Origin of the sequence: Ruegeria sp. HKCCD7296 (assembly GCF_013110775.1) — a bacterium.
In the GTDB taxonomy this organism is placed as follows: Bacteria; Pseudomonadota; Alphaproteobacteria; order Rhodobacterales; family Rhodobacteraceae; genus Ruegeria.
This window is the reverse complement of record NZ_WVRF01000023.1, coordinates 1-47,893: the sequence shown is the minus strand read 5'-3', so window position 1 is coordinate 47,893 and position 47,893 is coordinate 1. Positions and strand designations below refer to the sequence as shown.

Annotated in this window: 39 protein-coding genes and 1 tRNA gene; 21 read left to right on the top strand and 19 right to left on the bottom strand. The window is 54.9% G+C overall.

Annotation, left to right across the window (positions count from 1 at the left end; all coding sequences use genetic code 11):
• Window positions 1–256 precede the first annotated feature (256 nt).
• Both msrQ and msrP read right to left on the bottom strand, forming a co-directional pair.
• Window positions 257–871: a protein-methionine-sulfoxide reductase heme-binding subunit MsrQ gene (gene msrQ, locus GS632_RS20800; protein ID WP_171722422.1), complete on the bottom strand. Its 615-nt coding sequence runs from the start codon at window positions 869–871 to the stop codon at window positions 257–259.
• Window positions 872–875: 4 nt separating this feature from the next.
• On the bottom strand, window positions 876–1,778 hold the full coding sequence (msrP, locus tag GS632_RS20795; RefSeq protein ID WP_171722420.1) for a protein-methionine-sulfoxide reductase catalytic subunit MsrP: 903 nt from the start codon (window positions 1,776–1,778) through the stop codon (window positions 876–878).
• A gap of 300 nt (window positions 1,779–2,078) precedes the next feature.
• On the opposite strand from msrP, the gene GS632_RS20790 reads away from it, so the two are divergent.
• From GS632_RS20790 to GS632_RS20780, 3 genes are all read left to right on the top strand, one after another.
• Window positions 2,079–2,894 carry a cyclase family protein gene (locus tag GS632_RS20790; protein ID WP_171722419.1) on the top strand — a complete coding sequence of 272 codons (816 nt, stop codon included), beginning with the start codon at window positions 2,079–2,081 and terminating at the stop codon, window positions 2,892–2,894.
• 129 nt (window positions 2,895–3,023) lie between these two features.
• On the top strand, window positions 3,024–3,365 hold the full coding sequence (locus GS632_RS20785; RefSeq protein ID WP_171722418.1) for an NAD(P)H-dependent oxidoreductase: 342 nt from the start codon (window positions 3,024–3,026) through the stop codon (window positions 3,363–3,365).
• Window positions 3,366–3,416: 51 nt separating this feature from the next.
• On the top strand, window positions 3,417–3,638 hold the full coding sequence (locus GS632_RS20780; RefSeq protein WP_171722417.1) for a hypothetical protein: 222 nt from the start codon (window positions 3,417–3,419) through the stop codon (window positions 3,636–3,638).
• Between the two features lie 92 nt (window positions 3,639–3,730).
• On the opposite strand, the gene clpB is transcribed toward GS632_RS20780, so the two are convergent.
• Together clpB and GS632_RS20770 are read right to left on the bottom strand one after the other, a co-directional pair.
• The gene (gene clpB, locus GS632_RS20775; protein ID WP_171722416.1) at window positions 3,731–6,349 is read right to left on the bottom strand and encodes an ATP-dependent chaperone ClpB; all 2,619 of its coding nucleotides are present in this window, start codon (window positions 6,347–6,349) and stop codon (window positions 3,731–3,733) included.
• 126 nt (window positions 6,350–6,475) lie between these two features.
• A complete protein-coding gene (locus GS632_RS20770) occupies window positions 6,476–6,793 on the bottom strand; it encodes a hypothetical protein (protein ID WP_171181903.1) in 318 nt (105 codons plus the stop codon).
• A gap of 140 nt (window positions 6,794–6,933) precedes the next feature.
• On the opposite strand from GS632_RS20770, the gene pyrF reads away from it, so the two are divergent.
• Together pyrF and GS632_RS20760 are read left to right on the top strand one after the other, a co-directional pair.
• Window positions 6,934–7,638: an orotidine-5'-phosphate decarboxylase gene (pyrF, locus tag GS632_RS20765; protein WP_171722415.1), complete on the top strand. Its 705-nt coding sequence runs from the start codon at window positions 6,934–6,936 to the stop codon at window positions 7,636–7,638.
• 336 nt (window positions 7,639–7,974) lie between these two features.
• Complete coding sequence (locus GS632_RS20760) at window positions 7,975–9,228, top strand: DNA polymerase IV (RefSeq protein WP_171237859.1); 1,254 nt, start codon at window positions 7,975–7,977, stop codon at window positions 9,226–9,228.
• Between the two features lie 2 nt (window positions 9,229–9,230).
• On the opposite strand, the gene GS632_RS20755 is transcribed toward GS632_RS20760, so the two are convergent.
• Window positions 9,231–10,091 carry an N-formylglutamate amidohydrolase gene (locus tag GS632_RS20755; RefSeq protein WP_171722414.1) on the bottom strand — a complete coding sequence of 287 codons (861 nt, stop codon included), beginning with the start codon at window positions 10,089–10,091 and terminating at the stop codon, window positions 9,231–9,233.
• A gap of 148 nt (window positions 10,092–10,239) precedes the next feature.
• On the opposite strand from GS632_RS20755, the gene GS632_RS20750 reads away from it, so the two are divergent.
• The 5 genes from GS632_RS20750 to GS632_RS20730 all read left to right on the top strand — a co-directional run bounded on the left by GS632_RS20750 (window position 10,240) and on the right by GS632_RS20730 (window position 12,962).
• Window positions 10,240–10,314 (top strand) — tRNA-Val (locus GS632_RS20750).
• A gap of 90 nt (window positions 10,315–10,404) precedes the next feature.
• Window positions 10,405–10,530 (top strand): type B 50S ribosomal protein L36, encoded by a 126-nt coding sequence (gene ykgO / locus GS632_RS20745; RefSeq protein WP_008755722.1) that lies wholly within the window; start codon window positions 10,405–10,407, stop codon window positions 10,528–10,530.
• A 226-nt stretch (window positions 10,531–10,756) separates the two neighbouring features.
• Window positions 10,757–11,773 carry a Fe(3+) ABC transporter substrate-binding protein gene (locus tag GS632_RS20740; RefSeq protein ID WP_171722413.1) on the top strand — a complete coding sequence of 339 codons (1,017 nt, stop codon included), beginning with the start codon at window positions 10,757–10,759 and terminating at the stop codon, window positions 11,771–11,773.
• A 116-nt stretch (window positions 11,774–11,889) separates the two neighbouring features.
• Entirely contained in the window at window positions 11,890–12,444 is a 555-nt protein-coding gene (locus GS632_RS20735; protein ID WP_171181911.1) for a helix-turn-helix domain-containing protein, read from the top strand.
• Window positions 12,441–12,962, top strand: coding sequence for a GNAT family N-acetyltransferase (locus GS632_RS20730; protein WP_171722412.1), 522 nt, complete (start codon window positions 12,441–12,443; stop codon window positions 12,960–12,962). Before GS632_RS20735 ends, GS632_RS20730 begins: the two co-directional genes overlap by 4 nt.
• Window positions 12,963–12,977: 15 nt before the next feature.
• Here the strand turns inward: GS632_RS20730 and GS632_RS20725 are convergent, their stop codons facing one another.
• Window positions 12,978–13,802 (bottom strand): phenylalanine 4-monooxygenase, encoded by an 825-nt coding sequence (locus GS632_RS20725; protein WP_256368534.1) that lies wholly within the window; start codon window positions 13,800–13,802, stop codon window positions 12,978–12,980.
• A 95-nt stretch (window positions 13,803–13,897) separates the two neighbouring features.
• On the opposite strand from GS632_RS20725, the gene GS632_RS20720 reads away from it, so the two are divergent.
• Complete coding sequence (locus tag GS632_RS20720; RefSeq protein ID WP_171096703.1) at window positions 13,898–14,356, top strand: Lrp/AsnC family transcriptional regulator; 459 nt, start codon at window positions 13,898–13,900, stop codon at window positions 14,354–14,356.
• 107 nt (window positions 14,357–14,463) lie between these two features.
• Here GS632_RS20720 and GS632_RS20715 read toward each other — a convergent pair whose 3' ends face one another.
• Entirely contained in the window at window positions 14,464–17,253 is a 2,790-nt protein-coding gene (locus tag GS632_RS20715; protein ID WP_171722411.1) for a bifunctional aconitate hydratase 2/2-methylisocitrate dehydratase, read from the bottom strand.
• A 179-nt stretch (window positions 17,254–17,432) separates the two neighbouring features.
• Entirely contained in the window at window positions 17,433–18,779 is a 1,347-nt protein-coding gene (locus GS632_RS20710; protein ID WP_171722410.1) for a serine hydrolase, read from the bottom strand.
• Between the two features lie 258 nt (window positions 18,780–19,037).
• Between GS632_RS20710 and GS632_RS20705 the strand changes: the two genes are divergently transcribed.
• Window positions 19,038–20,024, top strand: a complete 987-nt coding sequence (locus GS632_RS20705; protein WP_171181922.1) for a DMT family transporter — start codon at window positions 19,038–19,040, stop codon at window positions 20,022–20,024.
• Between the two features lie 59 nt (window positions 20,025–20,083).
• Here the strand turns inward: GS632_RS20705 and GS632_RS20700 are convergent, their stop codons facing one another.
• Complete coding sequence (locus tag GS632_RS20700; RefSeq protein WP_245223323.1) at window positions 20,084–20,641, bottom strand: CHAP domain-containing protein; 558 nt, start codon at window positions 20,639–20,641, stop codon at window positions 20,084–20,086.
• A 129-nt stretch (window positions 20,642–20,770) separates the two neighbouring features.
• Here GS632_RS20700 and GS632_RS20695 point away from each other — a divergent pair, with 129 nt between their 5' ends.
• The 6 genes from GS632_RS20695 (at window position 20,771) to GS632_RS20670 (ending at window position 31,026) form a co-directional block, all read left to right on the top strand.
• Window positions 20,771–20,908 (top strand): hypothetical protein, encoded by a 138-nt coding sequence (locus tag GS632_RS20695; protein WP_171181923.1) that lies wholly within the window; start codon window positions 20,771–20,773, stop codon window positions 20,906–20,908.
• A gap of 304 nt (window positions 20,909–21,212) precedes the next feature.
• The gene (locus GS632_RS20690) at window positions 21,213–21,770 is read left to right on the top strand and encodes a hypothetical protein (protein WP_171722409.1); all 558 of its coding nucleotides are present in this window, start codon (window positions 21,213–21,215) and stop codon (window positions 21,768–21,770) included.
• Window positions 21,757–22,977 carry a sodium/glutamate symporter gene (gene gltS / locus GS632_RS20685; RefSeq protein WP_171181927.1) on the top strand — a complete coding sequence of 407 codons (1,221 nt, stop codon included), beginning with the start codon at window positions 21,757–21,759 and terminating at the stop codon, window positions 22,975–22,977. The genes GS632_RS20690 and gltS overlap by 14 nt, the downstream gene beginning before the upstream one ends.
• A gap of 233 nt (window positions 22,978–23,210) precedes the next feature.
• Window positions 23,211–29,663, top strand: a complete 6,453-nt coding sequence (locus tag GS632_RS20680) for a GAF domain-containing protein (RefSeq protein ID WP_171722408.1) — start codon at window positions 23,211–23,213, stop codon at window positions 29,661–29,663.
• 3 nt (window positions 29,664–29,666) lie between these two features.
• Window positions 29,667–30,008, top strand: a complete 342-nt coding sequence (locus GS632_RS20675; RefSeq protein WP_171181931.1) for an Hpt domain-containing protein — start codon at window positions 29,667–29,669, stop codon at window positions 30,006–30,008.
• Window positions 30,001–31,026 (top strand): adenylate/guanylate cyclase domain-containing response regulator, encoded by a 1,026-nt coding sequence (locus GS632_RS20670; protein ID WP_171181933.1) that lies wholly within the window; start codon window positions 30,001–30,003, stop codon window positions 31,024–31,026. The genes GS632_RS20675 and GS632_RS20670 overlap by 8 nt, the downstream gene beginning before the upstream one ends.
• Window positions 31,027–31,186: 160 nt before the next feature.
• Here the strand turns inward: GS632_RS20670 and GS632_RS20665 are convergent, their stop codons facing one another.
• From GS632_RS20665 to GS632_RS20655, 3 genes are all read right to left on the bottom strand, one after another.
• Complete coding sequence (locus GS632_RS20665) at window positions 31,187–33,688, bottom strand: cation:proton antiporter (protein ID WP_171722407.1); 2,502 nt, start codon at window positions 33,686–33,688, stop codon at window positions 31,187–31,189.
• A complete protein-coding gene (locus GS632_RS20660; protein ID WP_171181937.1) occupies window positions 33,688–33,966 on the bottom strand; it encodes a cupin in 279 nt (92 codons plus the stop codon). The genes GS632_RS20665 and GS632_RS20660 overlap by 1 nt, the downstream gene beginning before the upstream one ends.
• A 71-nt stretch (window positions 33,967–34,037) precedes the next feature.
• Complete coding sequence (locus GS632_RS20655; protein ID WP_171722406.1) at window positions 34,038–35,570, bottom strand: phospholipase D family protein; 1,533 nt, start codon at window positions 35,568–35,570, stop codon at window positions 34,038–34,040.
• A gap of 367 nt (window positions 35,571–35,937) precedes the next feature.
• Between GS632_RS20655 and GS632_RS20650 the strand changes: the two genes are divergently transcribed.
• Complete coding sequence (locus GS632_RS20650) at window positions 35,938–36,087, top strand: hypothetical protein (RefSeq protein WP_171181941.1); 150 nt, start codon at window positions 35,938–35,940, stop codon at window positions 36,085–36,087.
• 393 nt (window positions 36,088–36,480) lie between these two features.
• On the opposite strand, the gene GS632_RS20645 is transcribed toward GS632_RS20650, so the two are convergent.
• Together GS632_RS20645 and GS632_RS20640 are read right to left on the bottom strand one after the other, a co-directional pair.
• The gene (locus tag GS632_RS20645) at window positions 36,481–38,109 is read right to left on the bottom strand and encodes a N,N-dimethylformamidase beta subunit family domain-containing protein (RefSeq protein ID WP_171722405.1); all 1,629 of its coding nucleotides are present in this window, start codon (window positions 38,107–38,109) and stop codon (window positions 36,481–36,483) included.
• A gap of 9 nt (window positions 38,110–38,118) precedes the next feature.
• Window positions 38,119–40,593 (bottom strand): CoA transferase, encoded by a 2,475-nt coding sequence (locus GS632_RS20640; protein WP_171722404.1) that lies wholly within the window; start codon window positions 40,591–40,593, stop codon window positions 38,119–38,121.
• Window positions 40,594–40,698: 105 nt separating this feature from the next.
• Here GS632_RS20640 and GS632_RS20635 point away from each other — a divergent pair, with 105 nt between their 5' ends.
• Window positions 40,699–41,637, top strand: a complete 939-nt coding sequence (locus GS632_RS20635) for a GlxA family transcriptional regulator (RefSeq protein WP_171722403.1) — start codon at window positions 40,699–40,701, stop codon at window positions 41,635–41,637.
• 213 nt (window positions 41,638–41,850) lie between these two features.
• Here the strand turns inward: GS632_RS20635 and GS632_RS20630 are convergent, their stop codons facing one another.
• The 3 genes from GS632_RS20630 to GS632_RS20620 are packed head-to-tail and all read right to left on the bottom strand — an operon-like array spanning window position 41,851 to window position 43,386.
• Entirely contained in the window at window positions 41,851–42,405 is a 555-nt protein-coding gene (locus tag GS632_RS20630; RefSeq protein ID WP_171722402.1) for a CIA30 family protein, read from the bottom strand.
• An 11-nt stretch (window positions 42,406–42,416) separates the two neighbouring features.
• Window positions 42,417–42,869: a TspO/MBR family protein gene (locus GS632_RS20625; protein WP_171722401.1), complete on the bottom strand. Its 453-nt coding sequence runs from the start codon at window positions 42,867–42,869 to the stop codon at window positions 42,417–42,419.
• A 13-nt stretch (window positions 42,870–42,882) separates the two neighbouring features.
• The gene (locus GS632_RS20620; RefSeq protein WP_171722400.1) at window positions 42,883–43,386 is read right to left on the bottom strand and encodes an aggregation factor core; all 504 of its coding nucleotides are present in this window, start codon (window positions 43,384–43,386) and stop codon (window positions 42,883–42,885) included.
• Between the two features lie 227 nt (window positions 43,387–43,613).
• On the opposite strand from GS632_RS20620, the gene GS632_RS20615 reads away from it, so the two are divergent.
• Window positions 43,614–44,276 carry a substrate binding domain-containing protein gene (locus GS632_RS20615; RefSeq protein ID WP_171722399.1) on the top strand — a complete coding sequence of 221 codons (663 nt, stop codon included), beginning with the start codon at window positions 43,614–43,616 and terminating at the stop codon, window positions 44,274–44,276.
• 198 nt (window positions 44,277–44,474) lie between these two features.
• On the opposite strand, the gene GS632_RS20610 is transcribed toward GS632_RS20615, so the two are convergent.
• Window positions 44,475–45,380, bottom strand: a complete 906-nt coding sequence (locus GS632_RS20610) for a haloalkane dehalogenase (RefSeq protein WP_171722398.1) — start codon at window positions 45,378–45,380, stop codon at window positions 44,475–44,477.
• A gap of 256 nt (window positions 45,381–45,636) precedes the next feature.
• The gene (locus GS632_RS20605; RefSeq protein WP_171722397.1) at window positions 45,637–47,526 is read right to left on the bottom strand and encodes an SLC13 family permease; all 1,890 of its coding nucleotides are present in this window, start codon (window positions 47,524–47,526) and stop codon (window positions 45,637–45,639) included.
• Window positions 47,527–47,893 lie beyond the last annotated feature (367 nt).

Here is a 47,893-nt window from a genome sequence, read left to right as displayed (position 1 = left end):
TGTGTCACCGCCGCTTCCGCAGCGTCCCAGAGCCTCAGCAGCGCCGGTGAAGGGGGTTCTAAGGTTTACTCCCAAAACCCGCAACCCAAAAAAACAAAAAATCAAAAGTTTTTCTCTGATGCAAATTTTTACATTTAAAATCAAATAGATATGATGGTATTCTCTCGCCTAAAACCGCCCAAACCAGCCAAGAACACTCGAAACTTCAGAGCCCTGCCCCTTTATGCACACGGTTACCCACAGACTCGGCGTCGAGTCAGGCGGAGTCTGCAGTTTTGCTTCCGGAAACGAGTCTAGGAGTCGGCAAACGCAAAGCAAGAAGTGTGAGAATGATCGTCAGATAGACAAGCGGCTCGATCTGGAACCCTTTGGCCAGCATCACAAAGTGCAAGGCACCCAAAAGAGCGACTGGGTACACCAAACGGTGGAGCTTGCGCCAACGCGTCCCTAACCTGCGCACCGACCAATTGTTGGATGTCACCGCGAGCGGCACCATAAGAAGGAAGGCCGCCATGCCGACCGTGATATAAGGACGCTTGAGAATATCCGCCCAAATCTGACTGGGAAGCTGTACATCCAAGATCAGCCAAACAAGAAGATGCAAACTGACATATGAAAATGTCAGCACTCCAATCGCGCGCCGGAACTTCATCAGGTTCAGACCCGCAAACCGGCGCAGGGGCGTGATTGCCAGGCCAGCGATCAAAAGTTGCAGGGCCAGTTCGCCATAGCGATGCTCCAGCGCTTCGATCGGGTCGATACCCAGCCCCCCGGACAGGCCGAGGAAAAACAGCCAGGGCGCAGGTAGCGCGCCAAGCAGGTAAATGGCCCATACCGGAATACGGCGGAATATCTGGTTCACGGCCTGCATGGGCTTAGTAGTTTTTGGCCAGATCCAAGCCTTCATACAGGCTGGCGACCTCTTCCTCGTAGCCGTTGAACATGAGAGTGGGGATTCGTTTGGCAAACAGACCGCCGCCAATGCGACGCTCGGACGCCTGAGACCAACGCGGATGATCAACCTTCGGATTCACATTGCTGTAAAACCCGTATTCGCGGGGGTTCGACATGTTCCAGCTTGTGGGCGGCTCTACATCGGTCAGCGTGATGCGCACGATCGATTTGATCGACTTGAACCCGTATTTCCACGGAACCACCAAACGCAAAGGCGCGCCATTCTGGTTCGGAATCGTTTTCCCGTAAATTCCGGTGGCTATGAACGTCAGAGGGTGCATCGCCTCATCCAGACGCAAGCCTTCACGATACGGCCATTCAAGAATGGGGAAGCGTGTTCCGGGCATCTCATCCGGGCGGTACGCGGTTTCAAAGGCCACATATTTCGCACTCTCCTGAACTCCGGCCATATTCAGCAGGTCGGCGAGTTCGAAACCGTTCCACGGAATGACCATTGACCACGCTTCAACACAACGGAAACGATAGATCCGCTCTTCGATGGTCATCTCAGACAGAATATCCTTAAAGTCATACTCACCCGGGCGATCCACCAAGCCGTCGATCTTGACGCTCCAGGGTTCGGTCACAAGAGAACTGGCATACTTAGCAGGGTCATCTTTTCCGGTCCCGAACTCATAATAGTTGTTGTAGCTCGTGATCTCTTCCCATGTATTCGGTTCCAACGCGTCTTGCGCTGCAGCCGGGCGCGCCATCGCGGTTAGCCCAACACCCGCCAAACCGGCCATCACCTGCCGCCGGTTCAGGAACGCCGCCTTTGGCGTGACGTCGGCTTGTGTCAAAGTATTGGTCCAGCGATGCGCCATGTATGTCTCCGTCGTGTCCACGTGTCAGTCTTGACTTAATGCGCTGATAGCACAGCGCCAGCGAAACAGGCGTAACGATTGAGCGAAGTGACTGTAACGTTCTCAAATCGGACGCCTCGAAAAGACCGGAGCATTCTGCCTGTTCAGCTCTTCTTTTCGACTGCTTTGGCCGAGCTATTTATCGGAAACCTTTACAAAAGCGCCTACCGGACTGCACTCTGTCACGCAGGCATCGCACGCGTTCCTGCGCGTTGCTTGTCTGTTATTGTAGCCGTTTCGCCGCAAAAGGGAGGAAGAACTATGTGTGACATCTGTGTAATGAATGCCGTCAAGGACAGGATGCTGTCTCGGCGCGGGTTCTTCAAAGCTGCAGCTGCGACAGGCGTTGCCGCCGTCGCAACCGGTGGTACGGCCCCCGCATCGCTGGCCGCAGGACATGGCGGCATCGAGGATATGACCCACACGCTCAGCCCGGAATTTCCGACATGGGGCGGTGACCCTGGCATTTCGGCAGAACAGGCTTTCAACTTTGCAGATCACGGTTTCAACCTGTTCAATTTGTCGATCAATGAACACACAGGCACCCATATCGACGCCCCGCTGCACTTTTCCGCGGATGGCACATCGGTCGATGAGATCCCGGTCAACGACCTGGTCGCGCCATTATGTGTAGTCGATATCGCCGCCCGCGCGGCTGAGGACGCAGACACACGAGTCACGCCAGACGATCTGAAGGCATGGATATCGGCGAACGGAGACATCCCTGACGGTGCCTGCGTGGCGATGCATTCCGGCTGGGGCGGAAAAACAGCCACAGATGAGTTCCGCAACTTCGATGGCGAAGCGCAGCACTATCCCGGCTTTCATGTCGAAGCGGCGCAGATGCTGATGGCAGATACCGGCGCGCGGTCGATTGCTGTGGATACGCTGTCGCTGGATCACGGCATGTCGGCAGATTTTGCCACCCATTATGCGTGGCTGCCTTCAGGTCGGTTTGGGATTGAATGCCTGGCCAATCTGGACCGGGTGCCGGCATCCGGCGCGACGCTTGTTATTGGCGCACCAAAACACGCGGGTGGTACCGGCGGCCCAGCGCGGATTTTTGCGCTAGTGTAAAAAACTGCACAAAACAAAATTAAGGCTCACCCTGATGGTGAGCCTGTTTTGAACTGATCCCCAGCTGTCAGGATGTTCTGCTTGACCTAAAGGTACCTTGAGCAATCAAGGTGCCTCGGGAAAGCCAGATTGAATCAGAAAGTCCCGATCATGCACATCCTGACCGTCCTTGACCATCCAGACCCAAACTCATTTACCGCCGCCGCAGCGCGGATGTTCATGGATGGTGCGAAGGCAGCCGGTCACACGACAGAATTTGCTGACTTGCATGCCGAGGAATTCGATCCGCGTTGGACTGTGGCGGACATAGACGGGGATTCGGCGTCCGCACCACTTGCAGACATACGATCCGAACAAGAACGGATCTCTCGCTCGGATGCGATCTGTCTCGCGTTTCCGCTTTTCTGGTGGGGGATGCCGTCAATGATGAAAGGTTGGGTTGACCGCGTCTGGTCATGGGGTTGGGCATAGGATCAGTTGGATGATCGCGAAAAGTCGCTGCAACGGCCCAGATCCGGAGTCTTGCTGATACCCGCTGGCGCGCGATCCGACGAAATGAAGGACGCCGGATATCTGAATGCAATGGAGACCCTCTGGACACAGGGCACGTTCGGATATTTTGGGTTCTCGCCCCGCAAGCTGGAAATCCTCTGTGGATCCACAGGGTCAGAAGGACGTCGCGAAGCCCTTCTGGAGCAAAGCTACAACGCAGGTCTGACCATACCGCCACCTCGGCAGCCCTGAGGTTTATGGGCGCAATGGAACATCAGGCATTGATATATGGTAGATGCTGAAAAAAGACCCGCTGAAACAGCGGGTCTTTCTTTCCGTTTTGATCAATGCACCACGGCATCATCCGGGCGAGGTCGGTCTGACGTGCCCAAACGGTCGCCTATGATCAGACCATCGGTCCCGGCGGTCACCGGAACGGTCTCTCCATCCTTGATCTCGCCGGCCAGCAGCGCTTCGGCCAGCGGGTTCTGCAAGGCGCGCTGAATCACACGCTTCAACGGACGCGCGCCAAAGACCGGATCATAGCCTTCATTGGCCAGCCACTCCTTGGCACCGTCGTCCAGCACCAACTCGATCTTGCGGGCGGCCAGACGTTTTTGCAGACGTGCCATCTGGATATCGACGATGCCATCCATGTCGGCCCGCTTGAGCCGGTCAAAGATGATGGTCTCGTCCAGACGGTTCAGGAACTCGGGCCGGAAATGCGCCCGGACCGCATCCATCACATCGCGCCGTGCCTGCGCACTGTCCGCTCCTTCGGGCAATTGGCTCAGCGCCTGAGAGCCGAGGTTCGAGGTCAGGATGATCAATGTCTGCTTGAAGTCCACGGTACGGCCCTGACCATCGGTCAGCACACCATCATCCAGAACCTGCAACAGTACGTTGAACACATCCGGGTGCGCTTTTTCGACCTCGTCAAACAACACAACCTGATAGGGCCTGCGCCGCACGGCTTCGGTCAGCACACCGCCTTCGTCATAGCCGACATAGCCCGGAGGGGCACCGATCAGACGGGCAACCGCGTGTTTTTCCATGAACTCGGACATGTCGATACGGACCATCGCATTGTCGTCGTCGAACAGGAAGTTCGCCACGGCTTTGGTCAGCTCTGTCTTACCCACACCAGTCGGCCCAAGGAACAAGAACGAGCCCAGCGGACGACCTTCGTCGTTCAGCCCCGCACGCGCACGACGTACGGCATTGGCGACAGCGGTCACCGCTGCATCCTGACCGATCACGCGAGAATGCAGATCGTCTTCCATCCGCAGCAACTTCTCGCGCTCACCTTCCAGCATTTTCGAGGTCGGAATACCCGTCCAGCGTTCGACCACAGCAGCGATCTGCGTCGGGCGCACCGTTTCCTCGGCCATCATGGCGTTGCTTTCGGCGTTTTCGGCCTCGGTCAGCTTTTTCTCAAGCTCTGGGATGACGCCATAGGACAGCTCACCGGCCTTGGCCAGGTTACCTTCGCGCTTGGCGATTTCCAGATCAGCCCGCGCTTTGTCGAGCTGCTCTTTCAGATCACGGGCACCAGCCAGCTTGTCGCGTTCGGCCTGCCATTGGGCCGTCATCTCGGCAGATTTCTCCTGCAGGTCGGCCAGATCCTTTTGCAAGGTTTCCAGACGGTCCTTCGAGGCCGCGTCGTCTTCAAGCTTCAGCGCCTCTTCCTCGATCTGCATCTGCAGGATCTGGCGATCCAGCTGGTCGAGCTCTTCCGGCTTACTATCCACCTCCATCCGCAGGCGCGACGCTGCCTCATCAACAAGGTCGATGGCTTTATCTGGCAGGAACCTGTCAGTGATATAGCGATGCGAGAGCGTCGCTGCCGACACCAATGCCGAATCCGAGATGCGTACGCCATGGTGCAGCTCGTACTTTTCCTTGATACCCCGCAGGATGCTGATCGTATCCTCGACGGTTGGCTCGGTCACCATCACAGGCTGGAACCGGCGCGCAAGGGCCGCGTCTTTTTCGACGTATTTACGATACTCGTCCAGCGTGGTCGCGGCGATACAATGCAGCTCACCCCGGGCAAGCGCAGGTTTGATCAGGTTGGCAGCATCCATCGCGCCGTCGGACTTCCCGGCCCCAACCAGCGTATGCATTTCGTCGATGAACAGGATGATCTCACCGGCGGCTTCAGTGACTTCGGTCAGAACGGCCTTGAGTCGTTCTTCGAACTCACCACGGTATTTCGCGCCAGCAATCAGCGCGCCCATGTCGAGCGCGAGCAGCTTCTTGTCCTTCAGCGATTCCGGCACGTCGCCGTTGACGATGCGCAGGGCCATTCCCTCGGCAATCGCGGTTTTACCCACGCCAGGTTCCCCGATCAGAACCGGGTTGTTCTTGGTGCGGCGCGACAGAACCTGCATCGAGCGGCGGATTTCCTCATCCCGCCCGATGATCGGGTCAATCTTACCTTCAGCCGCAGCTTCAGTCAGATCGCGCGCATATTTCTTGAGCGCGTCATAGCCCTCTTCCGCCGATGCGGTATCAGCGGTGCGACCCTTGCGGATGTCATTGATCGCCTCATTGAGTTTCTGGGCAGACACCGCACCAGCCTCCAAAGCGTCCTTAGCTTTGGATTTCACCATGCACAGCGCCATCAGCACCCGTTCAACCGGCACAAAGCTATCGCCCGCTTTGGTGGCGATCTTCTCAGCCTCGTCCAGAACTTTGGCGGTCTGTCCGTCCATGTAAATCTGGCTCGCGTCGCCGCTGACCTTCGGGATTTTGCCCATCGCGACGTCCAGCGCCTCGACCACGCGGTTGGGCGCGCCGCCAGCACGTGTGATCAGGTTGCTCGCCAGCCCCTGATCGTCATCCATCAATGCTTTGAGTATATGTGTTGGCTCCAGCCTCTGGTGCCCCTCGCGCAGCGCAATGGTCTGCGCAGCCTGCACGAATCCCCGTGCCCGCTCGGTGAACTTGTTCAAGTCCATGATATTCTCCTTTTCCAAGCGCCCCGTTTTGACATGCCCGCTTGGCGGCACATATCGGTCGAAGCCTCACATTCAATCTGGGAAATATCTTTGCCGGTTCAAGAGGCTAAGACGCAGAAATCGCCGTTATTCGCGCTGTATGGTGTAGACGGTGTAACCTCCGGTCTCGGCGACCTGAACCGCACCCAGATCATCCACGAGGGACTGTGCCGCCGCGCTTCCTGTCGGGCATGACACCAGATCAGCCGTATGGTCCAGGAATTCCACGGTAAAACCCGTTTCGCCCGTAAGCTGGCACCAATCATCCTCGGACCTGTAGCCACCCACAAGACGCAGATCATCATTTGTGGGTGCAGGAGCAGCCCCGGTTTCCGGTGTTTCGGGCGGGGTTTCGTCACATGCAGCCAGCGCAACCAATACGCCCAGCACAACCAGCTTTTTCATTTTCTGTCCCTTGCTGTGAAATCAAATACTCAATACCCGGCACGATAGCACAAAATGAACGTGCCCGCGCCCGGCTTCGAAGATGGACAGAACCGCCCGAACCCGCTAGGAGGCAGACGTTTGCCAAAAAGGAGCGCCCCATGTCCGATGATCGCCTTATCGTCGCCCTCGATGTCCCTAACGCCCTGCAGGGTCTGGCCATGGCTGAACGGCTGGGCGACAGCGTGTCCTTCTACAAGATCGGCTTGGGCATGTTGACGGGTGGCGGGCTGGCTTTGGCCAATGAGCTGAAACAGGACCACGACAAACGTATCTTTCTGGACATGAAACTGTTCGACATTGGCAATACGGTTGAAAACGCAGTGCGGGGGCTGGCGCAGTTCGATCTGGATTTCCTGACTGTACATGGCGACCCACATGTTGTGCGCGCCGCCAAAGAAGGTGCATCGGGCAAAGACTTGAAAATTCTCGCTGTGACCATCCTGACTTCGCTGAACCGCGACGATCTGGACGCCAGCCTGATCAAAGCTGGCGACGTGCAGGACTTGGTGGTCGAACGCGCAGCCAAAGCGCTGGAGGCCGGGGCTGATGGCGTTATCGCCAGCCCGCAGGAGGCTGCCCTGATCCGCGCACTGCCTCAGGCCGACGGTCGCCTGATTGTCACCCCCGGTGTGCGTCCAGCAGGCGCAGCACTTGGTGATCAGAAACGAGTAGCAACACCGGCCAACGCGATTCGGAATGGTGCGGATCACATCGTCGTGGGCCGTCCGATTTATCAGGCAGAAGATCCAAAAACCGCCGCCGAGGCTGTTCTGGCCGAGTTAAATTCTCTGAAAATGCACTGACCATTTCAAGTGTTTCGGACGGTTTTCGTGTTCGAGTTTCACCGCAACAAGTTGACGTTACGTCAATTTTTTGCAGAACCGCGCCAAATCGTCCCTGTGCCAGAAAACACACATTCAAAAGGTGAGTTTTGGCGACACGGCCTTCCACCTATCGAAAACCGAAAAACTTAGCGATTCTTTGGGGAAGTTACTCCCCAACGGACCATTTCTTCCTGAGGTTCGTTACTTCCCCCCGCCACATTGCGGGGGGTTTTCTTTTCCTCAATGACCTATGATCGAAGTTGAGGAATGTTATAGAGAAACCCCAAGCCAACTGCGGAGCGCATGAGGACGCAGATGCCCGGTCTTTGCCGAGATTGCCTGACACCTTCAAGGAACGAACGTCGCTGTGCAGCCTGCGGCAGCCCAAGGGTCAAGTCGCACCCTGAACTGTTTGACCTGTCCATCGCGCATATGGATTGCGACGCCTTCTACGCATCAGTGGAAAAGCGTGACAATCCCGAGCTTGCGGACAAGCCCGTCATCATAGGTGGCGGGAAGCGGGGAGTTGTATCGACGGCGTGTTATGTGGCGCGCATACGCGGCGTCCGATCGGCGATGCCCATGTTCAAGGCTATCCAACTCTGCCCCGAAGCCGTCGTGATCAAACCACGCATGTCTGTGTATGCCGAAGTATCGCGCGAGATACGCGCCATGATGGATGAATTGACGCCGGTCGTGGAACCGCTGTCTCTGGACGAGGCATTCATGGATCTTTCCGGCACCGAGCGATTGCACGGGGTACCCCCCGCGATCATGCTGGCGCGGCTGGTCAAACGAATGAAGGAAGAGTTGGGCGTGACCGGCTCTATCGGGCTGAGCCACAACAAATTCCTCGCCAAGGTCGCGTCTGATCTCGACAAGCCGCGCGGCTTCTCTGTGATCGGCAAAGCCGAGACGGCAGATTTTCTGAACGACAAACCTGTGCGGCTGATCTGGGGTATTGGCCCCGCAGCGCAAGAGTCGCTGGAACGGGCCGGGATTCGAAGCTTCAACGATTTGCTGCGGTGGGATCAGGAGGCGCTCACCGCGCGCTTTGGAGCGATGGGGTATCGCCTGTGGCATCTGGCCCGGGGACAGGACAAACGGCGTGTCTCGGCCCATGAGCCTATGAAATCCATCAGCAACGAGACCACATTTTTCGAAGACACAGCTAACCCTGAAATTTTAGACGGACATCTGTGGCGCATGGCCCTGAAAGTCTCGGACCGGGCCAAGGCCAAGGATCTTGCAGGGCGGGTTGTCACGCTCAAGCTCAAGAAGGCCAATCACAAAACCCTGACAAGACGCGTGTCCCTTCGGGATGCGACGCAGATTGCCGACCGGATCTATCGCACGGCAAAGGGGCTGTTCGATCAGGTGGGTGATCAGGGACCCTATCGGCTTTTGGGATGCGGCCTGTCTGATCTGTGCCCGGCTGATCAAGCTGATATGTCGGGTGATCTGCTTGATCCTGGTGCATCCCGCAGATCGCAGGCTGAACGTGCAACTGACGAGATCCGCCAAAGGTTCGGCTCAGACGCCATTGTGAAAGGTCGCGCGCTGCGCTGAGGTTACTCGGCCGCCAGACGAACCGAGTCCGCTCCGATGTTGGCAATCTCGCGCACCACCTGCCGCAGAAGTTTCGCAAACGCCATGAAATTGGAGTTTGGTGCGATCCTCTCTTCGTCCATATAGAGTGCGCGGTCGATCTCGATCTGGATTGCATGCTGATGGCGACCGGGACGTCCGTAAGTCTGAGTGACATAAGCCCCGGCAAACGGTGCATTGCGCGCTACGTTCAGACCTGCCGAAACAAAGGCCGATTCAACCAGATCCACAATTTCCGAAGACGCCGACGCGCCAAACCGATCCCCCAGCACGATTTCGGGCCGCTTGCTGCGGGCTGTACCGGCCATCGAAACCGCCTCATGCGGCATAGAATGGCAATCCACCAAAATCGCCTGACCGAACTTTTCATGCGATTCGTTCAGCAAAGACTTCAATCTCGCGTGATAAGGGCGCCAGTAGGTGTCGATACGCAGCCGCGCCTCATCCATGGTCAGCTTTCCGCTGTAGATCGCCCGACCATTGGCCACGACGCGGGGAATCACCCCCAGCCCCGAAGCGACCCGTGGATTATGTCCATGCCGGCGCGCGCCGCTGATCAGGGCGGGGTCAAGTTCATCCAGGCTGCGATTCAAATCCAGATATGCGCGGGGCATGGCCGCTTTGATCAACGGCGCACCGTATTCAGCAGCAGGCGCAAATAGTTGATCCACAAAGGCATCTTCGGATGAACGAATCACGTTTTGATTCAGAACCGAACGCTTCAGAAAGGCCGCCGGATACTCTCGCCCGCTATGAGGGGACGAAAAAACCACGCATGAACTGCGGTTTTCGGGCATATCCAATACAAAGGCTGCGTTCTGCATGATTTCTCCATGTTCGTAATCAACATAGACTGGAAAATTGTTCTTCCAAACCCCTTGAACCCCTGAACGACTCCTTTTATAGACCCCGCTACCGGCGCGGTGATCCGCGCCCCATTTCGTTATGGGGCTGGGCACGCAAAGGGAAAGTGGGCGGTTAGCTCAGCGGTAGAGCACTTCGTTGACATCGAAGGGGTCACAAGTTCGATCCTTGTACCGCCCACCATCGTTTCACTGTTCCGGGTTTCCGGGGCACCCGCTAACCCAGGCGCTGGCCACGTCCTTGATGAAGGCGCCGCAGATTGGAGACAGACCCATGAAGGTCAAGAACTCGCTCCGCTCGCTCAAGAACCGGCACCGTGACTGCCGTATTGTGCGTCGCAAAGGCCGCGTCTACGTGATCAACAAGACGCAGCGCAAGTTCAAAGCCCGCCAAGGCTAAGAACTGCGAAAAATCGTTTTCAGAAACCGCGCCTTCGAGCGCGGTTTTTTTTGTTTTTTTGGCACCTTTATCGTGAAAAGAATCCTGAAAATTAGAGAAAAGCAGACTTGCGACCATTTTGACCAAGTAAAACTGTCGGAATTTCTTGCATCCAATGTGAAATAGTATAATTGAGCAAAACAGTCGGGTTAATCTCCGACACGAAATTCAATTGTTGGAGTACACTATGCTGAAATCCACAACCTGCCTGGCTGCCGCCCTGTCGGCATTGGTTGCCACCACCGCTGTCGCTGAAGGTGAACTGAACCTGTATTCATCGCGCCACTATGACACTGACGAGCGCCTCTACACCGATTTCGAAGAGGCCACTGGCATCACCATCAACCGAATCGAAGGCAAGGCCGACGAGCTGATCGCGCGGATGGAAGCAGAAGGCGCCAACTCGCCCGCAGACGTAATGCTGACCGTTGACACCTCACGTCTGGCGCGCGCCAAGGACGCTGGTATCCTGCAGTCGATCGAAAGCGCAACTCTGGAAGAGCGTATTCCTGGTAACCTGCAAGACAGTGACAATCAGTGGTTCGGCTTTTCGCAGCGTGGTCGGATTATTTTCTACAACAAGGAAAACGTCACCAACCCACCGGCCACCTATGCCGATCTGGCCAAGCCGGAATACAAGGGTCTGATCTGCATCCGGTCTTCGACCAACACGTACAACCAAACCCTGTTGGCATCGATCATTACCCATGAAGGCGCGGATGCGGCCAAAGCCTGGGCAGAAGGTATCGTCGCCAACATGGCACGTGATCCACAGGGGGGTGACACCGACCAGCTACGCGGCATCGTTTCGGGTGAATGTGACATCGCTGTATCGAACACGTATTACTTTGCGCGCGCGGTCCGCAAAGATGTCAAAGGTCTTTCGGCGGATCGCGACATGATCGGCTGGGCTTTCCCCAACCAGGACAGCTATGGCGCGCACATGAACCTGTCGGGCGGCGGCGTTGCGGCACATGCACCGAACAAGGAAAACGCGGTCCTGTTCCTTGAATATTTGGCAAGCGATCAGGCGCAGCGGTACTTCTCTGCGGGGAACGATGAATACCCGGCCGTTTCAAGCGTCGAATTGGCCGAGTCGGTTGCCACCCTGGGTGAGTTCAAGGCTGACGAAGTGAACCTGTCCGAGGTTGCCAAGAACATCCCCGAAGCGCAAAAGATCTTTAACGAGGTTGGCTGGAAGTAACCGCCCAAATCGTTAATACCCATGAAGGGCGCGAGATTCTCGCGCTCTTTTTTGTTTACATTTTGTTTATTTCGTATAATTTTTCTCATATCTGAGAAATTTTCTACTAACTGCCTATGCTCGACACCCTTTCAAATCGCCTTGCCAATCGACTGAATGAGCTGCGTCGCGGGCGCGGGTGGTCTCTGGACCAGTTGTCTGAACACAGCGGCATAAGCCGTGCCACACTATCTCGTATGGAAAAAGGTGATGTAAGCCCAACGGCAGAAAACCTTGGCCGTCTCTGCGCGGCTTACGACTTGCCGATGTCACGTCTGCTTATGATGGTCGAGGACAGTTTTGACCCCAAGATCCCGTTTGAACGCCAAGCCGAATGGAGCGACCCTGAAACAGGCTACACCCGCCGTGCAGTGTCCCCCCCCGCGAATGGTCTGAACGCCGAAGTGGTGGAAGGCCACCTGCCTCGGAACACGGTCATCACCTATGATACGCCCCCCAAATCCGGGCAAGAGCATCACCTCATTCTGGTCGACGGCGCGCTTACGCTGACGGTCGACGGAACACCACACACCCTGAACGCAGGGGATTGTATGCGTTATCACCTGTCTGGCCCGACCCGGTTCGAAACAGGCACAACGCGGGGCGCCCGGTATCTTCTGGTGCTGGTATGATCACACGTTTAACCGGATCCGAATTTGATGCGGCACTGGATGACCTGACCGAGATTCTGCACACCTGTGTTCATGACGGGGCCAGTATTGGCTTTATCCTGCCGTTCACCCAAGAAGACGCGCGCTACTATTGGCAACAAAACGTGCGGCCCGGCGTGAACGCAGGTGCATTGGAAATCTTTGCAGCGTATGACGGTCCACGCGTTGTGGGCACCGCGCAATTGATACCAGCGGCAATGCCCAACCAACCCCACCGTGCCGATGTGGCCAAGCTTTTGGTTCATCCGAACGCCAGGCGCCGCGGATATGGCCGCGTTTTGATGGAGACCCTATTTCAACGCGCGCGCGACTTGCACCGCTCGACTTTGGTGCTGGACACACGCAGAACCGATCCCTCTCGGTTGCTGTACGAAAGCCTTGGGTTTCAGATTGTGGGGGAAATACCAAAATATTGCCAAAACCCGTTCGAACCCAGGTTGGAGCCGACGACATACATGTACAAAGACCTGTCCGCCTGACGGTGGACTGCGTGATTACTCGGCTGCCGCGACCTTTGCGGGAAACTTGTTGGGCAGCAGCCCCAAACCACGCGCGTTCCGAATATCGGCCAGAAGGTCGCGCTCGGCCGCTTCGAACAAATCCTCGGGATCATCCAGAACAAAATAGCCCATCTGATGCATGTCGATACGGTACGGTGTTCGCAAGATGGTTAGGATATCGAACGGGTCCCGATCTGGAATGTCACTGCTCACGGCATAAACCAGCTCGGTCGGAGAAGACGCTAAGCCCGATCCCAGTGCTTTGATCTGGCCATCCTGGCGGCGTAAACCAAACTCGATGGAAAACCAGTACAACCTGATCAGCCAAGCGTAATCCGCATCTGTCGCCTGCTGGCCTGCCTGCCCGATGGCGTGGCTAAACGCGGCAAAACGCGGGTCGCTCAGCAATGGGGTGTGACCGAAGATCTCGTGAAAGATATCCGGTTCTTCGATATAGTCGAAATCCTCGCGCGACCGGATAAACGAAGCTGCGGGAAAAACGCGATCCGCCAGCATACCGAAAAAAGTCTTGAAACCGATCAGCGCCGGTACTGGCTGCACCCGCCACCCCGTCAGGTCCAGCAACCGATCCGAGATATCCGCGCAGCACGGCACCTTGGTTTTGGGCAAGTCCAGCCGGGCAAGCCCGTCCAGGTATTCGCGCGCCATATAGCGCTGCACATTATCCGCCTGCGCTGCGTAAAGATCGGCCCAGACAGCGTTTTCTTCGTCGGTATAGGCTATGCGGCCGCGCGCGTCAGCGACCTTGGCAACGTACTTGGTCGATTTGGGCATCCGTTTCCTCCTGCTTAAATACAGGATACCGCGCCCGGCGCGGTGGATTTGTTTTGATAACTGAATTTATTTCACTAAAATGAAACAATTAATCCGGTTGGTGACAATAAGTGAAACAAATGCTTCATCCTGCTGATATAGATATTCTCCGAGAGCTTCAGATCAGTGGACGTCTGTCGATGCAGGAACTGGCAGATCGAACCGGGTTGTCGGCCTCGCAATGCTGGCGACGAGTACGCGATCTTGAAGCAAGCGGAGTGGTCACGGGTTATCGCGCGCAGGTACCAGCTAAGGCCGTTGGCCTGAATGCCATCGCCTATGTCCATGTCGCGCTCAAAGATCACCAGGAAAAGAGCATCGCGGATTTTCTGCGTCTGGTCGAAACAGAGCCGCAGATCGTCGAATGCGCCTCGATCACCGGGGATCATGATTTCATCCTAAAGGTCTACGCCAAGACGCCCGAGGATCTGGAGGTGTTTATCATGCAACGTTTGTTGAAATCTGGTCTTGTTCGCGACACCCGAAGCAATTTTGTTCTTCGGCAAACCAAGACCCGAGGACCTTTACCGATACTATAGGGGCGACGGGCGTCCGTTTGAAATCGGTCATGGCCGTCACTACAAAAAACGCCCGGTCACCTGAAGTGGCGCCCAGGCGATCCATGCTTGGTTTCAAAAAACCGTGTTTAGAAGTGCGCCGACTTCGTGCCAGCTGGTTTTTCAACCGAAGGCGCGAACTTAGTCAGGTCGATGCCTTCAACAGCGGTCTTGTATTCGTCGATATTGGGCGTCCGACCCAAAATGGCAGACAACACCACAACCGGGGTCGAGGCCAGCAGGCTTTCGCCTTTCTTGTCGGGTGCATCGGCCACGACGCGGCCCTGGAACAGACGGGTCGAGGTGGCCAGAACAGTGTCACCCTTGGCGGCTTTTTCCTGGTTGCCCATGCAAAGGTTACAGCCGGGGCGTTCGAGATACAGGATATTCTCGTACTCGGTGCGCGCCTTCTGTTTTGGGAACAGGTCGTCAAACTCGAAGCCCGAGTATTTTTCAAGCACTTCCCAGTCGCCTTCTTCCTTCAGCTCATCGATGATGTTGTAAGTCGGGGCCGCGACCACCAGCGGTGCCTTGAATTCGACTTTACCGGTTTCCTTTTCTAGGTTCTTCAACATCTGGGCAACGATCTTGATGTCACCCTTATGCACCATGCAAGAGCCGACAAAGCCCAGATCCACATGCTTTTCAGCGTTGTAGTATGAAATCGGGCGGATCGTATCGTGGGTGTACCGCTTAGAGACATCGGCGTTATTCACGTCGGGGTCAGCGATCATTGGTTCGTTGATCTGGTCCAGATCCACAACAACCTCGGCAAAGTATTTTGCGTTATCATCGGGTTGCAGCGCCGGTTTTTCACCAGACTTGATCTGAGCAATACGCGCATCAGCAATGTTGATCAGCTTTTGCAGCATGCCACTTTCATGCTCCATGCCTTTGTCGATCATGATCTGGATGCGTGACTTGGCCAATTCCAGCGAACCGATCAGGGTCTCGTCATTCGAGATACAGACCGAAGCCTTGGCCTTCATCTCGGCCGTCCAGTCGGTGAAGGTGAACGCTTGGTCCGCCAACAGCGTACCGATATGAACCTCGATCACCCGGCCTTGGAAGACGTTATCTCCGTGCTGTTCTAACATCTGCGCCTGTGTGGCGTGAACCACGTCGCGGAAATCCATGTGATCCGCCATTTGGCCCTTGAAGGTCACCTTGACCGATTCCGGGATCGGCATCGATGCTTCACCCGTTGCCAGTGCCAGCGCCACGGTGCCCGAGTCGGCCCCAAAGGCCACACCTTTGGACATACGCGTGTGGCTATCTCCGCCGATAATGACCGACCAGTCGTCCACGGTGATGTCGTTCAGCACCTTGTGGATCACGTCGGTCATCGAATGATAGACGCCTTTCGGGTCACGACCGGTGACAAGGCCGAAGTCATTCATGAACTTCATCAGACGCGGCGTGTTGGCTTGCGCCTTGGCGTCCCAGACCGACGCAGTGTGACAGCCCGACTGATAAGCCCCATCAACAATCGGGGACACAACAGTGGCTGCCATCGCCTCAAGTTCTTGCATGGTCATCAGGCCTGTGGTGTCCTGCGACCCAACGATGTTGACCTTCACGCGCACGTCCGATCCGGCGTGCAGGGTCTTACCCGGCGTTGTGCCAACCGCGTTCTTGTTAAAGATCTTCTCGACAGCGGTCAGGCCCTGACCTTCATGGCTGATTTCTTTGGACGGAGCAAAGACCAAAGGCGCTTCGACGCCCAGCGTTTCGGCCGCAAATGTTTGCAGCTTCTTTCCAAAGACAATGGCGTAAGAGCCCCCGGCCTTCATGAATTCCACTTTTTGCGGGGTAAAGGACGAGGACACGTCAACCAGCTCATCGCCATCCTCGCTCAGCAGCTTGTGGTCTTTGGTGTTGATCTTCAGAACTGTGCCTGTGGCGACCGAATACTTTTCTTCCAAGATCGGGTTGCCATCGTTGTTCAGGATCGCGTTGCCGTCTTCGTCCACCTTCTTGACCCAATTTTTCAGGTCAAGACCGATGCCGCCGGTCACACCGACGGTGGTCAGGAAGATCGGAGAGATGCCGTTTGTACCCGCAACAATTGGGGCAAAATTGACAAAGGGCACATATGGGCTGGCCTGCTTACCCGTCCACAACGCCACATTGTTCACGCCGGACATACGCGAGGAACCTACACCCATGGTACCCTTTTCAGCAATCAGCATGACGCGTTTGCCGGGGTGCTGAAGCTTTAGATCCTGGATTTCCTGCTGCGCCTTTTCCGAGATCAGGCACTTGCCGTGCAATTCGCGGTCAGCACGCGAATGCGCCTGGTTGCCTGGTGACAGAAGGTCCGTAGAAATGTCGCCCTCGGCAGCCACATATGTGACGATTTCAATTTCTTCGTCGATGTCAGGCAGCTTGGTAAAAAACTCAGCCTTGGCGTAGCTTTCCAGAATGTCCCGCGCGATTGTGTTGCCGGCCTCAAGCGCGGCCTTCAGACGGTTTGTGTCCGCATCATAAAGGAAGACCTGCGTTTTCAATACCTCGGCTGCCTTGCCTGCGATTGCAGCATCATCACCCAGCGCAAGATCCAGAAGAACCTCGACCGAGGGGCCACCTTTCATGTGCGACAGCAGTTCGAACGCAAAGTCCTGCGAGATTTCTTCGACGTCAGCTTGGCCCAGAATGATCTCTTTCAGAAAGCTAGCCTTTTCGCCGGCCGCGCTGGTTGTGCCGGGCAGCGTGTTGTAGATGAAATAGTTCAGCGAGTCTGCGCGATGGTCGTTCTGGGGATCACGGATCTGATCAATGATTTCCTTCGCCAAAGCCCCGTCATCGATGGGTTTAGGGCTCAGGCCCTGCTCTTTGCGGGTTTCGATTTCATTCAGGTAATCAGTATAGAGGCTCATGACGGGTCCGACCATTTAGCTGGGTGTACCGGCAGTCAAAAGGCCGGCACTTTCAATTTGTATGCGGCGGTATACTAAAACTGCGCCACATGCAAGCCCCAGACCTGCGACCCGGTGTCCTGAGCCGGTTGCAGCCTGCCAAGGTCGTTACCATCGCAAGCGCGGGATGAAGAGGTCTGTTAAGACGAATCGTCCCCAAAGGCTGTAGTCAACGCCTGCGCCAACGGCAAGGAAGAGTAGCCAAACCGGGATGGCGTCAGCCCCATCCTTAGAACAACCATGTCATGCGACGGGAAAACGCCGATGAACTGACCATCGTGCCCCTGCAGCCAATAGGCATCTTCGAACGGTGGAAAATCTCCGGGGGCTTCCAACCAAAGGTGCCCTTTGGCATAGCGCCCGTCCGAGGCATCAACAGGCTCGACCATCCAGTCCACAAAACCTTCGGGCAAGATCCGGGCGCCGTCCCAAACTCCCTTTTGCAACAAAAGCTGACCAAACCGGGCCCAGTCACGGGCCGTGGCATACATATAGCTGGACCCGATAAACGTATCGTTGGCATCTGTCTCAAGGATCGCCGAGGCCATACCCAGTGGCGCAAACAGAGCCGTTTGCGGATATGTCAGCCCACCGTCAGGCAGCTTATCTTGCCACACCCGCGAAAGAACCGTGGTTGTTCCCGAGGAATAATTGAAGTCTGTGCCGGGTTTGGCTTCGGGCACTCGTTCCGCTGCAAAGGCAGCCATATCATTACCGAGATACAGCATCCGCGTGACGTCCGAAACGTCGCCATATTCCTCGTCCCATTGCAAACCGCCGGTCATGGACAACATATCGGCCACAGTAATGCCCCGGCGCGAATCCTTGGCCCAGTCCGGAAAACTGTCGACCAGATTGTCCGCAAGGCTCATCCGACCGGTTTCAACTAAAGTGCCGATCAATCCAGCCGTTATCGTTTTGGTCATGGACCAACCCAGCAGAGGGGTTTGCGCGTCGAACCCATCGGCATACGCCTCGGTCACAATGCGCCCATTTCGAACTACCACAACAGCGCGGTATCCTTCGCCAAGCAAAGCCTCATCAGACATGATGCTTTGAATCTGCGGGTCCTGCGACAGCGGATCTTCATCGCCTGCTGGCCAAAGGCCTTGTGCGGGGCGATTGGGGGGAACCAACGACTGATCACTCAGGGCCGCATCATGAACATTGGTGCAGCCCAGCCCTTCGCGGAACTGCGATGTCGCCGGGGCAAAGAACCGAAACAGCCGCGCTTGCACCGATTGCGCCTCTTGATCAACGTCGATCGAGACCTGCTTGAGCAGCGGATGCCCCGGTGCCTGCACATCAACGGCCAGCACCTCATCAGGGTCTCGTCCGGCAATGAAAACGTTCGAACAAACGATTTTGGCAGAGTAATTTGTGCCAACCTTCAACAGATCCGGTGGCGCGACAAGCAGGTACCCAATCAAGCCTGCTCCACCCACAAACGTCAAAACGCCAAGTGTTTTCACTATTTTCCCGAACATCCGACAGTGCCGCCCATATTGTCTTCCTGCCACGCGAAGTTAGAGGCAACCGAGCAACGGTTTCTAGACTTCCGTTACGTATAAACCTGATGTCATCGGGCCAGGCTTGAAACGAAATACCTGTTTTGATCTGGCGCACTCTCCCAAACCCAAACTGGCACCAACACTGCATGGAATGCGAGCTACGACCACAGAGGGTCGCAAAGTGACGTGACCCGTTAGATGGCCCGTGTTAGTGGCCATTTGAAAGGACGCTCCATGACCGAAGGCCAAAAGTTGCAAAACCCGACAGCTGGTATTGTTTTCATTCTGATCGGAATTTTGGCAATTTCTGTCAACGACATGGTGATCAAGTTTCTGTCGGGTGGTTACCCTTTGCATCAAATGGTCTTCACGAGATCGCTGATCGGAATCGGGTTCAGTTTGGCCCTGGTGCAGATGGAAGGCGGTTGGAAAATCTTGAAAACAGATCAGCCGGGGCTCCACCTTTTGCGAGGAGCGCTCATCGTCGTTGCCAATCTGACGTTCTTTACAGCCTTGGCTGTTATGCCTCTGGCCGAAGCGACTGCGGTGTTCTTTGTCGCGCCCTTGATGATAACGCTGCTCAGCATCCCATTACTCGGGGAAAAAGTTGGCCCCATGCGAATTGGTGCCGTAATTGTAGGTTTCGTAGGCGTTATAATAATGACTCGCCCGTGGGAGGCCGGTGGCACACGTGACGTTGGCCTGGTGATGTACGCCCTTCCGGTTGTCGCGGCTTTTACCTACGCGCTTAACAACGTGCTTACCCGCTTACTTGGCGCAAAATCCAAAGCCTCGGCTATGGCTGTCTACATTCAAACGTGTTTCATCGTCGTCAGCTTGTTATTCTGGTCGGTGGCGGGAGATGGACGTTTCGCCTCAGCGTTCGAGAACGAAAGCCTGGTTTTTCTACTTCGAGCCTGGGTCTGGCCAGAAGGTACCGATCGGTGGTTGTTTGTCGGGCTTGGGTTTAATTCCGCGATCATCGGCTATTGCCTGGGCCAGGCTTACCGTTTGGCAGATGCTGCCACGGTGGCTCCATTTGAATATGTCGGCCTTCCAATGGCGATTTTTTGGGGATGGGCAATCTGGGGCGAATTGCCAAACCTGCCGGTCGCAATTGGTATCACGCTGATCTTGGGATCGGGATTGTTTGTCTTCTTGCGTGAGCGCCAAAAGAAAAGAAACGTGGTTTCACAAAAGCGCGTGCACCGCCGCTATTAACGGCCCAAGCTGGTTGATCGGCCGGGTCGCACATGGCCGCGACGCGAAATCGGATTGGCTTACTCGGCCCCGCCAGGATAAATAAACCCATTCACCGGGTAGAAACTACCGTACTGGCCCGGCTGGCTTTCGACCCGGACCATCGTCCAGTCGTTGTTTTTTGACACATCCCTGACGCCCATTTTCAAGGATACCTTGTTACGGTGCCAGTTGGCGTGATTCACGATGACTTCCCGTTCGGTGACAATGTCAGACACCACGGCCACATGGCCAAGTGGCATACCGCGCGTTGCCCGAAAGGACATAACCGCACCAACAACCGGCTCATTGCCTCGTGCAAAACTATTGCGTGCTTTCCCCCACCAATCCTTTGCATTACCTCGGATTTCGATTCCGCTCAGGGTACGTGCGTAGGGCACACACCAAACTCTTTGCCCCCGAGCGTGTTTTTTCGAGACCTCTTGAAGCGCCACTAGCTGACGTTCCGGATCGAGATCCGCGTCGCTCGGGCTTTGCGCGCAGGCCGAGACAAACGCAAAAAATCCCATCGCAATCACAGCGCGGGATGTGCCGGTCAGCAGCGGCCAAATCGTCGTTTTGCTGGTCCTGTTTAGCAAGAAACTTCGGTGTAGGTTTGAGTGGTGAAGAAATTTTAAGGCGATAATGCGCGTTATGAAAAGAGCCCTGTTAAGCTCCGGCAGAAATTCGCCGGTTTCCCATTACACTTTTGCACTGGAGTTACACACATGTCCGACTGTTGGCGGCTCACCCCGGACATGGCCGTTCTGTGGGTATGTGCAAAACACATCGCAAATCTACAACCCAATGCAGGTATGCTCATAACGCTGCATGGCACCACTGACTTCCTTGCAGAAAGCCTTTGAATCTGGCCCACAAGTTTGGGCATTCACCATTTCGGTGTCGACTTACACGTGATCAACCCCACACGAGGGGTCCAATTTGATTGCTAGTGAACAACCGGCCTTTAGTGCAGCTGGACAGTGTTTTCCGGGGCCGACGAACGAATGACCTTAAAACATTTAGACATCAGAATATCAGCAATGCATGATAGTTTCGGTCACCGAGTTGCGTCTTTTGGCGTAAATTTTCAGATCCCGGAATCCTGTTTTGGTTCCAAAAAATAGCTACGAGGTGAATAATGAACCTTGCACATTCCGAGGGTCGAACATGAGTGGCCCTGCGCAGCCCTTGATCCGGTTGTCGTCAGCGCGACCGTTCTTGAGCACGTTGAATACTGCCTGTCCGGACGCCGATGAATTGCTAACACGCTTGGGAATTTCTCGATCCTCGTTCGATGAGCCCGAAGCACATAGCCACCCAATAGTTACGTATCATCTGTTTGAAGAGGTGGAAGCCGCCACAAACGACATTGATATACCGGGGAAGCTTGGCGCTTTTCTAACGCCATTCGAAATTGCCGCGACTGAGCATTCCGGTTCAACTGAGCACCACCTGAACATCTATGGCAGACCCGCCGTTATGTCTGAGAAACGGTGTTTCGAGACACCTTTCGTTCCGGTGCAATTAGTGGCGTTTTTTGCCTGCTTGTTTTCAGAGATTGCTGCAAGAGTTGCCGGGAGTAGTTGGTCTGCCGACAATACGTTGGTAAACGTAAGCGATCCCAACGCATTACTAGATGACTTCAAAGGTTCCAAACCAATCCTGACACAACTGACCAAATTGACTTGCTTGGACGAGGGCACAAAACACAATGGAATTGCTTGATCCTATAGAAATCGACAGCTTTGGCGCCGTTACAATTGGGATATTGGTCTATTTCCTCGGCGCACGGCTGACCCGTCGCTATGCCGTCCTGTCCAAGTACAGCATCCCAGAACCCGTCAGCGGAGGCCTCTTGGCCGCCGTTCTGGCTCTGCTTGTAGTTTTGGCCACGGGCCGGGCGATAAGTTACGAATTAAGCGCCAGAGATTTCTTGCTGGTCTACTTTTTCACAACAGTTGGTCTCAACGCCCGTTTCGCTGACCTGCTCAAAGGTGGGCCCCTTCTTGTGCTCATGCTAGGGCTCACGATTGCCTTTATGCTCGTGCAGAATGTGGTTGGCATGGTTGGTGCGCTCGTGTTCGGCTTGCCGTCACAAGCAGGTGTGCTGTTGGGTACCGCATCTTTGATTGGTGGTCACGGCACAGCCATTGCCTGGGGCCCAACCATAGAAAACAGCTATCAAGTCACTGGCGCTTCAGAACTGGGAATAGCCACTGCCACAGTTGGTCTGATTTTAGCCAGCGTTCTGGGCGGTCCCATCGCCCGATTTCTCATCCAAAAGAACGATCTGACAAGTGCCCCGGACGTTGAAGAGGAGGTCGCGACGGTTGCGGAACCAGCCACCGACCAACCATCGACCCTGACCCATGTTGACCTGATGAATTGCGTGCTCTGGATTCACGTCGCCATTGGAATTGGATATTCAGCCTTCGAAGCACTTGAGGCGGCGGGGATCAAACTGCCTTTATTCGTACCCTGCCTTTTAACTGGTATCCTGCTATCGAACTTGTTGCCGCCGCTGCTTCCAAAGCTCTCATGGCCGGCGCGAACCCCTGCGATGAACGTGATTTCCGAATTCAGCCTGTCCGTGTTCTTGGCAATGTCGCTGATGAGCATGGAGTTATGGACCCTTGCCAGCAGCGCTGGCGTGCTGATCACAACCATGCTCTTGCAATCCATTGCGGCTGTAGCGTTCATCATTTTCATCGTCTTCCGTCTGATGGGGAAAAACTATTTCGCAGCTGTGATATCGGCAGGGTTCGCTGGTTTCTCTTTGGGCGCAACGCCAACCGCCATCGCAAACATGACTGCGGTCACACAACGCTATGGTCCTTCGCCAGTCGCGTTCATAGTGTTGCCGTTAGTCTCAGCGTTTTTTGTGGATTTGGCCAACGCGTTCATCATTCAGTGGTTCCTTGGATTTGGGTAGAGCACTGTGTTGCGCCAACGGGCTTGAAGTAAGCTCTGCAAACAAATGCCTGTTTTCCTCTCAGAACGTCCAGCCAGTTACCCCAGACCAGAGCTGCTTGGATTGCCAGATGACCAACCATCGGCTTAAGCGCGTTGAATTCTGTCCATAAAGAAACTCTGTGACTTCTATCGTATGCCCTTTAAACTGCGATCTTGTGTGTTTCATTGGTTTGCGCGGGAGCTCGAACGCAGGTGGATGGGAAGAGGACATCGGAAGAAGCCGGAAGTTCAGCGTCGTCATCTGCGCACAGTGTGGGGCTCAGCGCGGATGATCAGCAGGCGCGGTTCGAAGCAACCGCACGGGTTATGCAAGCGATCTCCGAGACCAAGGATGATGTACAGCCGGTATGCGACCTTATTGTAACACTGGCAAAAGATCTCTGTGATGCCTTTTTTGCTGGTCTGGTTCTTGGACGCGAAGGGGATGCGCGTCAGAAACTGGTTGCCAGCGTCAATCTACACCCGGATATCCAACAGCTCTGGCGCGACGGCAAGTATACGATGGAGCCGGGCAACTCGATCGTAACTGACACTATTCTCAGCGGTGAGACCAGACGCGTTGTCGACATGGGCGACACCGATTTCCATAGATCAGGAGATGAGCGCTTTAAGCTCATTGTCGACACGCATGGGTGCCGGAGCAATCTGTTTGTCCCGTTAAAGGTAGGTGGCAGCGCAATCGGTTGCCTGATGCTGGCACGGAACGAAGTGAGACCATACTCTGACGATCAGGTGCAGCTGGTTGAAACTTTCGCCGCTCAGGCGGTCATCGCGATAGAAAATGTTCGCCAGTTCAGCGAGTTGCAGGCCCAATTGGCTCGCGAAGGTGCCACGCGCGACGTTTTGGAGACGATCACCCGGTCTCGGGATGATGAAGCACCGGTATTTCAGACGATCTTGGAAAATACGGCCCGGCTTTGCGAAACGGACGTAGCTACATTGAGCCTCGTAAATGAGGCGGGAACCCATCTGGAATATGCGGCCCATTTTGGCGATCAATTGGCCACATATAAAGTCGGCGTGGATCGTTGGTCTTTGGATTCGAATTTACAGATTGCCGAAGCCGTGCGGGAAGCGCGGGTCATTCACAATGTCGATTTGCGCCAGACAGACCACTACATCAACGGGGATCGTTGGCGCCGCCAATTGGTTGATGAAGAAGGCGTCCGATCGTTTCTGACGGTTCCTTTGATGTCTGCGGATGGTGATCCTGTAGGCGTCATCGGGATTTACCGTCGGGAAGTGCGGCCCTTTACAGACAGCGAGATTTCTTTGGTCGAGGGCTTTGCGGCGCAGGCTGTGATCGCAATCGACAATACCCGCCAAATGAAGGAGCTGCGCTCACAATTAGAACGGCAAACGGCGACGCAGGAGGTACTGAGTGTCATCAGCAAAAGCCGTGACAATGACGCACGAGTTTTTGAAGCCGTGCTTCAGCAGGCCACGGAAATCTGTGACGCGGATCAGGCGGCGCTGGTTTTGGTCAACGCTGCGGGAACCCATATTCAATTGGCCGGTGCATGGGGGCACGATAGAACCGACGTTGAATTAGGAGAGGAGTGGCCTCTTGATGGTTCGGTCACGGCAGCGGCGGCGATACGAAATTGCAAGGTTGTACGTGTCGAGGACATCGCCGACACCGAGTTCTACCGCTCGGGTGATCCTACGGCTGTTACAATGGTCGAAATCGAAGGCATCAGGTCACGGGTTGTTGTGCCCTTGATGCAGGGGGAACAGGCGATCGGTGCTATTGCGGTTAGCCGCCGCGAGGTCCGCCCATTTTCTGATCCCGACGTGCAATTCATCGAAGAGTTCGCCAAACACGCAGTCATAGCGATAGAAAATACGCGCCAATTTCGAGAGGTTCAGGAACGGCTAGAGCGCGAAAAAGCATCGCGAGAAATCCTCGAAGTCATAAGCCGCAGCCGCGATGACGAAAGACCTGTATTCCAAAGCATTCTCGAAAACTCCAGCCGTTTGTGCAAAGCGCCGTTGGCCTTTTTATGTGTCGCTGATCACGAACGCGGTCTCGCAACGATCCCGGCCAATATTGGCGCAAGAACCGATTTTGACGAAGCGCTCAAAAACTTTGTAGAGCCGCTAACGCGCACTGAATTAATTGCGATCAAACCAATGATCGATGGCGAGGTCATTCGCCAGGACGACATCGCGGACGATCCTCTTTACTTTAGGGATCGTGACCCAAAACGGGTTCAGATGGTTGAGATTGAAGGAGCCCGCTCGGTTCTGGCGGTTCCGTTGATGAAGAACGGCACCGGTCTCGGGGTGATCGTGCTCTATCGTCGTGAAGTTGCACCTTTCTCAGACGACGATGTGGCTCTGGTCCAAACCTTTGCAGCTCAAGCCGTAATCGCAATGGAAAACGTCCGCCAGTTCCGGGAAGTGCAGGATCGGACAGCCGAAGTAACGCAAGCCTTGGAATACCAGACCGCCACCTCTGACGTGTTGTCGGTCATCTCGCGATCTCCAGACGAGCTGAGACCGGTGCTCGAAGAAATCCTGAGGGTCGCAAGCCGAATCTGCGAACCAAAATATGCCGCTATTTCCTTCCTGAATCCCGAAGACGGCCTTTATCACACTGACATCATGCTCGATTTTGACAGCGAATTCATGAAATTCATGAAAGCTAACCCGGTGCCAGCAGGACACGGGAGCGGCATTGGTCAAACAGCTGCACGAGGCGAAACAGTCTATTACAAGGATACCGAGGCGGACGAGTACAAATGGAAAGAGGCCGCGCGCATCGGGAATTACCGTTCGCTCCTGGGCGTACCACTGATCAAGGGCAAAGCTGTGGTCGGAGTGATAGTCTTGTGCCACGACAAAGTCGCACCGTTTGATGCAAAGCAAATCGCCCTTTTAGAAACTTTTGCGGCTCAGGCCGTAATCGCGATCAACAATACTCAGCTGTTCGAAGAAGTTCAGGCCCGTACAGCCGAAGTTGAAGAGACACTGAAGTACCAGACAGCCACATCTGAGGTGCTTGATGTCATCTCCCGGTCACCCAACGATCTACCGCCTGTGTTGGATGCAATCCTGGAGGTATCGTCGCGCATCTGCTCGCCAGAGTATGCGTTCTTTGCCATGCGAGATGCCGACGATGGGCTTTATCGCGTGGTTGTGTCCCATAATGTAAGCGACGCGTTCCTGGATTTCTTGTCAAACAACCCAATTGCTCCTGACGAAGGTTCATGTATAGGGCGAACCGCGTTGCATGGAGAAACGGTCTATATCGAGGATACTCGGAACGATGCCTCTTACACGTGGAAAGAAGCCGCGGAGATAGGAGATTACCTTACTACATTGGGGGTCCCACTTGTCAAAAATGGTCGCACGCTTGGTGTTATTGTTATGGCACACAGGCAGGCGTCGGCATTTAGCGGCAAACAGATCAACCTTCTGGAAACATTCGCGTCCCAGGCCCTGATTGCTATCAACAACACGCAGCTCTTCGAGGAAGTGCAAAGGCGCACGGCAGAAGTTGAAGAATCGCTGGAGTATCAAAAGGCCACGAGTGAAGTACTCGAAGTTATTTCCCGATCTCCGGACGCCTTAGAGCCGGTGTTGGAAGCGTTGCTTGCCGTTTCGTCCCGTATTTGCCGCCTTCAAGATGCTTTTGTGGCGCTGAAGAAACCTGAAGATGGCAAGTACCATTTCTTTGCTGGCCACAACGTGTCAGACGCATTCACCGACTTTATCAAAATGCACCCATTTGAACCGGGGGAAACATCTGCAACTGCACGGGCGCTGTTGTATGGGCACGCCGATTACGTCGAAGATACTCAGGCCGATCCCAATTATGATCCAGTTCTGAAGTCGAACCTCGACGGTTATAGATCCGTCCTTTCGGTACCGTTGATACGTGACGGCGACACAATTGGTGTCATCAGCATGGGGAGCAGAACCCCCGCAGCTTTTGACGAGAAGCAAATCAAGCAGATGGAAACTTTTGCTTCGCAAGCGATTATCGCCATTCAGAACTCGCAGCTTTTCAATGACACACAAACTGCACTTGCCCGCCAAACAGCAAGTGCGGACGTTCTCAGAGCTATTTCTGAATCCCCAACCGATACCAAACCAGTATTCGAGAAGATTGTCGGACTGGCAACGACGCTGATAGACTGCGACCTGGCTATTGCCATTCAAGCCAATAGAGCTGAGATTTGGCAGGTCGCTGTCGCAACTCCTCAAGGTGTGGAAGAAGTCAAGTGGACGGATCGGCTTCCGATTGATCCCGAGGACAATTTACCGTCCTGGTCGATCAAAAGTGGTAAGACGCTGCACATGCCAAAGTGGCGCTACGATGAATTACCGCGGCGCGACAAAAAAATCTTTCGCGAAAAGGGCTTTAAATCGTCTTTGATGGTGCCCTTGATGCGCGGGAAAGACTGTTTCGGCAACTTGGTATTTATTCGAAAGACGTCAAAGGTTTTTACGGACGACGAAGTGTCGATTGCCGAGTCTTTTGCAGATCAGGCCATCATCGCGCTGGAAAACGTGCGCTTGTTTAACGAGACTCAGGCTTCCTTGGCACGTCAGACTGCGAGTGCGGACATTCTAAGGGTGATCAGCCAATCTCCTGACGACATCAAACCTGTCTTCGAGGCCATTGCAGAGGCAGGCGTACGGCTGGTTTCCTGTGACATGGTAGCCGCCATGACGGCGCAAGATAATACGTTCGAGGTTCTGGCAAGGGTCAGTGCAGAAGGAGTTGCCACCCTTGAAGGCAACCAAAGTTTTCCGATCGACCCGAATCCGATGTTCAGCTTTCCTGCTCAGGTTCTTCATCAGAAGAAGATGCTTCATCTGCCCGATTGGGACACGATCGAGCTCTCGCCATTTGAACAGATTACGTATGATCGGCATGGCATTCGCGCCGCTTTGTTGCTGCCCTTGATGAAAGGCAAAGCGTGTCTGGGCGTGTTGGTTTTCGCTCGGAAAACAGCCGGGGCTTTCACCAAAGATGAAATCGACCTCGCGTACTCGTTTGCGGATCAGGCGGTAATTGCCATCGAGAACGTGCGCCTATTCCGCGAGGCCGAAGAGGCGCGAAAGGCCGCAGAGGAAGCAAACGAAGCAAAAAGTGCTTTCCTGGCGACAATGTCCCACGAAATTCGAACCCCCATGAATGCCGTAATCGGGATGAGTGGGCTGTTGATGGACACAGAGCTGGATGCCGAGCAAAGTGACTATGCGAATACGATCCGCGATAGTGGCGATGCGCTTTTGGGTATCATTAACGAAATCCTCGATTTTTCGAAAATTGAAGCTGGACAGATGGATATCGAGAACCATCCGTTCGACCTGCGCGAATGTATAGAAAGCGCGCTCGATTTAGTCAGCGGCAAGGCTGCCGAGAAACAACTCGATTTGGCCTATGAGTTCGATGACTCACTCCCCCAGGCGATCAGCGCGGACCTGACCAGATTGCGGCAAATTTTGCTGAATCTTCTCTCTAACGCTGTGAAATTCACCGAAAGCGGAGAAGTGGTTCTGTCAGTTGAGCAATCTGCCGAGGTAAACGGATCACTGGAGCTGACGTTTAGAGTCCGAGACACAGGTATCGGCCTATCTAAAAAGGGTATGAGCCGCCTATTTCAGTCTTTCAGCCAGGCAGACAGTTCAACGACCCGCAAATATGGCGGCACTGGTCTGGGTCTTGCGATCTCGAAACGCCTCGCCGAACTTATGGGAGGGACCATGTGGGCTGAAAGCGAAGGAGAGGGAAACGGTTCCACCTTTGTTTTCAAGATTCAGGCAAAACCTGCAAAACCAGTTAAGCCGTCCTCCCGCAATCTTGTCGGCCCTCAGCCTGAACTTGAAGGCAAACGCATTTTGATGGTCGACGATAATGCCACCAATCGCAAAATCCTGTCTCTTCAAACCGAGAAATGGGGCACCCGGACCACGACGTGTGAAACTCCGTCAGAAGCGCTGAGTATACTTGGAGAAGGCATCGAGTTCGATTTAGCAGTTCTAGACATGCATATGCCTGAAATGGATGGGGTAGAGCTTGCCAAACATATACGCGCCAAGAAGCCTGGGTTGCCACTAATCCTTTTCAGTTCACTTGGCCCGCGCGAAATAGATTTGGAGGATGGGCTCTTTGCTGCCAACCTTGCCAAACCTTTGCGCCAATCCCACCTGTTCGATACTCTGGTCACACTGTTCGCGACTGAAAAGGTGCGCGTAAAGCCGTCAAAACCACAGGACAAACCCCAAACCGATCCGGACATGGCAACGCGCCATCCGCTGCGAATTTTGCTGGCAGAGGATAATTTGGTGAACCAGAAACTTGCACTCCGCCTGCTGGAACAGATGGGCTATCGCGCTGATTTGGCCAGCAACGGTGCCGAGGCTGTCGAAAGCGTCAACCGGCAGACATACGATGTCGTTTTCATGGATGTGCAAATGCCCGAGATGGATGGGCTTGAAGCGTCTCGCCGTATCAACAAAGCGCATCCGGATGGAAGCCGTCCTCGCATAGTCGCGATGACCGCCAACGCCATGCAGGGCGACCGTGAGATGTGTCTGGAAGCAGGGATGGACGACTATATCACCAAACCGATCCGCGTGCCTGTCCTCATCGAAGCCCTATTAAATTGCCCCAGAACAAGAAGGTGATCCATGACAGACAGCCCGATTGATCATGAAATCTTCATGGAGCTAAAGGACGCCACAGGCGAAGAGTTTGCAGCAGAGCTTGTGAACACCTTTCTCGACGAAGCGCCAAGTATGATTGGCGAATTGAAAGCGGCCGCGAACGAAGCCGATGCCGACCGATACCGCCGTGCTGCACATTCTATCAAGTCGAACGCCAACACGTTCGGTGCAACGGCTCTTGCCGAACTGGCCAGGAAAGTCGAACTGGGAGAACTGCCCGAAGCCGGAGACTTAACAGAAGCTGCCGCTTTAGAGACCGCCCTCGCCACTGCAGCTACTGCCCTACGGAGCCTGATTGATGTCTGACGCCCCCGGTCATTTGCTCATCGTCGACGACAACAAGGTCAATCGCTTGCTTTTATCTCGCAGTGTAGAACTCTTGGGCCATCAAGCATCGGTCGCGGAAAACGGCCGAGTGGCGATGGAGATGTTGTCTGGTCAGCCATTTGACTTGCTTTTGCTGGATATCGAGATGCCGGAAATGGACGGTTTCCAGGTTCTTGAAGCTGTCAAATCGGACACCGAACTGCGGGATTTGCCAGTGATCGTGACGTCGTCTGTTGAGGGACTCGACAATGTCGTACGCTGCATTGAATTGGGTGCCGAAGACTACCTGCCGAAACCAGTCAACAAGACACTTCTCAGTGCGCGCGTCTCCAGCGGCCTTGAAAAGAAAAGACTCAGGGACGAACAAAAGCGACTGCTAGAGCGTTTTGCAACAACTGAGGTGGCCCAAGACCTACAGGAATCTGGCTTTGCCATAGGTGGTAAGCGCGCCAATGCTTCGGTTCTATTTTGTGATATTCGCGGCTTTACGACCTTGTCGGAAAACCTCGCTCCTGAGGATACGATTGACCTGCTCAACACCTTTTACACCTTGATGTTTGAGGCAGTTACCAGCAATGGCGGGATTGTCAGCCTGATGCTGGGTGACGGGTTGATGGCTCTTTTCGGAGTTCCGCAGCCCCTGCCCAACTCGGCGCAAAGTGCAGTGGCGGCAGGACATGAAATGCACAACATGATCGAGATGTTAAATCTCGAACGGCGCGCAGAAGAGAAAAGCGACCTAAAGATCGGTATCGGAATAGCGACTGGCGAAGTCGTCGCTGGCTATGCCGGGACAGACAACCGGGCGACGTATACTTGTATCGGATCGACCGTAAACCTTGCTGCGCGCCTGGAAGCAGAAACGCAGAAAACCGGAAGCCGGATGTTGATTGATCAAGAAACCTTCGATCTTTTGGAAGGGGCTGACGTGTTGCAGACATTTGGTGGCACCAGGATCAAAGGTTTCTCTGATCCGATCGATATTCATGCGCTTTGACCATTCGCGCAGCGCAGTGGGTGAACTCCGTTATTCAATGAACTCAAAATTTATGAAGCAACGCCATGAGCACACCGGCACGGGTTTAGCAGACAGGTAACTATCGAGACCTGTCCAAGCGTCATCAGCTAGGACTTCGTGCAATTCGAAAACTTGGGCGTTACTTCGGCTCAAGAAGCTTTTCCAGTTCGACACCTTGGTTTGCGGCGCTCGAAAGTACGGCTTCGCGCAACGCCTTACTGCGCTTAACAAGCCTCCGGAATTTTTCTTCATCCAAAACCAATAAGGTCGTGGGTACAATCGCTTGGACGGAGGCGCGGCGTTTTTGGCGGAGCAATAATTCAGCTTGCCCAAAAATTTCACCCCTACCCAACCGCCAACTCTGGCCGCCCATCTCCAATTCAACTGCTCCTGACGCAATGAAGTACACGCTTCGCGCCGGAGCGTTTTTTTGGATGACAACTTCGCCTGCCTCAACATAGCGCGTCTTCAAAGCGCGGACGAGCTTTCTAAGCCTCGCGGGATCCACGTCTGAGAATACGGGCAATTGTTTTACAAGCTCGGTGGCCCGCGGTGCAATGTCGATCCTTGGGCGTTCTTCTTCCTTTGCACGTTTCGCGGAAACATCATTCAAGAGTACGGAATAGAGTTCTGCACCTATGAGCCCTTCATCGAACATTTCGGTGTACTCTCGTTCTTCCAGCCGCAGAGCAATTCGGCGAATGAAACGACGCTGAACTTCTTCTGCAAAACCCGGGTACTGAAGCTGAAGGCCGTCAAGAGCTGTATCGACATATTCTGCGCGCCGATCAACAAGCTCCCTTAGAATGTCCGTCACCCTTCGCCCATGTATTCGGCGAATGCGTCGTTCTAAAAACCGATAAACGTCCCGCAGAACGAGGCGTTGTGCAAGCAAGACTTCAAAACGGTGCGCGGTCACACGGGCAAGTGGTGTTTGCAGCCGGAGCTTGTTGTTTAAAAAAGCGGCAATGCGAAACAAACGTCCGTAGTCCACAGTGCGACGTGCCGCTCGCAAGTATCCCGTGCGGCCCTGCAAGCGTGTTGCTTCAATAAGCCGGTCAATATCCAGAAGCGCCTTTTCGGCCAGTCGAATAGAAAGTGATCTGTCGCGCATGTGGCTAAGAACAAAATTTCGTTCCGCTCCTGCCAGGGCAAGGAGGCCCAGGGTTACGCGGTCCCGGTCAAGAATGTCTTTGCGCTCTTCGGCCGAGCGAACCTCTGTTTCCAGTCTTTGCCCGAACTGAACAGCTTCAGACCTGATGATTTCCGGATTCAGTTCGTAGCTCGCAGTTGTTTTTTCCACATCTTCCCGAACTGTCTGGAGCGACACAGCAACAACCTGGCGGGACAAGGCTTCGTCTACTGATGAAAGCTTATCGAGCCCAAGGCGACGTATGAAGGGCCTGAGAGTCGGCCCTTGAACGATCAGGGTAAATAGGGTGAAACCCGTCGCGAGGATACCAACGGCGCGTTGCGTCTCGGCGGCGACTTGATTGTTCTCGGTGACAGCAAGCGCCAATGCCAGCGTCACCGCACCTCGCATACCGCCCCAGAGTATTGCGTAACGAAACGGACGTTCCACAAGTGGTGAAACACGTACGAGTGACAAAAATGGCAGAAAACCAAACAGAATGAAGACCCGCGCGGCAACTGCGGCAACAATCACAACCAAGATCAGCACAAAGTCTGTCCACTGAACACCGCTTAACAGTTTGGGGATTAAAAGCGCCGCTAAAATGAAGATCAAAGCTCCGGCCCAATGCGCAAGAACGTCCCATACATCTGTGAGGCTTGTCCAAGCTTGGGGGGTCAGTCGGCCGGGCGCAGATAGGTTCAATGTGATCCCAGACACAACAACCGCGATTACACCCGACGCGCCGACACTCTGCTCTGCAATGACATATGCCAGATAAGGTAAGGCAATGGAGATCGAGATTTGAGCGAGCTCGAAACCTTCAATCAAGTTCATCAACCATAAGCTGGAACGCGCGAGAACCCATCCTGTCACAGCCCCCCCAACCAAAAGTAACGGAAACTGAACCAAAGCATCTTGCGGTCGCGGGTCGGGCGCGCCGACCATGACGAATCCTATGAACAGTCCAAATAGGGCGATTGCGGCTGCATCGTTCAAAAGGCTCTCGCCTTCGATTATTCGCGCCAGTCTTTGCGGGGCGGCAATCGAGCGAAAGATGCTAACAACCGCCGATGGGTCCGTCGTTGAAATGATGGCGCCCAGCAGCAGGCAAGCAACGGTAGGAAGGGAACTAACTGCCGCAAGAGCAAACCCAACGGTGAATGTCGCCACAAATACCGCGACAATAGCCAGAACGAGTATCGGCACCCAGTCGTCCAGCATACGTCGCAAGTTCATACCCAACGTCGCCTGAAAGAGTAGCGTGGGCAAAAAAATGTAAAGAAACACATTCGCGCGGATTGGAAACCCGAGGATTGCTTCCGCCACCGGGTTCATCACTTCCGTCAGATCAGTCTGAAGGAAAAAGGTCGCGGCAACACCAATTATGATGCCTAGAACCGCAAGAACGACGCTGTATGGAATTTGAAGGCGTGCCGCAACTGGCTCGGCAAGGCCGATAACCACGAAAAGCGAAGCAACCACTGTTGTTACAAGAACAATGTCCATCAAACGTCGCCTGTTATGATGTCACGAGGCACGCTTTCATTCGCGCTCACGCGGATCACCCCCGTAAGATTCATCAGTCCTTGGGGAGCTGGCATTACGTGGAATGTTTCATTCCATACAGACTTTATCCTTAAGAACATGGGGTTCTTGTAGGATACAGGTTCTGAAAATTCGATTGCCTGAGCGGATAGAGCAAAGCGCCACCTTTCGTTTTTGGCTTCGACATCTTGCCGATGGCTCTCGCCAGCTTCACCAGCATAGTGGTTGAAATCCTTCACGGTAAAACCTTTTCAAGTGCAGCCGCTTCCCCAATTACGTCGGCAAGCCGTCAGAGTATCTATCAAAAAAACTAAAGCTGAGACCCGATTGGTAAAATACTTAGAAATCCGGCGACTATATGATCCCAGGCCGACCCCGTCGGCTCTGATCGATATTCGAGAACGTTGTCATCCTCTCCTCTTGTCGTCCATTTTAGTTGACCAGCTTGCTCTAGCGTCACGTTATAAGTGTATGCGGGTAGCGCCTCGTCCAAAACACCCATGGTTTGCGTGGTCAAGGTCGGCGAATCTATCAGAATTCCCATTTCCGTGTTTATGTTGACAGAACGCGGATCCCAGTTGAACGATCCCACAAACAAGTAACGGTCATCAACTGCGAATGCCTTGGAATGTAAGCCCGACCTGGACTGAGCCCAGTTGATACCGCGGCGTTGGACCTGATAGGCGTCAGGCCGTAGCTCGTAGAGTTCTACTCCACCGCGTAATAGTGCTCGGCGTTTTTTGGCATAGTGCGCATAAACGGGTGCGACATCGTTAGATGCCAGGGAATTGGTTACAACCTTTACGTCGACACCGCGGCTTTCTAGTTCGGTCAGCCATTTCACACCATTGTTGCGCGGCACGAAATAGGCGGACACGATATTCACTTCACTGCTGGCATTCTCGAAATACGGAAGCAATTGAGACGCAAGAATTGGATCTGAGTTCTCGAGACCTGCGGCTTTTGAAGGCGGATCAGCATACAGTTTTGCGGGCAACCAATCCAATGATAGGGCTCCGTCCGCAAAATTCTCTTTTGCTGACTTTCTGAGGGCCGCGCCGTACTGCGTTTGCTTCGCTTTCTCGACCAGTTCATTCAACATGCGGCGCGCATCACCAAGATCAAATTCTTCAGGTTCACCAACGACCACACGCGCAGGAACGGCGAACTCGCTGTTCCAATACGCATCGAAACTGCGGGAGACCTCACTTACAACAGGACCTGCTGCCAATACGTCCAAATCTGCGTAGTTCATTTCCTTCCGTGCCAGAAAATACTCGGCACCGATGTTTCTGCCACCCACTATTGTAAACACGTTGTCAGCCGTCATGGACTTGTTGTGCATTCTGCGATTGATGCGTTTGAAATCTGTCAGCCCTGCAATCAGCAGGCTTTGATCCCTCCAAAACGGGTTGAACAGCCTGATCTCTATGTTCTTGTGGTTGTCCAAAGCGGCGGTCATCGCGTCATAGCTGGACGTATCCATGTCATCCAGCAGAAGCCGGACACGAACACCCCGATCTGCTGCCTGCAACAGACTGGCTGCGAATAGGTGGCCCGTGGGGTCGTCGTGCAGAAGGTAATATTGTGCGTCAATTGTTCGCTCGGCTGCAGCGGCCATCAACAGCCGAGAGACAAGCGCTTCTTCCCCATCACTGATTAGCTTGACACCCGACCGACCGTCTTTGGGGTCGCCAAGCCGGTTGGCTGCCTGTCCCAAAGTTGTATTTGCACTCGCTGGCAGCGAAGCCGTCACTGTCTTTTCATATGTACGTGTTTTGGGGGCACAAGCGACCAGTGCAACCGTGCAGAATAGATAAACCACGAATTTCCACGGCGCCATCGACATCCTCCAAAACCCATGCCCTAGGTGACTACGACGGGGCACGCGATTGCAAGTTTGTTCTTTGAAGCCATTGGTTGTTTCTTTTGCCGGTGTTGTATTCGCAGGAGTTTTGTCGCTGACCTCTGGAGTCGCGATTTTGACTCTATCCCATTTCAAACGCACTCTGACATCAGCCAAGTGGGGACGGGAGCAATGCCTCACCAAGAGAACAGAAATGACCCCACCCCGGATTCTGCGCCGCAAGCCGCGGTATGTGGCTCTGTTCCCTGTGGGTTTCCTGCCCACCACAAGGTCCCGTTCGAATTTGTTTGATAAATTCTAATTCGACACAGGTGGTTGAGCCAAGCTCACCTATGGAGCGCACGTGCTGCCCGATCTAAAAGGCCTCTCTTATCTGGGCGCGCTGGTCTATTTCCACGACGCCGCTGAAAGCCTGAGCTTTTTGCGCGCCACCCAGGCGCTGAACGCGGCGCCATCGGATAACCGCGCTGGAAGACGCCAAGCCGCTGTTTGACACCAAGGCCAACCCGGTCGCTGCGCTTGGCGCCCAGATCGGCGAGGCGTTCTGGAAAGAGGCGCTTCCGCACATCCATTAACGCGACCGCTCGACCTGGCGTCACTGGCTGAACGCGGTCGGCGCTCCGACCGACTTTGCCGAGCGAGGCTAAGTGCTGACAAACCCCATATGGTTCGGGAGGCGGCGGGTTACAGACGGGGCATCGCCATCGGCTTTTTCCCTTTATTGACAAGTTCCTTGACCAGTGGCGGCTTGACGGCGTCGGAACGCAATCGATCAGTTCGAACCGGGGCTATTTCTGCAGGTGAATTCTGGCGCCAGACTGCAGGCCGAGGCCTTCGTCGACTGAGTTGCGGGTCAGGCGGAAGAGTTGATGGTTCGGCCTTAGGCTCAGGACCTGAACCGCTCCAACACGTTCCGGGTGATCTGTTCGACCTGCCAGTCCCGCCGGGTGAGGCCCATGACCCATTCACAGGTGGCGGCGTTGAAAATCTCTCCCTCGCCGCGCGCCCAATGCAGGATCACGCCGTTACCGCGGGTGCTACGGTCCAACGAGTCCTGTGTGATCTCGCCAAAAACGGTCTGCGCTTTGAACTTCGCGTCGTCGTCGCCGATATAGACTGTTTCGCCCCACACCCCATGCGCGGGTTCCACATTGGTGGCGAGCCCAAGGGCCAGTATCTGGATTGCCGGGTCCGCCCCGTCGCTGCCGGTGGGAAAGGGCAAGCCGTCCTCCATCCGGTAGTCCACCCCGTCGACTTCGTAGCCAAAGATGCGAGAGGCCGCGCCCAGCTGATCGCCATAACCCAACTGCGTGTCCTGGAACGCCCAATGTTCGGGCCGGTAGACCGTGAAACCACCACTGCCCTGGCCGACGCAGCGGCCCAGGCCGGCATAGACGCCTTTCAGCCCGTTTGCGCCGAAAGTCTGGGCTCCCGGCCAGTTCACCGGGTCCACCTCCCACGCCGCCGTGACCAGATGCGCCTGATCGGTTCCGATCAGAGGATCGCGTTCGGCGTTGTATTTGTAGCAAATCTGGGTGCGGCCTTCGTCCTCGATCCGGGTTTGCCACAGGAAGTTGCCACCAAACCGCGCGACCCGCCCGCCTGCATCAACATAGGCGTCGACCGCATGACGCATATTGGCGGACCAGTATTCGTCGTGACCCACGAAAATCACGCATTTGTAGCGGCTGAGTAGCTCTGGATCAGCGTCGAGGTCATGTTGGGTCGCATAGTCCAGTTCGAAACCCTGCGCCTCGGCCCAGCGCGCGAAATGGCGTTCGTAACTGGCCCAGCCGGCGGAAGCGTATTTCTTGGAATAGCCATAGGCATAGGCCCATTCCATGTAGGGATATCGCACCATGCCGCCGGGCACATGCGGAGCCTCGGGCACCGCGCGGGGGGCACCTTCGGGCAGTTTGCAGAACCCCCGCGTCCACGGGCGCTGGGTGGAAACGACCGGTGAGAATTCATTGCCTTCGGGTCCGTGGATTCCTTCGTAATGGTTCGAGCCACCCCAGCAGTTATAGGCCAGCCAAGTGCCTGTTGCGCAGACCAGCAGGTACGGCGCCGGGGGTCTTTCGGCCGCGCGGCGCAGCAGGAACAGGTGATGTTCTTCAACCCGGTCTCCATCGCGTTCTGCGCTGAGTGTGACCAGATAGCCGCCCTCGCGCCAGCCTTCCGGAATGGTGAAGTAATAGGAACCTTTCCACCCGCAACCGCTGACGGAACACTCGACGGGCGTGTCCTGATGCACGCCGGTTAGCCCGGTTTCGGACAGCAGCGGTTCATAACGCAGTCCGTCGCGTCCCATCTCCACGTTCCACTGCGCCGCGGTGGTCGACACCCGCAACGTCACTGTGTCACCTGGGGCATAGGTCATCCGGTCGGTATACCCCCAGATCTCAAGCACTGCGTCATCGCGCGCCGGACCGATATAGTAGTTGTCCAGGATATGCCGCGCCTTGGCCCGCGTGCGGGGCGTCGTGGCAGGGCCTGGCCTTTCCGAGCGTGTCATCTCACCATCCTATTCCGGCAGATATTTTTCGGACCAGCTTTCGCTTGCCGTTCCAGCAGTGATCATTGCCTTGATCTGGTCGCCAGAGAAGCCGATTTCGTTCAGAATCCGACGTGTGTCGGATCCGTATTTGGGCATTGGCCCAGGGATCGCGATCGCCGCGCGCGCAGGACGAACCGCATTTGGCGCCACCAGATCACACCAGCGGCCCATCGGATGTTGGTCGTGTCGGATCACGCTAAAGGTATTCCCCGCCAGGTCGATTTGCCCCTCACTCTCAGGCTGCAAAACCGCATCGCGGGTTTCATGCAGCGATCCCAACGGCATTGCTGTGGCAGAACTTCCGGCAAAAGCCTGCGCCCAGTGAGCCGCGTCGTGAATTGCGAACCGGTCTGAAAGTGCTGCAACCATTTCTTCTTCAGGTATCTTGGCCAGGTCAGCCAGTTCCGGCACGCGCATCAGCGCGCCTCGTTCCTCAGAGGGGGCCGCAAAAAACATCCAATCATCTGCAGCCCGGTAGCAGTGATAAAACGGACCCCAGCCCAAGGCCTCGCGTCCTGAAGGTTCATCAAAAGGGGCACGGCCGTCAAAATCGTACATCAATTGCGCCTGTATTAGATTTCCCGCACCGGCCAGTGCAGCACGGGCAATGCCGCCTTTGCCGGTCTTTTCAAGCCGCAGAAGTGCCGCCCCCAGAGCTACGCAAGCACAGAACCCGGTCAATACGTCGATGGTCCCGAAGTGCGCGTGTTCTTCAGGCGTTTGCATACCACCGCCAAAACGCACCATGACCCCGGTCGCGGCCTGTGCCAGGTCATCGTAACCCAGGTGATCAGATTTCGGACCGCGTGCGGGACCGCCAAAGGCGTCAAGCTGTACCAGGATCAGGCGCGGGTTGATGGCTGCAAGCTGCGTTTCACCCAAACCCAAGGCATCGCGCTGTTCGTCTGTGCCGTTCATTGTGACCACGTCTGATCTCTTGATCAGCTTGCGCAAGGCCACCTGCCCATCCTCTGAGCGCAGGTTCAGCAGGACACTTTCCTTGCCGCGATGCGCGTGCAAACCGAAAACGACAGTGTTCCAGGGATCAACCGAAGGTTCCACCGGCTGCACGGACGTCACTTGCGCTCCGTAGCGGGCCAGGGTCGATCCGATGGTCGGACCGGCGATTACGTTGGTCAGGTCCAGCACCTTCAATCCTTCAAGCCAGCCTCCCGCGCTGTCGCCGCCTTTTCCCGTCCGGGGAGCCTCAGCCAGGATGTCGGTCAAAGGGGCGCTAACTGAATCCGGCCCCGGACGTTTGACCAAGGCACCCTCATCCCCGGCCAGCCACGCGACGTTCCCCATCTGCCGCATGGCACCATGGCGCGGGTCGTCGACCTCCAGCACCAAACCTGAGGCCAGCGCATGAGGATCCGCCAGCCATTCTCTGGTAAATCGTTGCGCCGTGGCTGGCGCCTTGGCCGCGCCAAACAGGATCTCCCATTCTTGCGAGGGCTTGGTCAGAAACGCAGCCTTCATGGCTGCTGACACGCGCGCCCGGTCCCGGTCGCCAACGGGGTAGTTGCGCAGGGACCAGTCATCCGGCCAGTCCGCCGTATCCAGATAAGCATCGAAATCAGGCAGCTCATCCGCCAGTTCTTTCAGGCCCAGCGTCTCCAACACCCGACGTGGATGTGTTTTGACGCTGCCTGCCACGACATAGAACCCACGCCCGTCCGCGCAGGTATAAGTGCGGTAGAACGGATCCAGGAACTCTTCCAACTCACCAAAGCTGAGGTCCATGGGCAGACCTTCGGCCGCACGCCGGTCAAGCTCTACCTCACGCGGGGATTTGTAACGTTCGGGGTAATCCTTGATCTGTTCACAGTTATAGACCAACCCCTCCAGCAGCGAAGAGGCCAGCGGAACCTCAATGTGCTCTCCTCCATTGCGGTTCCGGGCAAGCAGCGCAAATTGAACCGCCATTGCGCCGAATGCCGCCCCATAAGCCGAAGCAAGCGTCAGCGGAGTAAAGGACGGGTTGATCCCCATCAATCGCCGGTTCAGGCCCATATCGGTGAACTGCCCAGTACGCGCAGCGATTACGGCCTCCCAGGCTGGCAGATCTGCCAGAGCCGGGTCTGTCGAGGCGAAGCCTGGCAAGGACAGCGACACGATGCGCGGGTTGATTTCGCGCAGTGCCTCAGGCTCCAGACCCAACCGCTCCATCACACCGGGTCGGAAGTTTTCGATCACCACATCAGCGCGCGCGACCAGTTCGCGTGCCGTCCTCAGGTCCGCCTCGGTTTTCAGATCCAAAGTCACCGCAGTTTTCCCCCGCGACAGCATGTCGGTGGCGGGGTCCTTCAGCCGCGGCCCACCGGGCGGGTCGATGCGGATCACGTCAGCCCCCATATCGGCCAACATCATGCCGACCAAGGGACCAGCCAGATATTGGCCAAAATCAAGCACACGGATGTGGTCAAGGGGCCGTGTCGTCATATCAACCTATCTCCTTGTCGGGCTTCTAGCACTGAACTGACGTTACGATTGCGTTTCCGAAGCCGCCGAACCAATATTGCCAAAAAACGCGCGGATTCTGCCAAGATGGCTCCACTCACCATCACAGTTCTTTTGTCGGAGCGGTTCTCCAACATCGTCCTCGCCTGCCTGCTGGAACCTCTGCGTGTTGTGCGCGACAGCGGTGGGGCAGACATCCGGTGGACAATTCTGACGGTGAATGACGCGCCTGTGACCAGCTCAAGCGGCATTCGGGTTGCGCCAGACGACTGCCTTAAACACATGGAAGCGGCCAACCTGACGCTAATCGTAGGCGGGGATGACTTCCGCAAAGAGGCCGCAGAAAAACAACTCTCACGGCAGCTGCGCCCTCTGCTGCGGTCAGGAGTGGTGATCGGAGCAGACACTGGCGCATGGCTGATGGCAACCTTGGGGTTGCTTAACGGTCGACGGGCAACCATTCACTGGCAGCTCTTTGACGAGTTTTCTGAAAGCTTTCTGGCCACTGCGGTATCACCTGACCGGTTTGTGCAAGATGGGCGGTTTTGGACCTGTGGCAGTGCGGCAACCGCGCTTGATCTGATTCTGGAATTTATTACTGGCCACTTCGGGGCCGCCGCTGCGCAAGAGGCGGCGGCCATGTTCCTGCAGGACAACACAACTGCGCAACTTTCCGGCTCCGCGCTGCATGGGCTCCGCGCCTTCGGCTCCGAGAAGCTGCGTATGCTGTCCGCCAGGATGGATGACACGCTGGAAAAACCCCTGCCTCTGGCCGAGCTTGCGGCCTGCGCCAACATGTCTGAACGCAGTCTGGCGCGCCTGTTCCACCAAGAACTCGGAGTGTCCCCTGGACGGCACTACCAGGCCATGCGCCTGACACGTGCGCGTGATCTGAGCACACACACCCGGCTGAGCATCGAGGAAATCGCCCTGCGCTGCGGCTTTTCTTCAGGCTCGGGGCTGCGCAGGGCATTTCAAAAGCAATATGGCCAGCCGATCCGAAGGAGAACCGGCAGCCCCCCGTAGCGGGCGTCCACGGCAGAGTCATTTCTGTGTTCAGGATCAGACATGGTCCTCGTTTGCGCTTGGCTGCTGGTAGAGTACGTTTGAATTGAGGTTGCGTCAAAACCACCAGCCTTGATTGGATGGCCAAGGTTTTCGCGAAATCAACGTCCTGAGACAAGACAACCTCAAGTTTCACAATGGCTGGCATCCGAGGTGAAACTAGGAACCTGACCTTCAGTAGAGACCAATCTCGCTGACATCTACGCGGGCCTCGTGATCGCGCCCGTAGGCTACAACTCCAACTGAAGTGATTTCGTCAGCAATGGGAATAGCACGCAACATGGCACCTGAAGCCTTGAAACCTGACAGAGGTAAATAAACTTCGGTCCAATCGTTAGAAGTTGCGAACTCGGCCTGATAGTATTGCCACGGTAGCACTGTGCCACGCGTTCTGAGGTGAACAAAGTAATGTTCGCCGTTCCCCCGCACCAATAACCTGACACCTGATACACCATCATCCGGTCGATCAGACAACTTGCGTCGGAACTGGATGAAGCCCCCGTTATTTTCTGTACTCACGGTTCCGGTCAACCGTGCGAATGCAACATCACCTTCCGAACGAAACTGCACGTGCCCTGAAGAAACTCCTCCCATCACCGTGTCGGCAACGTAGTCCCAACGCGTCTCCGGAGACTTGGAGAAGTCTTCAGTCAGTTTTCCATCAGCCTGAGCCATTGTGCATCCGATGATAACAAGACCTGAAACAAGTCCAATGAAGTTGGCTCGCATATTGTTCCTTCTCAGTTCAGTAGCGCAATTGAAAGGTTCAGCGCCGTGGCAAATGCAACCCATGCGAAGTACGGCAGGAAGGCCAGCGCGGAGACACGATCAGAGTGCCTGATCCGAGCAATGAACGTGGCGATGACAGCCAACAACGCAACAATAACCACAAGGGCAAACCACGGCAGCTGCAGAACGAAAAAGGTTGGAGACCACAAAAAGTTAAGACCCATCTGCGCCCACCAAAGATTCATTGCGGTCGAGCTTCGGTCTGTTTCGAACTGACGCCAACCGACCATGGCAATCAATACATAAAGCACAGTCCAGACCGAGCCAAATATCCAATTTGGTGGATTGAAAGCCGGTTTAGAAAGCTGCGCGTACCATTCGTCAGGTGCAGTCAGTGTCCCAATCAGGATGCCGCCGCCCACCACAAGCGCAAGGAATGCTATGCGGATCAACCAGTTCGACATTGTAGGATAGCTTTCAGCAGTCCTTGGTCGTCACGTTCACAAGTGCTTCGGAAGAGAAGGTCGCAGTACTGGTCTCACCCTCATCGGTAAATGACACCGTGGCGCCTTCGATCTCTGACCCTGTTACGGTGATTTCGCGTTGCCCGATAGTGTCATCGACATCAATGGTAAAGGAGAGTTTGTCCCCGGCTGCGAGGGAGGCGATCTCAAGTTCAATTGCATCTTGCCCGTCCACGACCGCTGGAATTTGTCGCAAGGCATCCGCACCCTCAACGAATTCAAGCGGTTGGAAGACCTCTACACCCGCACCCTTTTCGGTAACGTCGAAAATCAAACGTCCGGCAGATTGCGACAAGTCAATTTTGACGGTCGAGGCTTCTACTTCGCAAGCTCCGACGTTTGTTAGAACAAAACGGTCTTTGGGTGCGCCTTCTATAAAGCGAATTTGTACACCAGCCTGAAGCGAAGTGGCTGCAAATAATCCAAAGGTCGCCGCAAGAATACTCTTCGGGAGCATATTTATCTCCTTGCTTAAAGGTTCTTGATAGATACGCTTCGACGGGTTTCTTGGATCAGACTTATGCCCTTAAGCTTTCGTGGTTCAGCCGACAAGACCTTTCGAAGTTCCATGCACCGCTGTCCTAAGGATTACGTCAAAACATGCCATTGTCATTCTCACTGTTTGCTGGAACTTCCTGAAGAACATCCCAGTGCTCGACAACCTTTCCTTCAGCATCCAGGCGAATGATATCGATCCCTGCGTACTCGAGACCATCGGGCCAGATTCGATGGCAATGCAGAATAAGCGCGCCGATTGACTTGGGGCGGAGCATTGTTTCCAAGGTTATTGCCGAATTCACCCAAGAGAACCCTGCCATCTCAATCGAACTGTCCCTCTTGGACGGCTATGTCGACCTTGTAGGCCAGGGTTTTGACCTCGCCGTTCGCTTCGGCAACATCACAGACAGCTCGTTCAGATTGCGAAATCTAGGAAGCTACCAACGTTTCGTATGTGCATCCCCAAAATACCTAACCTCATTTGGAACGCCTGAAAAACCAGAAGATCTATTAAACCACAACTGCTTGGCCATGAGGTTTGGCGACATGATCGACAACGTGTGGGAGTTTGGATCAGGACCAAATGCCCAGCGCGTATCAGTAAAAGGAAATCGAATAGTCAATGATGGTTCACTCATCCGCGATTGGGCGATTGTAGGCCATGGGGTCGTATTGAAGTCGGAGCTGGATGTCGGCGACGATGTTCGATCTGGCAGACTTGTTTCTGTCTTGCGCGACTTCCTCCCGCCGCCGAAACCTTTGCAAATGATGTTCCCGCCTAGCCGAGCCCAACCACGTCGCATAACGGCCTTAGCTGAGCATATGCGCCGCAAATTTGGTGTGAGTTGAGGCCGCAAGGGAAGACATAAAATCGATTCTGCGATTGGCTGCGCTGTTCAAGCCTGTCCTATCAATTTATTCGAAGAGGAACCTCTAAGGCGTGGTTCAGAAGAACCATCAGCAGCAGCCTTTTTGGACGGGAACTGTTGCAAAGTCGAACATCTTTTAAAGGCGACCATTCCGACGGATTGCAGCAACTGATAGCCGCTAGGTTTGCTCAATGAATCTCAAGGTCGCGCGTGCTAGCTCTGTGCCAGCATCTTCTTGAATGAAATGCCCCGCTTTAGGCACAACGATATGATTTTGACCAGATGCCCCAGGGATCGACTTTTGGAACATTTTGTCTACTCCTGCCATGACCCTATCGTCTTCTCCAAAAACAGTCAGAAACGGAGTGTTCAGTGTCTTGAGGGTTTCCCATGCGGCTCGGTTGGCTTCAGAAGCTGGGTTGTCGGGTTTGTCGGGCACCAAAATTGGAAACTGCCGAGCGCCTGCCAAATAGCGTGAATCCGGGAACGGTGCGTTGTAGGCTGCAACCTCTTCGTCGGAAATCTTGGATGTTGTGCCGCCGAATACGATCCGGCCCGAATTAAATTCAGGCACAGATTGTGAGTATTCCCGCCATGAAAGAAATGCCTCGCCCAAGGGTGTGTCACCAGTGGGCAAGGCCGTGTTCGCCACAACCACACGTGAGAACCGCTCGGGCATACGCGCAACCAACCGCAAGCCTATGAGGCCGCCCCAGTCCTGGCAAACCAATGTGATGCCCGTCAGGTCAACTTTCCGCAACCACTCGGACATCCAGTCTACGTGGCGTTGGTAGGTGTAATCGGATCGCTCAGTTGGCTTGTCCGACCGTCCAAACCCAATCAAATCAGGAGCCAGAACTCGATGGCCCGCATCTTTGAATAACGGAATCATGCGCCGATACAAGAAGCACCAGGTTGGCTCTCCATGCATCAACAATACTGGCGGTGCCTGTGTCGGCCCCTCGTCCAAATAGTGCATTCGGAGACGACCGTCTTCGGTATCATCCACATCAAGATAGTGTGGGTCAAATGTGAAATCTGGCAACCCGTCAAACCGATGGTCCGGTGTACGAAGGAACTTCATAGTGAAGTCTCCAAGAATGTCGACAGTCTTGGCAAAGTAACAATGATCGATAAAACAAAATCGGTCCAGTTCCCGCGTATATCGACTTCATGATTGTATGAGTTCGACGCTTTTCTTCGCTCCATCGCAGCAAACGTACTCATCGCGAAGGTCTCGTATCTTCTGCTCCAACACTAAAGTTTGGTCTCAAAAACCTCATTTATGAGTTCGCCTGAGTTGAAGCAGAGCAGATCTGTTCGGACCGCCGAGAGGCGGCTCAGAAGAAAAGGGCAAGCCCGGTCATTGAGACAACCAAGAAAAGGAGAGTCATGATTCCACCTGAGCGAACGAAATCGACCACCCGGTAGCCTGCTGGACCCATGATCAACGCGTTCACTTGGTGTGTTGGGATCAAAAACGAGTTGGACGTTGAAATTGCCACGGTGAGAGCAAATACAGCCGGGTTACCACCCGCCGATACGGCAATAGAAACTGCTAGCGGCACCAGCAGAACAGTTGAACCTACGTTGGACATGACCAGCGTAAACGCCGTTGCCAAAACGGCGATTCCTGCTTGCAGCGACCATATCGGCCACCCTTGAAGGAGGGCCAACACATGCGCTGCAATCCAATCCGCTGTGCCGGTGTTTTGAACTGCCTGGCCCAACGGGATCAGCGAAGCGAGTAGAAAAACTGTACTCCAACTAATCGACTCGTAGGCTTCGTCAATCGAGAGCACCCGGCTCAATACCATCCCAATAGCGCCGATCAACAGGCACAATGACAAGCGCAGATCAGAGAACAGAATTAAGCTTAACGCTATTAGGAAGAAGGCGAGCGCCCATCCGACCTTGTGTGGCCGTAGCTCTTCCTGGGGAAAATCCGAAGTTACAACGACAAAATCCCTGTCCGACTTCAACCGTGTCAGGCGGTCCCACTGCACGTGAACCACACACGTATCACCGGACTGCAAAGGGACTTGCCCGATATGCGTTGCAGCATGATCTTCGGTTTCAACGTGGCTCAGTGTTTCTTCACCACGCTGAATGGCTAACAAAGACAAACCGTGTGTCTGACGCAGGCGCAGATCAATCGGAGTTTGGCCAATAACCGATGAACCGGGCGGGATAACAACCTCAGCCACGCCCGATTGGGTCGCGGCGAAATCATCCGCAAAGACATCTAGTTGGGGAAGTATCTCTAAGCCGTAAGGCTCAGCGAACTGTTGCGCAACCACCCGGCGCAGGCCAAGTACTGCAAGCCGCGCTGGCGCTTCGATCTTGGTATCAGCCATCGGCGCGATGACCTTGTGGCCGCGATAGGATGTGCCAAGAATGTACATGTTATGGGCGACCATTAAATCCGCAAGCGTTTGCCCGATGATGATCGAGCCTTCAGGCACACGTATTTCGAACATATCGGCCCTAAGCCCGTAGGTGTTTTCGACATAGGTCTGCATGGACCGAGCCGAGCTTGCGTCTTCTCCACGCTCCCGCTGCGCTGGAAGGACCCAACGACCAAAAAGCACAAAGTAAAGCACCCCCGTCAGCACCAGCATCACACCGATAGGCGTGACTGAAAACAACCCAAATGTCTCCATTTGTTGGTCAGCCGGAAGGGATGAATTTGCCGATACAATCAGGTCATTCAACAGGATAAGAGGCGACGACCCGACTAAGGTGATCGTACCACCCAGTATTGCGCAAAACCCCATGGGCATCAGCAACCTACTCATCGGGATTTCCGTACGTGCCGAGATGCGGCTAACAACAGGCAGAAAAAGCGCAGCAGCTCCAACGTTCTGCATGAAGGAGCTTATGACACCAACCGTTGTTGATATTATGGGAATTATCCGAGCCTCAGTCGTGCCACCATTCTTGAGGATCAAGGCCGCGACCTTTGACATCAGTCCAGTCTTATCAAGCCCAGCCCCAATTACCATTACTGCGATGATGGACATCACGGCGTTCGAGGAAAAACCTTCAAAGAGCTTGGAGATATCGGCTAGATTACCTAGCCCCGGCAGATAGCTCAGTGCGCCAAGCAGTACCATTACAAGAATTGCTGCAACATCGATCCGTATAATCTCGGTAACAAAAAGAAAGACCGTAAAAGACAATAGACTCAGTACGGCTATCATTTCGTAGGTCAGTGTTGGTAATTCCATGTCGTACCCTCCAACCTGAAATTACCTGACTAGCAGTGAATACGAAGGACCAGCTCCGCGCAGCAGATAAGGCCAAAATCCATCAGGCCGGCTCACGCAGCTCGTTTTTTCGGACGTGGTATCTGGTGAAACCTGGATTTCGCCAACCAAAAGAGACGCTGATGACAAACTCATAAGCCTCTCTTAGACGTCGCAATGCGAAATGAACTTTCACTATTGCTCGATTGTAAACACATAAATTTGCCGTGTCGTCATCATTCATTTTCAATCAATTTTCTTGCTAAATCGGGTAGGCTTTGTGAAAGCCGCCACTGTGAACCGGCATGCAAAATTGACCCCTGTATTAGGGTAATCGGCGTCCAAAAGT

What these genes read in the sequence shown, in the direction of transcription:
- msrQ (WP_171722422.1), bottom strand. Translation starts at nt 871, where the DNA reads ATGCAGGCCGTGAACCAGATATTCCGCCGTATTCCGGTATGGGCCATT.
- msrP (WP_171722420.1), bottom strand. Translation starts at nt 1,778, where the DNA reads ATGGCGCATCGCTGGACCAATACTTTGACACAAGCCGACGTCACGCCA.
- GS632_RS20790 (WP_171722419.1), top strand. Translation starts at nt 2,079, where the DNA reads ATGTGTGACATCTGTGTAATGAATGCCGTCAAGGACAGGATGCTGTCT.
- clpB (WP_171722416.1), bottom strand. Translation starts at nt 6,349, where the DNA reads ATGGACTTGAACAAGTTCACCGAGCGGGCACGGGGATTCGTGCAGGCT.
- GS632_RS20770 (WP_171181903.1), bottom strand. Translation starts at nt 6,793, where the DNA reads ATGAAAAAGCTGGTTGTGCTGGGCGTATTGGTTGCGCTGGCTGCATGT.
- pyrF (WP_171722415.1), top strand. Translation starts at nt 6,934, where the DNA reads ATGTCCGATGATCGCCTTATCGTCGCCCTCGATGTCCCTAACGCCCTG.
- GS632_RS20760 (WP_171237859.1), top strand. Translation starts at nt 7,975, where the DNA reads ATGCCCGGTCTTTGCCGAGATTGCCTGACACCTTCAAGGAACGAACGT.
- GS632_RS20755 (WP_171722414.1), bottom strand. Translation starts at nt 10,091, where the DNA reads ATGCAGAACGCAGCCTTTGTATTGGATATGCCCGAAAACCGCAGTTCA.
- ykgO (WP_008755722.1), top strand. Translation starts at nt 10,405, where the DNA reads ATGAAGGTCAAGAACTCGCTCCGCTCGCTCAAGAACCGGCACCGTGAC.
- GS632_RS20740 (WP_171722413.1), top strand. Translation starts at nt 10,757, where the DNA reads ATGCTGAAATCCACAACCTGCCTGGCTGCCGCCCTGTCGGCATTGGTT.
- GS632_RS20735 (WP_171181911.1), top strand. Translation starts at nt 11,890, where the DNA reads ATGCTCGACACCCTTTCAAATCGCCTTGCCAATCGACTGAATGAGCTG.
- GS632_RS20730 (WP_171722412.1), top strand. Translation starts at nt 12,441, where the DNA reads ATGATCACACGTTTAACCGGATCCGAATTTGATGCGGCACTGGATGAC.
- GS632_RS20720 (WP_171096703.1), top strand. Translation starts at nt 13,898, where the DNA reads ATGCTTCATCCTGCTGATATAGATATTCTCCGAGAGCTTCAGATCAGT.
- GS632_RS20715 (WP_171722411.1), bottom strand. Translation starts at nt 17,253, where the DNA reads ATGAGCCTCTATACTGATTACCTGAATGAAATCGAAACCCGCAAAGAG.
- GS632_RS20710 (WP_171722410.1), bottom strand. Translation starts at nt 18,779, where the DNA reads ATGTTCGGGAAAATAGTGAAAACACTTGGCGTTTTGACGTTTGTGGGT.
- GS632_RS20705 (WP_171181922.1), top strand. Translation starts at nt 19,038, where the DNA reads ATGACCGAAGGCCAAAAGTTGCAAAACCCGACAGCTGGTATTGTTTTC.
- GS632_RS20695 (WP_171181923.1), top strand. Translation starts at nt 20,771, where the DNA reads ATGTCCGACTGTTGGCGGCTCACCCCGGACATGGCCGTTCTGTGGGTA.
- GS632_RS20690 (WP_171722409.1), top strand. Translation starts at nt 21,213, where the DNA reads ATGAGTGGCCCTGCGCAGCCCTTGATCCGGTTGTCGTCAGCGCGACCG.
- gltS (WP_171181927.1), top strand. Translation starts at nt 21,757, where the DNA reads ATGGAATTGCTTGATCCTATAGAAATCGACAGCTTTGGCGCCGTTACA.
- GS632_RS20675 (WP_171181931.1), top strand. Translation starts at nt 29,667, where the DNA reads ATGACAGACAGCCCGATTGATCATGAAATCTTCATGGAGCTAAAGGAC.
- GS632_RS20670 (WP_171181933.1), top strand. Translation starts at nt 30,001, where the DNA reads ATGTCTGACGCCCCCGGTCATTTGCTCATCGTCGACGACAACAAGGTC.
- GS632_RS20665 (WP_171722407.1), bottom strand. Translation starts at nt 33,688, where the DNA reads ATGGACATTGTTCTTGTAACAACAGTGGTTGCTTCGCTTTTCGTGGTT.
- GS632_RS20655 (WP_171722406.1), bottom strand. Translation starts at nt 35,570, where the DNA reads ATGGCGCCGTGGAAATTCGTGGTTTATCTATTCTGCACGGTTGCACTG.
- GS632_RS20645 (WP_171722405.1), bottom strand. Translation starts at nt 38,109, where the DNA reads ATGACACGCTCGGAAAGGCCAGGCCCTGCCACGACGCCCCGCACGCGG.
- GS632_RS20640 (WP_171722404.1), bottom strand. Translation starts at nt 40,593, where the DNA reads ATGACGACACGGCCCCTTGACCACATCCGTGTGCTTGATTTTGGCCAA.
- GS632_RS20635 (WP_171722403.1), top strand. Translation starts at nt 40,699, where the DNA reads ATGGCTCCACTCACCATCACAGTTCTTTTGTCGGAGCGGTTCTCCAAC.
- GS632_RS20630 (WP_171722402.1), bottom strand. Translation starts at nt 42,405, where the DNA reads ATGCGAGCCAACTTCATTGGACTTGTTTCAGGTCTTGTTATCATCGGA.
- GS632_RS20625 (WP_171722401.1), bottom strand. Translation starts at nt 42,869, where the DNA reads ATGTCGAACTGGTTGATCCGCATAGCATTCCTTGCGCTTGTGGTGGGC.
- GS632_RS20620 (WP_171722400.1), bottom strand. Translation starts at nt 43,386, where the DNA reads ATGCTCCCGAAGAGTATTCTTGCGGCGACCTTTGGATTATTTGCAGCC.
- GS632_RS20615 (WP_171722399.1), top strand. Translation starts at nt 43,614, where the DNA reads ATGATATCGATCCCTGCGTACTCGAGACCATCGGGCCAGATTCGATGG.
- GS632_RS20610 (WP_171722398.1), bottom strand. Translation starts at nt 45,380, where the DNA reads ATGAAGTTCCTTCGTACACCGGACCATCGGTTTGACGGGTTGCCAGAT.
- GS632_RS20605 (WP_171722397.1), bottom strand. Translation starts at nt 47,526, where the DNA reads ATGGAATTACCAACACTGACCTACGAAATGATAGCCGTACTGAGTCTA.